This window comes from Micromonospora sp. CPCC 205558 (genome assembly GCF_036902955.1).
Lineage (GTDB): Bacteria > Actinomycetota > Actinomycetes > Mycobacteriales > Micromonosporaceae > Micromonospora.
The window spans coordinates 1-54,610 of the sequence record NZ_JBAKHR010000007.1 but is presented as its reverse complement, the minus strand read 5'-3'; the positions used below and the strand labels follow the sequence as shown (position 1 = coordinate 54,610).

Genomic DNA, 54,610 nt, shown 5'->3' with positions numbered 1-54,610 from the left:
CCCGCAGTCACCCGCCGGGCTCAGCACCAGCCCGAGCTGGCTGCTCAACCAGACCGCCAGCCACGCCGCCCGCCTGCTCAGCGAGGGCTTCGCCGCGCACGACCTGCGCGGCTACCACTACCGGCTGCTCGCCACCCTGGCCGAGGACGGGCCGGCGAGCCAGGCCGACCTCGGCCGGCGCTGCGGCATCGACCGCAGCGACGTGGTGGCCGCCATCAACGACCTGGCCGGCCGAGGGCTCGTGGTGCGTGCCCCCGACCCGGCCGATCGCCGCCGCAACGTCATCAGCATCACCGACGCCGGCACCGACGAGGCACGCCGGATGGGCGCGACCGTCGAGCGCGTGCAAGCCGAGCTGCTCGCCCCGCTGTCCGGCAGCGAGCGCGAGCAGCTGACGCGACTGCTCACCCGACTACTGCACCACCACAGCCGGCACTGACCCCCGCCTCAGCGGGCCTCGCGCAGCTCCGCCAGCCGGGCCTCGATCTCGGCCAGCTCGGCGCGCAGCTTCTCGGCCTGCTGCTCCGCCTCGGCCCGCTCGGTGCCGAGGATCTGCTCCACCGCCTCCTGCACCCCCGGCACGTCGACCAGGGCCACCATCTTCAACGCCTCGGCCGGCTTCACCACGTACGGCTTCGCGAGGGCCTTACTGCCCTGCTGCGCGGCGACGGTCCACTCACCGTCGGCGTACGCCAGGGTCACGGTGAGACCCGCGGGGCCCTTGGGCTTGACGGCCTTGACCGCCCGCCGCGCCGGCGGCTTCTCCGTCTGCTCCACCTTCGGCTCCTCCTGTCGCTGCGCGGGCACCCGCGGTGTGTCCAACACGAACTCCGGCGCGGCCACCGCGGGCGGCACCTCCGGCTCGGGCTCCGGCTTCGACTCCACCACCCGACGACCGGCGCCCTTGGGCGCCACGGCCAGGTCGGCGGGGGAGAACGGCAACTCGTCGCGACCGAAACGCACCACCACGAACTCGTCGGACACCTCCGGGTCGGTCAGCTCGACCACCTGACCGATCTGACCGGCGATCTGCCCCGCCGCCGCGGTGAACACCACCCGCGGTTTACGCCCGGCCGCCAACGCCTCCCGGATGCTCTGCACCTCGCTAGTGGACAAACCCTGGCCGGCATCCATCACAACCCTCTTCCGTACACCTGTTTGATTGCTGTCTTGATACCAGCCGGCTGCGACACCCGCCGCACGGGGCTCACGCCCGCTCAGCCGCCCAACGCCCGCAGCGCCCGGTCCGCGTGGTCGTTCATGCTCACCTCACTGTGGATCACCTCGATGACCCGCCGGTCGGCGCCGATCACGAACGTCATCCGCTTCATGCTCAGCGGCCCCAACGGCACCCGCCGCTTGACCCCGAACTGCTGCGTCACCGCACCGTCGACGTCCGACAGCAGCGGATAGTCGAAGCCGTGCAGCTTTGAGAACTCGGCCTGCTTCGCCACCGGATCCCGGCTGATGCCCACCCGTGACGCGCCCAGCGCCGTGAACTCCGCCGCGAGGTCGCGGAAGTGGCAGCTCTCCGCGGTGCACCCCCGGGTCATCGCCGCCGGGTAGAAGAACAGCACCACCGGCCCGGTCGCCAGAAACTCCGACAGTCGCCGTGGCGTGCCCGTCTCATCCGGCAGCTCGAAATCCTGCACCACGTCGCCGACACCCACACCCGCCACCGCGCACCTCCATCGTCTGAACGACCGCGCGGAGAGCGTAAGCGATCACCCCCAGAGCGCGGCCACCTCGCCGACCACCGCGTCGGCCTGGGCCCGCCCGGCCCGCGCCGCCCCCGCCCGCCGCGCCGGATCCAACACGTTGCGGCCGATCGCCGTACGCGCCGCCGCGTCCGGCGTCACCACCACCACCCGCGACCCGGCCGCCCGCAACCCGTCCACCTGCGCCGACAGCCGCGGCATCGGCCCGAACGCCGCCGACGTCGGGGCGAGCACCAACACCGCACGCGCGTCGGCCGCCAGGTCCGCGTTCACCGTCGAGCGCATCCCACCGTCGACGAAGCGGCGCGCGCCGATCGTCACCGGCGGCCACACCCCGGGCACCGCGCAACTCGCGCCCACGGCGTCCACCAGCGACACCCCGCTGTCGCGGTCGAACACCACGAACTCACCCGACGACGCATCCACCGCCGTGACCAGCAGCCGCCGCTGCGGCCACTCCCGCTGCGGCAGCCGCGCCTCGATCACCGCGCGCCGCGAGGCCTCCGACGGGGTACGCGCCGCCACCGCCATCGCCCCGATCCGCGCCCGCGAACGCACCGCGTCGCGGGTCCGACCACCGGCCCAGACCAGCCGCGCCAGCGCCGCGAAGCCCAACCGGGCCGCCAGCTCACCCGACGGCGGCGCCAACTGCTCGGCGTAGAACCGCTGCACGGGCAACCCGGAGCACACCTGCGCGCCGACCACCGACCCCGCCGACGTGCCCACCACCAGGTCCGCCTCGGTGACCGGCACACCCCGCTCGACCAACCCCGCCAGCAGCCCCAACTCCCAGGCCACTCCGGTCACCCCGCCACCGCCGAACACCAACGCCCGCTGCATGTGACCCTCCTCTCGACGACCGACCCGCGCCGGTCACGGTAGCGTCGGCGCAGCCCGTACGCAGACACTGGGAGGCACCGTGGCACCCGTCACCGTCATCACCGGCGGCGGCCGGGGCATCGGCGCGGCCACCGCCCGCCGGCTCGCCACCGCCGGCCACCACGTCGCCCTGTGCTACCGCCGCGACTCCGCCGCCGCCACCGCTGTCCTGGCCGACCTGCGGGCCGTCGGCGCACAGGCCATCGCGGTACGCGCCGACACCACCGACCCCGAGCAGGTGCGCGCCCTGTTCGACGCGGCCGCTGAGCTCGGCCCGCTCACCGGCCTGGTCAACAACGCCGGCGTCACCAGCCTCATCGGGCCCTTCACCGAGCTGCGGGTCGAGGACCTGCGCCGGGTCGTCGACGTCAACCTCGTCGGCTACGTCCTGTGCGCCCAACAGGCCGCCCGGCGACTCACCGACGGCGGGGCGATCGTCAACGTCTCGTCCGCGGCCGCGACCCTCGGCAGCCCGGGGGAGTACGTGCACTACGCCGCCGTGAAGGCCGCCACCGACACCCTCACCGTCGGCCTGGCCAAGGAACTCGCCCCGAAGGGCATCCGGGTCAACGCCGTCGCCCCCGGCATCGTGCGCACCGACATCCACGCCGACTCCGGAATGCCCGACCGCGCCGACTCGGCCGTCGGTCGCATCCCGCTGGGCCGCGCCGGCGAACCCGACGAGATCGCCGCCGCCATCGCCTGGCTGCTCGGCCCGGACGCCTCGTACGCCACCGGGACCGTGCTGCGGGTCTCCGGCGGTCTCTGACGGGTGCTGCGGGGTGCCGCCCGACGGCACCCCGCGCGCACCTCAGTGGGTGAACAGCTTCGCCGCCGTGACGACGGTCTGCGCCACCCCGTAGCCGAGCAGCGCCGCCACCACCAACCAGGAAATCCACAACCGGGCCTGCTGCCCGGGTCGGCTGTCCTCACTCATCGCGTACCACTCCTCTGCGCCGTCGTGTCCTCGTCCCGCTCTGCGGCCTGTTCCGGGTGCTGTTGCGCCGGTGGTTCGTGGTAGCGCTGCGGCACCGGCCGCACCAGCAGGTTCGCCGCGAAGCCCACGGCCAGCACCCCCACCATCGTGAACAGCGCCGGGCGGTACGCCGCGGCCGTCAGCGAGCCCGGCTCGCCCTGCGCGTCGAGGAACCCGTTGACGATCAGCGGACCCGCGATCCCCGCCGCCGACCAGGCGGTCAGCAGCCGACCGTGGATCGCACCGACCTGGAACGTGCCGAACAGGTCCCGCAGGTACGCCGGCACGGTCGCGAACCCACCGCCGTAGAACGACAGGATCACGCAGGCCAACAACACGAACAGGGCCGTCGAGGTCTGCCCGACGAGCGCCAGCAACGCGTACAGCACCATGCCGACACCCAGGTACACCAGGTAGATCGGTTTGCGGCCGATGACGTCCGAAGTCGACGACCACGCGAACCGGCCGGCCATGTTGAACAGCGACAACAGACCCACGAACCCACCGGCCGCCGCGACCGTCACCGTCGAGGTGCCGTTGTCGCGGAAGAAGTCCTGGATCATCGGACTGGCCTGCTCCAGGATGCCGATGCCAGCTGTCACGTTGCAGAACAGCACCACCCACAGCAGCCAGAACGAGCGGGTCTTCACCGCGTTCGCCGCCGACACGTTCGCCGTGGTGACCAACGGCTTCGCCGCCACGCTCGCCGGGTCGAAACCGGCCGGACGCCAGCCCTGCGCCGGCACCCGCACGTTCGCCACCCCGAACATCATGATCACGAAGTAGCCCAGGCCGAGCGTCACGAACAGCCACACCAGGGCGCTGCCCGACGCCGTCGACCCCGCGTTGGCCGGGTCGTAGCCGGCGTCGTAGAACGACAACAGTTGCCGGGACAGGGGAGAGGCGACCATCGCCCCACCACCGAACCCCATGATCGCCAGCCCGGTGGCCAGCCCCGGCCGGTCCGGGAACCACTTGATCAGGGTGGAGACGGGGGAGATGTAGCCGATGCCCAGCCCGATGCCGCCGAGCAGCCCGTAGCCCAGATACAGCAGCCACAGCTGCTTGGTGGCGATGCCCAGCGAGCCCACCAGGAAACCCGCCGCCCAGAAACAGGCGGAGACGAACATGGCCTTGCGCGGCCCGTTCGCCTCCACCCAGGTCCCGGCGACCGCGGCGGACAACCCGAGCATCACGATCGCGATGCTGAAGATCACCCCGATCGCCGTCTGACTGGTGTCGAAGTGTGCGATCAGCGAGTTCTTGTAGACGCTGGTCGCGTAGACCTGACCGATGCAGAGGTGGATGGCCAACGCCGCCGGGGGGATGAGCCACCGGCTGTAGCCGGGCGGCGCGACGGTGTGCCGACGATCGAGTGCGGAAAGCATGCGCTGCTTCCTCTCCGATGAGGACGAGAAACGTCGCCCCCAACGTGCCCACACCACTGACCAGCGGCAAACCTCACCGTCGCCGGACGGTCGCTCCGCTGAGCTGAGCGGTCAGTCAGCCCACACCGCCGCCGGCTCAGCGACGCTCTCGCTAACGCAGGTCCGGGGTGTGCCAGCCGCCGGCCAGCGTGTCGGCGTCCGCCGGACCCCAGCTGCCCTTCTCGTACGTCTGCACGGCCGCCGGCAGATCCAGGATCGGCTCGACGATGCGCCACTCCTGCTCGATCGCCTCGGCCCGCGCGAAGCGCAGGTGCTGCCCGTCCATCGCGTCGTCGAGCAACCGCTCGTACGCCTCCTGGCGGCGACCGAGAGCCGCGCCGAAGTCGACGGACAGGTCCACCGGACGGCTCGCCACCTCGGCGCCCGGGCTCTTCGCCTGGATCGACATGGTGATGCCGTCACCGCGCCCCAGCCGGAAACGCAACAGGTTCGCGGCCGTCGCCGTGCCCCGCTCCGCCGGGATCAGGGACCGCTGCGGCTGTTTGAACTCGACCACGACCTCCGTCGCCGTCCCCGGCAGGGACTTGCCCGTACGCAGGTAGAACGGCACACCCGCCCAACGGGGGGACTCGACGGTCAACCGGGTCGCCACGAACGTCTCCGTGTTCGAATCCGCCGCCACGCCCGGCTCGTCGCGGTAGCCGGCGTACTGCCCCCGTACGGTGGACTCCGGCGACAGCGGCGCGATCTGCCGCAGCACCGCGGCCTCCGCTTCCCGGAACGCCGCGGTGTCCTCGCTGGCCGGCGCCTCCATCGCGATGAGCGCGACGACCTGCAGGATGTGGTTCTGCAGCACGTCCCGGGTCGCGCCCACCGTGTCGTAGAAGCCGGCCCGGCCCTGCGTGCCGAAACCCTCGGCGAGGGTGACCTGGATGTTGTCGATGTGCTCGTTGTTCCACAGCGGCTCGAAGAGCCGGTTGGCGAACCGGAAGGCGTAGAGGCCCTCGACGGCTTCCTTGCCGAGGTAGTGGTCGATGCGGAACACCCGCTCCGGCGCGAAGGCCGCGCCCAGCGTGCGCTCCAGCTCGCGGGAGGACTCCAGGTCACGCCCGAACGGCTTCTCCACGATCACCCGACCCCGGTCGGCCAGACCCACGGCCGCCAGGCCCTCGACGACGGCACCGAACACCGCCGGAGGGATCGCCAGGTAGAAGACCGGCCGCTCGGCGTCGCGGAGCCGCTCAGCCAGCCGCTGGTACGTCGCCGGGTCCGCGTAGTTGCCCGAGATCATCGAAAGGTTGTCCGCCAGCCGATCGAAGGTCTCGTCGTCGACCTCGTCGTTGGCCTCGCTGACGGACTTGCGAGCCATGGTGACCAGCTGCTGATCATCCCAGGGGGAGCGGGCCACACCGATCACCGGGACGTCGAGGCGGTCGCGCGAGGTCAACTCGTACAGCGCCGGGAACAGCTTCTTCGAGACGAGATCTCCCGTGACGCCGAACAGCACTACCGCGTCTGAGCGCATGCGCATGGCACTTCCATTCGATCATGTGCTTCTGATCTTCCGAACGGACAACCGCGCGGCCAACGCGAGAATTCCCTGCGAGGGGCGCACGTGAGGTCGGCGACAGCGACGGCGCTTACCCTAAGAAGGTCCGCAGCTCAGGTGTGATGCGGGCAACGTCCCACCATGATCGACGAAGTTCGATCATGGTAACGCCTGCGAGGACATGTCGGCAGGGGAGGAGAGACTACCGACATGAGTCCACCCTTCGGGACCGTGGTCATCACAGGCGCCGCCGGCCGCATCGGCAGCGCACTCCGCCACGCCCTCCGCGACGAGACCCGCCACCTCGTCCTCATCGATCGCGACCCACTGACCGCGCAGTCGCCGGTGGAGCGGGTCATCCGCCTGGACCTCACCGACCTCGACGCCCTGATCTCGGCGTTCGAGGGCGCGGACGTGGTGATCCACCTCGCCGGGCTGCCGGACGAGGCCCCACTTGCCGACCTGCTGGACGCCAACGTGCTCGGCACGTTCCACGTCCTCGAGGCCGCCCGCCGGCAACAGGTCGACAGGGTCGTCCTTGCCAGCAGCAACCGGGTCACCGGCTTCCACCCCGTCGGAAAGATCGTCAACCCCGAAGATCCGGTCCGACCGGACGGGTTCTACGGGGTGAGCAAGGTGGCAATCGAGGCTCTCGCCCGCCTGTACGCGGACAAGTTCGCCCTGTCCGTGGTGTGTCTGCGCATCGGCAGCTTCGAGGACAGGCCAGACGACGTCCGATATCTCGCCACCTGGCTCAGCCCACGCGACTGCCTCGGGTTCATCCGAGCGGCCATCACCGCACCCGACGTCTCCTTCGCCACCGTCTACGCCGTGTCGGCCAACACCCGCCGGTTCTGGAGCCTCGACGCTGGCATCCAGCTCGGCTACACGCCCGTCGACAACGCGGAAGACCACGCCACCCACGTCGTCGGCGCCGACGACCCCATCGACTCCCGCGCGCCCCAGGGAGGCAGGTACGCCGGCGCCGAGACCACCCTCAGCCACATTCGCGGCGGGCAACTGAACCACTGACGAGGAGTACAAAATGGACCGCACCCTCCAGCAGGGGAGAACCTGACACATGCACCTGGCAGTCGACCAGTCACCGGGCACAGCACCAGAGGTGGTGTGCCTGCCGATGTTCGGCATGACCCGCGCCGCCACAGCTGCCGCGTTCGGCCCAGCCCTCGCAGGCGCGGGCCTGCGAGAGACATACCTGGACCTACCCGGCCACGGCGACACCCCGGCGAACTGCCCACCGACGTCCCAGGCGGTGCTGGACACGGTGTGCGGGTGGCTCGACCACCACGTCGACGCGCCGGTCCTGCTCGCCGGCGGTTCCTACGGCGCATACCTGGCCAGCGGCATCGCCCGCCGACGACCCGAACTCGTCCGCGGCCTGCTCCTCGTCTGCCCAGGCGTCACCATCGCCCGCGACAGCCGGGACCTGCCCGCCGACCCGCCGTCGGAAGCGCCCGAGGGCTGGCTCGACGCCGCTCCCATCGCCCTGCACGCCCACCTCGACGCCGCCCTGGGCCATCGCACGCCAACGGTCGTCGCGACGGTGCTCGCGGCACTGAACTCCGGTGGTCCCGGTGACGCGACGTTCCAGGAGAAGTTGCAGACCGGGCTCGACTACGCGTTGCCCGACGAGAACGCCGACGTCGTCTTCGACGGCCCGGTCACGGTGATCACCGGCCGACAGGACAGGATCGTCGGGTACGCCGATCAGTTCCGCGCCATGCGCCGCTATCCGCGCGGCACCTTCACCGTGATCGACGCGGCGGGGCACTACCTGCCGTACGAACAACCCTCGTTGCTGCGGTCACTCACTCAGGACTGGTTGCGCCGTACGCGTGCGTAGACGATGAGCGAGCGCGATTCGATAATGCACATTATGTAAAGTAGACCGATCTGAGGGTCCCCTCGACAGGGGTCAGTCGCGCGTCAGGCCGGGCGGACACGCGTCCTCATCCGGCCGGACAAGGCGCGCGTTGACCAGCGGGTTACGCCGCAGTGCCGTGAGCACGGCGACGCTGGCGCCGATGTCGGTCCAGGTGTCGTCCCACAGTGCGGAGACGAGCCAGGAGCGATCTGCGGGAAAGAACAGGTCGGGCAGCGCCCCGTCGCCGCCGCGCAGGTGACCGGTACGCCAGGTGAGGGCCTGCTCGGGTCCCGCCTCGACCAGCAGGTAGGACCACCCCCAGTAGAGGGACACCATCGCCGCGCCCGGGAAGACGATGTCGTGGGCGCCGGTGTCGAGGTAGCCCAGCCACCAGGGCTGATCCGGGGTGCACGCCATCAGCTCGTCGATCACGGCATGTTCGTGGGCATCGACCCCGACGCCGTCGGGCTGGTGGAAGGTGCCGTACGCGTCGAACACCGGCGGGATCGCGGCGGTGACCGACAGGTCCTGTGTGGTGTGCCCGGCGATCCAGGCGACGTCGTCTGCCGTCCCGATCCGCCAACTCCGCCCGTCCCTGCCGACACGCGCGGGGCGCGGCCCCGTCGACGCCTCACCCGTGTCCTGGCGTCCGGGAACCGCGGCGGGTGACGCGTACGGCGCAGAGCCGGCGCTCGACCACCGATGCCCCGCCGGGCACACCCAGTCGGTGGGCTCGGCGGAATCCTCGTACCAGCTCGGGCTGCCTCGTCGCCCGCACTTCGGGCAGGTGGCGGCCGGCGTCATGCCCGGCACGATACGTGCCTCGTGCCCCTCTCCCCCCGCTTCCCGGGAACGCGAAAATGCTGCATAATATCCCTTATGCATGACAAAAAGGACGAATCGCTCGGGGTGCTGATCGAGGAGTTCCTGACCGCCCGCGCCACCCGCAAGCCCTCCCCCCACACCCTGGCTGCCTACCGGCGGGACCTGTACGCGGTGGCCGCTCTGGTCGCCGAGGGCGACGCCACTCCCCTCCCCCCGGTCGACGCGCTGTCGATCACCGACCTCTCCCCCAGGGTGATGCGGGCGGCCTTCGCCCGGTTCGCCGCGCCCCGGGCGCCCGCGTCGGTGCACCGGGCCTGGTCCACCTGGAACAGTTTCTTCACGTTCCTGGTCGCGGACGGGATCGTGGCCGGCAACCCGATGCCGGCGGTCGGTCGACCTCGGGCGCTACTCCCCCAGCCGAAACCGTTGCGCGGCGCGGACACCCCCGAGGTGCTGCTCGCGTCCGCGGCACGGGACGACGGCCGGCAGCGCGATCCGTGGCCGGAGCGGGACGTCGCGGTGTTGGCGGTGGCGCTCTGCGCCGGGCTGCGCCTGTCGGAGTTGCTGGCGTTGCGGGTCGGCTCGCTGGGGGGTCGGCCTGGCGAGCGGCGGATCGAGGTGCTCGGGAAGGGCGGACGGTCCCGGGTGGTGCCGATCGAGGCGGATCTGGACCGGGTGCTGGTCGACTATCTGGACAGTCGGGCGCGGCGCTTCGGTTCGCGGTCGGTGCGCCCTGACTCGGCGTTGCTGGTCGATCGGCGCGGTGAGCCGCTGCGTCGAGGTGGGCTGCAGTATCTGGTGGAGTCGTGTTTTCGGCGGGCGGGCGTCGGTGACCGGGTGCCGCGGGGCGCGCGGTTGCACGCGTTGCGGCACACGTTCGCGACCCGGTTGGCCGAGGACGGTGCGAGCGCGGCGGAGATCATGCGGTTGTTGGGGCACGCGTCGTTGGCGTCGTCGCAGACGTACATCGAGGTGACGGCCGTTCAGCAGCGCGACGCGGTGCGGGCCAATCGCACCAATCGGGCGTTGGCCGCCCTGGGGCCGGTGGACCGGGTGCGGTGAGGGCGGTCAGTGGGCCCGTTGGTCGGTGTCGTCGGCGGTGGTGGGCAGTGGGCCGAGTACGGCGTTGATGATGTGGATGCGCGCGTTGGTGGCCTGGTAGTCGGCGCAGACGGCGTCGGCCCGGTCGTCGAGGCGGGCGGTGGGGCCGGTGCGGGTGACGGTGACGGTGGTGCCGTCGAGGGTGGTGGCGGTGCCGGCGGTCGTCAGGGCCTCGATGGAGTGGGTTCCGGTGATCAGGTGTGCCTTGAGCAGGGTGCGTAGCTGGTCGGTGTGGCGGGCCATCAGGTCGTCCCAGTTGTCCTCGGAGAACTTGGCGGCGAAGGCGTCGTCGGAGGGCGCGAGGATGGTGACGTCGGTGCCGGTGGGTAGCTCGGTGAGGGCGCCGCTGGTGCGTAGGGCCGCTTCGAACGTGGTGAGGGTGGGAATCCACCGCAGTGCCTGGTCGACGGGTTGGCCGGCGAGGAAGGTGGGGTTGCCGGGTTCGGTGCCGGTGGGCAGGGCGGCGCAGAGTGGTCCGGTGACCTGGGGTGCGCTGGTGTTGTTGGGGGGTGTGGTGTCCGTGGTGGCGGTGCAGGCGGTGGTGGCCAGCAGCAGGGCCGCTACGAGCAGGCGCGGGGCGTGGGACCGGGGGTGGGTTGGTTGCGGCACGACGGTCTCCACGGGTCGGGGGGCGGGGGTGGTGCGCCGGCGGTACGGGGCTGGTGCCCGTACCGCCGGCGCGCCGGCTCGACTAGCTGTCGGTCACAGTGCCGCGCACTGGTTGGCGCGCGGGCCGTTGACGGTGTTGGCGACGCCGAGGTTGGTCGGGGCGGTGCTGTTCGCGGTGCAGTTGAGCGGGCCGCGGATGGTGTTGCCGGCCAGCAGGGGTGCGTCGGTGCCGGTGGTGTTGCCGGTCAGGCTGACCGGGCCGGCGATGGTGACGTCGATGATGGAGATCGCGTCGGTGGTGTTGGTGATCTGGAGCGGGCCGTTGATGGTGCTGTCGGCGAGGAGGACGCCGGCGGCGCGGCTGGCGTTGACCGGCCCGCTGATGGTCGTTCCGGTCGCGACGAGTGCCGCGCCCGCCTGGACGGTGACCGGGCCGTTGATGGTGGCGTCGGCGGCGCAGGTGAAGCCGGAGACGACCAGCGGTCCGTTGCGTCGGCCGGTGAGGGTCGGGTAGACGCGTTCGCCGTCGGTCAGCTTCTCCACGCCCTTGGTGTCGAGCAGGAGCGGGATGAGGCCGCGTTCGGGCTGGTTGAGGGGTACGTAGTAGCCGTCGCTGGTCTTGATGACCTTCCAGCCGTGTGCGGCGATGCGTTGCGCGACGGTGGTGCCGACTCCGCCTGGTCCGTCGGTGCGTGCGCCGTTGTACTGCTCGTCGGTGAGCTTGTAGGCGCAGGGGGCGTTGTCGAGGATGAGGTCGGCGGGGGGTGCGTCCAGCGGCGGGGTGCTGTCGCCGGGGTGTGGGGCGGGGTAGGCGGGGATCGGTCGGGAGCCGCGGAAGACCAGGCGGCCGGTGTTGGCGGCCTGGATTTCGATGGACTCGGCGCGGGAGGTGAGGATGTCGCCGCGGTCGGCGCGGTGGTAGTCGAGGAACTGGTGGAAGGTCCACAGGGCCGAGTAGGTCTTGCGGCGCCGGTTGTTGGCGGTGTTGCCCTCGTCGGGTCGGGTCTGTCCGCCGGAGCTGCGGAGTTCGAGCAGGGAGTTGGCGACGTTCTTGAGGCCGAGGGTGTTGCGCAGGATGGTTTCCTCGCTGAGGCCGACGTTGCCGCCGCCTTCGCAGCCGTACGGGCAGGCCCACCAGCCGGCTTCGGCGCCCTTGGTGTACATGTGGTTTTCGATCATGTCCTGGGACTGGTCGAAGACGGGTTGGGCGACGTTCTGGTGGCGGGGCGGCAGCATGGGCAGGTCGCCTGCGCGGGAGTTGCCGTACTCGTGGCCGTCGTAGCCGGCGACGGGTCGGTAGTCGCGGACCATCTTGATGTACGCGGCGGTTTCCGGCTGGCGGATCAGTGAGTAGTCGCGGTTGAGGTCCTGGCCGGTGGAGTTGCCGCGGGTGTTGGCGGCGCGGCCGTCCCCGTTGATGGTGGGGACGATCAGGACGGTGGTGTGGCTGAGCAGGTCGGTGATGCGGGGGTCGGTGCTGAAGGCGAGTTGCCGGGCCATGATGAGGCAGGCTTCGCGGTCGCCCGGTTCGTTGCCGTGCACGTTGCAGTTGATGGCCACGGGTGCGGTGGCGGCGACGGCCTCGGGGGTGGCGGCCGGGGTGGGGTAACCGATGACCATCATGTTGATGGGTCGGTTCTGGACGGTGCGGCCGAGTTCGACGACGCGGACGCGGTCGCTGAGGGTGTCGATGGCGGCGGTGTAGGCGTACTCGTCGGTGTCGCTGGTGTACTGCGCGGCGTGGGCGGTCTCCCACTGGGTGCGCAGTTGCTCGCCGGGGGTGCTGGGGTTGCCCCAGGGTGCGGTGGTGGTGGCGACGACCGGGTCGGAGTAGGGCTGTTCGGTGGTGCCGGCGCGGGCGCGGACCCGCCATTGGAAGGTGTCGCCGGGGTTGAATCCGGAGTCGGCGAAGGTGGGTGCCTGTTGGTTGATCTGGCGGTTGGGGCGCCAGATGCCGACGATGGTGGGTGCGCCGGTGGGGGTGCCGTTGGCGTCGACGGCGGTGCGTTCGATCTGGTAGTCGGTCGCCCCGTCGACGGGTTGCCAGGCGAGGGTGGCGTACCCGTCGGCTTGGCGGACGGTGAGGTTGGCGACCTGGTTGGGTGCTGCCGCGCTCTGGGCGTTGGCGGGGGTGGGTGCGGTGGTGAGGGTGAGGGCGAGGAGTGCGGATATGGCGATCGCGGTGGGTCGCTGGTGTCGCATGTGGCCTCCGACTAGTTGATCGTGGCGCGTGTCGCCCCAGCATGATCGTCGGAGTTGTTCGATGCAATGATCTTGAGGGAATCTTGCGGCTGGGCGGGCCTCTCCCCCGAAGCCGTCAGGCGTGTTGCTGGTGGTCAGGGTTCGATGAGGCCCGCGCGGATGGCGTATCGGGTGAGGTCGAGCCGGTCTCGTAGGCCCAGTTTCTGCAGCAGGTTGCTGCGGTGTCGCTCGACGGTCTTGATGCTGATGAACAGCAGTTCGGCGATCTCCTTTGAGGAGTGTCCTTCGGCGACGAGTTTGAGGATCTCCTCCTCGCGGCCGGTGATGGCTCGTTCGGGCACCGGTTCGCCGTTGCGGACGCGGTCGAGGTAGTTGCGGATCAGGGCGGTGACGGCGCCGGGGTAGAGGAACGGTTCGTCGCGCATGGCGGCGCGGCATGCCTCGACGAGGTCGCGGTCGGCGACGGATTTGAGGACGTATCCGTTGGCGCCGGCGCGGAGGCCTTCGAAGAAGAACTGTTCGTTGTCGTACATGGTCAGGATCAGCACCCGCAGGCCTGGTTGCTGTCTGACGAGCTCGCGGGTGGCTTGCAGGCCGGTGAGTCGGGGCATCGCGATGTCGAGGATGGCCAGGTCGGGTTGGTGCAGGCGGGCTTGTTCGAGGGCTTCGGCGCCGTCGCTGGCCTCGGCGACGACGGTCAGGTCGGGTTCGCCGTCCAGGATGAGGCGGACGCCGCGGCGTACCAGCGCGTGGTCGTCGGCGAGCAGGATGCGGATGGGCGTGCTCATGCCAGGCCTGCCGGGTCGGGCACGTCGAGGGTGACCTCGGTGCCGCCGTCGGGGCCGGGGCCGATGGTGAGGTGGGCGCCGATGAGCAGTGCCCGTTCGCGCATGCCGCGGATGCCGGCGCCTTCCGGCTGGCTGTCGATGCCGCGCCCGTTGTCGCGGATCCGTAGCCGTACGCCGTCGAGGTATGGGATGAGTGTGATGTCGACGCGGCTGGCGGCGGCGTGCCGGGCGACGTTGGTGAGGCCTTCCTGGGCCACGCGGTAGAGCACCAATTCGACTTCCTCGGTGAGTGCGGGCAGATCGTGTGCGAAGTCCCGGCGGACCTGGAGACCGCTGTGGTGGGAGATCTCGGCGAACAGTGAGCGCAGGGCGGCGATCAGACCGAGTTCTTCCAGGACGCCGGGTCGCAGGCGGCGGGCGATGCGGCGGATCTCGTCGAGGCTGTCGCGGGTGGTCTCCTGCACCTGGTGCAGTTCGGCGCGTAGGTCGGGTGGGGCGTTGTCGGCGACGCGGCTGATCTGCAGGAGGACGGCGGTCATCGTCTGGCCGATCTCGTCGTGTAGCTCCTGGGCGATGCGCCGCCTCTCGTCTTCCTGGGCGGACAGCGCGCGCGCGTTGCTGGCGGCGCGGTCGGCTTCGAGTCGGTCGAGCATGGCGTTGAACGTGCTGATCAGGGCGGCGATGCCGGCGTGCCCGGTGACCGCGGGGCGGGGGCCGGGGCGGAGCAGGTCGATGGTGGTCATCGCCCGGGTGAGGCGTTGCAGCGGTGCCAGGCCGACGCGCAGCAGGAGCGCGTTCGCGACGAGCATGACGGCCAGTCCGCCGCTGAGGATGAGCGCCTCGGTGAGGACGAACGGTGTCGACACGGTCACGGGGCCCAGCAGGACCAGGACGGTCGCCGCGGTGAGGACCGCGGCGTTGATCAGGAAGATCCGCCAGAACAGCGACACCGTGCCGGACCTCCCGTTGTTGACTCCGCCCTCCATCGTCCCGGGCGCGGCTGCCATCGGGGTGTCAACGCTCCGGTGCCCAAGGATCTCGTGGGCCTCGCGTGGGTGTCTATGGGGGGTGGCTCCCATGTTGTCGCGTGCTGGCCGCCGTGGAATGAGTGTTGGCCCCGATGTCGGCAGCGCCCCCTGTTGGCGACGGTGGAGGGGCAGACGACACGTGGGCCTTCGGGGTCTGCGGAGAGGGGGGCGGTGGATGACCACGGCAGGCTGGTTGGCGGTGGCGGTGTTCGCGGTCGTGTACGCGCTGATCGCGACGGATCGGGTGGACCGGGTGGCCGCGTCGGTGGGCGGCGCAGTGTTGATGCTCGCGGTCGGGTTGACCGGTACGCAGGAGGCGTTCTTCTCCACGGACACGGGCATCGACTGGCGGGTCATTTTCCTGCTCATCGGGATGATGATCATCGTGTCGGTCCTGGGTCGCACCGGCGTGTTCGAGTATCTGGCGATCTGGGCGGCGAAACGGGCCCGGGGGCGACCGTACCGGCTCATGGTCATCCTGGTGTTGATCACGGCGACCGCGTCGGCGTTGTTGGACAACGTCACGACGGTCCTGCTCGTCGCTCCGGTGACCATCTCCGTGTGTCGGCAGCTCGGCGTGCCCGTGGTGCCGTTCCTGCTGGCGGAGGTGTTCGCGGCGAATCTCGGCGGCACGGCGACGTTGATCGGCGATCCGCCCAACATCATCATCGCCGCCCGGGCCGGGCTGTCGTTCAACGCGTTCCTGGTGCACCTGGCGCCGCTGGTCATCGTGCTGATGGGTGTGCTGCTGCTGTTCTGCCGGGTGCTCTTCCGCTCGGCGCTGACGTACCACCCGGAACGGGTCGGGCCGGTGCTGGCGATGCGGGAACGCGACGCGATCCGTGAACCGCGCCTGCTGCTGATCAGCGGCATCGTTCTCGCCTTCGTCCTGGCCGGGTTCGGCCTGCACACCGTCCTGCACCTGGAACCGGCGGTGATCGCCCTGACCGGCGGCGTCGTCCTGCTGGGTCTGTCACGGCTGGAGTCGGGCAGCGTGATGCGCGACGTGGAGTGGCCCACCCTGGCGTTCTTCGCCGGCCTGTTCATCATGGTCGGCGCCCTGGTCGACACCGGCGTCATCCAGGTGCTGGGCACCTTCGCCACCGACGCGGTCGGCGACAACCTGCTGGGCGCGTCGCTGACCTTGATCGGCGGCGGGGCGCTCATGTCGGCGCTGGTCGACAACATCCCGTCGGTGACCGCGATCAGCCCGATCATCGAGCAGCTCGTCGCGGCGAACGGCGGCATGGAACAGGCCGGCATGCTGTGGTGGTCGCTCGCGCTCGGCGCGGGGCTCGGCAGCAACGCCACGGTGGTCGCCGCCGCCTCGAACGTGGTGATGGTGGGTCTGGCGCAGCGGGCCGGGGAGCCGATCTCGTTCTGGCGGTTCACCCGCGACGGCCTGCTGCTGACCATCGTCACCGTCGTGCTGGCCGGCCTGTACGTGTGGTTGCGGTACTTCGTCCTGGGCGGTGCGCCGTGACGCTGCCGTCGCTGTACCTGCTACTGGCGGCCGGGACGCTGGTGGCGCTGGTCAGCGTGGGCGCCGCGAAGATCGCCGCGAAGGCCGGGATGCCGGTGCTGCTGGCGTACCTGGGCGTCGGGTTGCTGCTCGGCGAGGGTGGGCTCGGGCTGCCGTTCGACGACGCCGCGTTGGCGCAGGCGCTCGGGTTGGCCGCCCTCGCGGTGATCCTCGTCGAGGGCGGCCTGACCACGCGTCTCAGCGATGTGCGGCGGGTGTTGCGCCCGGCCTGCGCGCTCGCCACCCTCGGCGTGTTCATCAGCGTCGCCGTCACCGCCGCGGCCGCGCACTATCTGCTCGGCCTGCAATGGCAGTTGGCGCTGCTGCTCGGCGCGATCGTCTCGTCGACCGACGCGGCCGCCGTCTTCTCGGTGCTGCGCGCCGTGCCGCTGCCTCGGCGGCTGAGCAACCTGCTGGAGGCGGAGTCGGGCCTCAACGACGCGCCCACGTTCATCCTGGTGTTGGCGTTCAGCGCGACAAGTCTGACCACGCTGTCCCCGGGCGGGATGCTCGCCCAGATGAGCTACCAACTGGTCGTCGGCGCGCTCGCCGGCGTCGGAGTGGGCATGGCGGCGGTGTGGCTGCTGCGCCGGCTGACCCTGCCCACCTCGGGGCTGTATCCGATCGCCACGTTCGCCTGCGGGGTGCTCGCGTTCGCCGGCTCCGGCCTGCTCCAGGCCAGCGGGTTCATCGCCGCCTACCTGGCGGGTCTGGTCCTGGGCAACGCCGGCCTGCCACACCGCCGCGCCACCGAGTCACTGGCCGAAGGTCTCGGCTGGATCGCGCAGATCGGCCTGTTCGTCATGCTGGGTCTGCTGGTCTCGCCGGCCGACCTGCCTGCGGCGATCGTGCCGGCGTTGGTGGTCGGTGCCGCCCTGCTGCTCATCGCCCGGCCCGTCTCGGTGCTGCTGACCCTGTTGCCGTTCCGCATCCCGCTGCGTGAGCAGGTGTTCCTGTCCTGGGCGGGGTTGCGCGGCGCGGTGCCCATCGTTCTGGCCACGGTGCCGGTGGTGGCGGGCACTCCGGGCAGCATGGTCGTGTTCAACATCGTCTTCGTGCTCGTCGTGGTGTTCACCGCGATCCAGGCGCCGTCGCTGCCGTGGCTCGCCCGACGCCTCGGCCTGGCCCCGCACCGCGTCGGCCCGGACCTGCAGGTGGAGATCGCCCCGCTGGACAACATCGACGCCGATCTCATCGACGTCACCATCACCGAGGGTTCGAAGCTGCACGGCACCTACCTGGACGAGTTGCGGCTGCCGTACCCGGCGGTGGCCCCGCTGGTGATCCGGGACGGCGTCGCGTTCGTCCCCGCGACGGACACCCGGTTGCGGACCGGCGACGACCTGCTCGTCCTCACCACCCCGGCGGTACGTGAGGCCACCGAACGCCGACTGCGGGCGGTCAGCCGCGCCGGGCGGCTGGCCCACTGGCACGGCGAGTACGGCGACCCAGAAGGGGTTGCGGAACCACCAAGGAGGAGTCCGGCATGGAAATCGAACGCATCACCCTGCCCAGCGTCGGCGTCTCGTACTCGTTCGTCACCGGCGACGGCACCCGACTCGGCGTGATCTGCCACCCCAACGGCGCCCGTGACATCGCCCTGTACGACCGCGACGATCCCGCTGACACCCGCGCGGCGGTGGCGCTGTCGCCGCTGGAGGCCCACCATCTCGCCAGCCTGCTCGACGCGACCCCGGTCGTTGACCTCATGGCGGACAGCGACGTGGACCTGGCCGCGGTAACGGTCGCCCAGGTCCCCATTCGCGCGGGCGGCGACTACGACGGCCGGCCCCTGAAAAGCCTGCGCAGCGACGCCGCCGTCGTCGCGATCGTGCGCGACGGCCAGCTCACCCTCAACCCCGACCGCCGGTGGACCCTGCGATACGGCGACACCCTGATCGCCGTCGGCACCCGCGACGCGATCGACCACCTGGCGCATGTCGTCGCCGGCTACGTCACCGGCGGCGCGACACCCCGAAAGGCGTGACGGGCCGAGCGGCCACGGTGAGCGTCAGCTCCCTGTGCTGTCGCGGGTGGGTCAGCCGAGGTCGACCAGGAGGGGCCGGTGGTCGGAGATGGTGGACAGCGGGGTGCTGACCGCGCGTACCGGTGGGAACTGGTCGAGGGCGTACCGGTCGGCGAGGATGTGGTCGAGTTGGACGCGGGGCTGCCCGGAAGGGTAGGTGGGGCGTCGGCCCAGGGGCCGCCAGCCGGAGATGAGCCGGGCCGCCCCGGCGGGCAGGTTGAGGTCGCCGAGCAGGACGCGGGGGGCCGGTAGCGCGCGCAGGGCGCGCACGGTCTGGCGCAGTTGGCGGGCGTTCCAGCCGGGCACGAAGGACAGGTGGGTCGCCGCGACCGTGAGGGGGCCGTGGGGGGTGTCCAGGAGAGCGGCGAGGATCACGCGGGGCTCGTCGTGCAGCAGGATGAGGCCGCCACGGGGGCCGGGCACGTAGACCGGTGAGCGCACGGGCGCCGGCTTGAGCCGGGTGACCTGCCAGCTGCGCACGGGGTATCGACTGATCAGCCCGATGCCGTAGCAGGGTTCGCCGTGGCCGTCGTCGTCGTGGCGCAACGGGCGGAACTGTTCGCCGGGGGTGCCGACGACGGCGGCGGCGAAGCGGTGCTGCGGTGCGTCGAGGGCGCGGGCGGCGATGGCGGTGAGATCGAGGTTGCCGCTGCGGCGTTGGTCACGGTCGACCTCCTGCAGGGCGAGCACGTCGGCGTCGAGGGCGCCGACGGCGGCGGCGAGTCGGTCGGAATCGACGAGCCCGTCGGTGAGGGACCGTCCGTGCAGCACGTTGAAGGTGGCCAGGCGCACTCCTGCACCTTACGTGCCCATGGCATGGTTGCCGGGTGCTGAAGGTGTTGCTGTGCTCGGCGCTGGTGTTCGTGGCGGTCGGGGCCCTCGGGGTGTGGCTGCGGCGCACGCGGGGTCGTTGAAGGTGAGTCTGACCACGTCAGGGCAGGTCAGCCCTTCCCAGGTGGGCAGAATTGCCGCCCGTGGACGTCGTATCGCTGAGTACCTTGCTGGCCGCCGCCGCGATGGCCGGGTGGGTCGATGCCGTGGTCGGTGGTGGCGGGTTGTTGCTGCTGCCGGCGTTGCTGGTGGCCGCCCCGGGGCTGCCGGTGGCCGCCGCGCTGGGCACGAACAAGTTGGCCGCGATCTTCGGTACGGCCACGGCGGCGACGACGTACGCCCGGCGGACCAGGCTCGACTGGCGGGTGGCGGGGCCGGCGGCGGGGTTGGCGTTGGTCAGCTCGGGCGTGGGCGCCGCGCTCGCCGGGGCGGTGCCGGCGTCGGCGTACCGGCCGGTGGTGTTGGTCGTGTTGGTGGCGGTGGCGGTGTTCGTGCTGCTGCGCCCCCGGCTGGGGGTGCTGCCGGCGCCGCAGCGGCGTACCCCGGCGCGGGTGGCGGCGGTGATCGCGGTGGCCGGGGTGGGGATCGCCCTGTACGACGGGTTGATCGGCCCGGGCACCGGCACGTTCCTGGTGTTGGCGTTCACCGCCCTCGTGGGCGCGGACTTCGTGCACGGCTCGGCGATGGCGAAGGTCGTCAACGCGGCGACGAACCTGGGCGCGCTTGTCGTGTTCGCGGTGACCGGGCACGTCTGGTGGCTGCTGGGCGCGGGCATGGCGGTGTGCAACATCGCCGGCGCGGTGCTCGGGGCGCGCATGGCGTTGCGCCGCGGGTCGGGTTTCGTGCGGGTGGTGCTGCTCGTGGTGGTCGTCGCGTTGGTCGCGAAGCTGGGCTACGACCAGTGGCTGGCCCGGTGAGCCGACGCTGATGCCGGTACGCGCGGAGCACGACCGGGCCGTCCTGGCGCGACTGCTGGGGCGTGACCCGGTGCTGCACGCCTACCAGTTGGGCGACCTGGACGACTTCTTCTGGCCGTACACCTCGTGGTTCCGCCGGGGTGAGCAGGTCGTGTTGCTGTATCACGGGGTGGACCCGCCGACGCTGCTGGCGTTCGCGGCGCCGGCGGACACCGCGGCGCTGGCGGCGTTGTTGGCCGAGGTGGCGCCGGTGCTGCCGGCCCGGCTGTACGCGCACCTGTCCCCCGGGCTGACCGACGCCCTGGCCGGGTCCTTCCGGCTCGATCCCGGTGGCCGGCACCACCGGATGGCGTTGACCGACCCGGAGCGTCTCGCGCGGGTGCGCCCGGCGGGCGTGGTGCTCGGCGCGCAGGACCTGCCCCCGCTGCGCCGGTTGTACGCGCGGGCGTACCCGCAGAACTGGTTCGACCCGCGGATGCTGGACACCGGGCAGTACGTGGGGGTGCGCGACGGCGGTGAGCTGCGGGCGGTGGCCGGTGTGCACGTGTGGTCGCCGGCCTACCGGGTGGCGGCGTTGGGCAACGTGGCGACCGATCCGCGCTGGCGGGGGCGGGGTGTGGGCGCGGCGGTGGTGGCGGCGCTGTGCGCCCGGCTGCGTGCGAGCGTCGAGCACGTGGCGTTGAACGTGAAGGCGGACAACGTGGCCGCGGTGCGGCTGTACGAGCGGGTGGGTTTCCGCCGGGTCGCCGACTACGACGAGTGGACGTTGACCGCCCGCTAGCGGCGGCGGCTGGGTGAGTCGAACCGCCCGGCGCGGATCTCGCGCAGGGCCCGGCGGCGGGTGTCGCCGCGCAGGGTGTCGACGTAGAGCCGGCCGCCCAGGTGGTCGGTCTCGTGTTGCAGGGCGCGGGCCAGGAACCCGCTGCCGGCGATGGTGAGCGGTTCGCCGTGCTGGTCGACGCCGTGGGCGGTGGCGTGCAGGGCCCGCACGGTCGGGAAGTACAGCCCGGGGATGGACAGGCAGCCCTCCTCGTCGTCCTGGAGTTCCTCGGACAGCTCCAGGGTGGGGTTGATGAGGTGCCCGCGGTGCCCGTCGGCGTCGTAGACGAACACCTGGGCGCTGACGCCGATCTGCGGGGCGGCGACGCCGGCGCGGCCGGGCTCGCCGAGCAGGGTGTCCATCAGGTCGGTGACCAGGGCGCGTAGTTCGGCGTCGAAGGTGGTGACCGGCTCGCACGAGGTACGCAGGACGGGGTCGCCGATGATCCGGATGGGGCGCATTGTCATGCCGGAAGATTATCCGCAGGCGTGACGGTCGTGTCGGAGCCGGGTACGGGGCGCGGTGACACCAGCCGGACGGCATCAGGTGTGAGTCGGCGCGGGTCAGCGGCCCGCGAGGGTGGCCCGGATCGGGCGGCTCTTGGCGGCCGCCTCGGCGACCTCCGCCTGCGGGTCGCTGCCCCAGGTGATCCCGCCACCGGCCCACACGTGCAGCCGCTCACCATCGGCGGCGGCGGTGCGGATGGTGAGGCCCAGGTCGATGCGGCCGGGGGCGACCCAGCCGAGCGCGCCCATGCCGGCGCCGCGTCCGACGGGTTCGAGGGCGGCGATCTGGTCCAGGGCGGCGCGTTTCGGCGCTCCGGTGACCGAGCCGCCGGGGCAGACCGCGCGCAGCAGGTCGGCCAGGCCCAGCCCGTCGGCGACGGCCGCCGAGATCGTCGACTCGGCCTGCCACAGGTCACACCAGCGGCGTACCGCGAAGAGCTCGTCGACGCGCACGGTGCCGGTGCGGGCGACGCGGGCCAGGTCGTTGCGTTCCAGGTCGACGATCATCACGTGCTCGGCGCGTTCCTTCGCGCTGGCCCGCAGCTCCCGCTCGCCGGCTGTGGTGGCCGGGCGGGTGCCCTTGATGGGTCGGGTGACGAGGCGGCCGTCGGTGAGCTCGATCAGCGTCTCCGGGGAGGCACAGCCGATCGCCCAGCCCGCGCCGGTGAGGGTGCCGCCGTAGCGGGCGCCCGGCAGCGCGCCGAGTCGCCCCAGGGCCGGCAGCGGATCACCGGTGTAGGGGGCGGCGGCGTGCCCGACGACGTTGACCTGGTAGACGTCGCCGCGGCCGATGGCCTGGCGGACCGCGTCGACGGCTGCGGCGTGCTGCCCCGGGGTCCAGCTCTCCTGCCAGTCGCCGAGCCGCCAGGGACCGGCGCCCCGCAGCGGTGGTGGTGGTGTTTCGGCGTGGCCGTACACCACCACGGCGACCTCCGGCAGCGCCGGTGCCGGGTTCGGTGGGCCGGGTGACGCGCCGGCGAGCAGCGCGCCCGCAGCCGCCGAGACGTACAGGGCCGCGCCGCAGGGGCCGCCCTGGTCGTGGCGGGGCGCGGGGCGCGCGAGGTCGTCCAGCGCCAAGCCGTGGGCGGCGAGGAACTCCTCGACGAGCGTGGCGGGATCGCCGCCGTCGGCGCGGCGCCACTGCAGGCGGGCGCGTTCGACGAGTGCGTCCCGGCATCCGGGTGGTGCCGCGGGCGCATCGACCAGCACCTGTGGGAGCGTTTCCACGCCGTATGGTCCGACCTTCCTCATCCGTTCAGTGGATTTCCCAGGCGCCAGGCGGGCACCTGCTCGATGCTGGACACTTTCGCTTGGTACTGTGCGTCACTGGTCATGTGAACCATGACACAGTGCCCCCACAGTCCGGAGAACCCGATGTGCCAGCACCAACCGACCTGCCCTTCCGCTGAAGCCACCGACCGGGAAGCCGCGCGGGTCCTCGCCTGCTTCCGTGAGCAGGGCTGGAGCCTGCTCTGCAACGGCGTCATCGTCTTCGAGGACACCGGCGAGCTGCTTCCCGACGGCAGCAGCATCGCACCGCACCGCGGCCCCGCCCGCCACGCCCTCGTGGCCTGACCGACCACTCAGCGTCACCGAATAGCCGCCGTCGACCCAGGCTAGTCCCCCGGTAAGGGACGTCCCCGCCCAGGTCGCAGCGGCTGCCGGGGCAGGCCGTACCGCCCGCCCCGGCGCGCCGTCATCAGTCGTACAACGCCTCCGGCGTCGTCAGTCCTCGAACGCCTCCGGCGACGGGCACGAGCAGACCAGGTTCCGGTCGCCGTACGCGCCGTCGATACGCCGCACCGGCGGCCAGTACTTCCCGGCCCGGTCCACCCCGGCCGGGTACGCGCCCACCGACCGTGGGTACGCGTGCGACCACTCGTCACCGCTGACCATCGCCGCGGTGTGCGGCGCGTTGGCCAGGGGGTTGTCCCCTAGCGGCCACGCCCCGGAACCCACCTGCTCGATCTCCGCGCGGATCGCGATCATCGCGTCGCAGAACCGGTCCAGCTCGGCCAGGTCCTCGCTCTCGGTCGGCTCCACCATCAGCGTCCCCGCCACCGGGAACGACATCGTGGGCGCGTGGAAGCCGTAGTCGATCAGCCGCTTCGCCACGTCGTCGACGCTCACCCCGGTCGCCTTCGTCAACGGCCGCAGATCGAGGATGCACTCGTGGGCCACCAGGCCCTTGTTACCGGCGTAGAGCACCGGGAAGTGCCCGCGCAGCCGCGCCGCCACGTAGTTCGCCGCGAGGACCGCCACACCGGTGGCCCGGGTCAGCCCCTCGGCGCCCATCATCCGCAGGTACGCCCACGGGATCGGCAGGATGCCCGCCGACCCGTACTTCGCCGCCGAGATCGCCGGCGTGGCATCCACGTGCGCGCCCAGCGGGTCACCCGGCAGGAACGGCGCCAGGTGCGCGCGCACCGCCACCGGGCCCACACCGGGGCCACCGCCGCCGTGCGGGATGCAGAACGTCTTGTGCAGGTTCAGGTGCGACACGTCCGCGCCGAACTTACCGGGCTTGGCGAACCCGACCAGGGCGTTGAGGTTCGCCCCGTCGACGTACACCTGCCCGCCGGCGTCGTGGACCTTCGCGCACAGCGACGCGATGCCCGTCTCGTACACACCGTGCGTCGACGGGTACGTCACCATGATCGCGGCGAGCGCGTCCCGGTGCTTGTCGATCTTCGCGTCCAGGTCGACCAGGTCGACGTTGCCGTTGTCGTCGCAGGCCACCACGACGACCCGCATGCCGGCCATCACCGCCGACGCCGCGTTCGTGCCGTGCGCCGACGAGGGGATCAGGCACACGTCGCGGTGCGTCTCGCCCCGCGACGCGTGGTACGAACGGATCGCCAGCAACCCGGCCAGCTCACCCTGCGACCCGGCGTTGGGCTGCACGCTGACCGCGTCGTAGCCGGTCACCTCGGCCAGCCACGACTCCAGCTGACCGATCATCTCCCGGTACCCGACGGTCTGCGCGTCCGGGGCGAACGGGTGGATGTTCGCGAACTCCGCCCAGCTGATCGGCTCCATCTCGGTGGTGGCGTTCAGCTTCATCGTGCACGAACCGAGCGGGATCATGCCCCGGTCCAGGGCGTAGTCGAAGTCCGACAGCCGCCGCAGGTAGCGCAGCATCGCCGTCTCCGAGTGGTGGCTACGGAACACCGGGTGGGTGAGGAAGTCGGTCGTCCGGGTCAGCCCGGCCGGCAGGGTCGCGTCCGCGGCGCCGTCGAACGCGGGCACACCGAACGCCGCCCACACCGCCTGCAGGTGCGCGTCGGTCGTCGTCTCGTCGCAGGACACCCCCACCCGGTCGGCGTCGACCAGCCGCAGGTTCACGCCCCGCTGCGCGGCGGCCTCGACGACCCGCGCCGCGTCGCCCGGCACCCGCGCGGTGACGGTGTCGAAGAACGCGACGTCGGTGACCTGCACGCCACCGGCGCGCAACCCGGCCGCGAGCCGCGCCGCCATCCGATGGGTACGCGTCGCGATGTCCCGCAGCCCGTCCGGGCCGTGGTAGACGGCGTACATGCCGGCCATCACCGCGAGCAGCACCTGCGCGGTGCAGATGTTGCTGGTCGCCTTCTCCCGCCGGATGTGCTGCTCACGGGTCTGCAACGCCAACCGGTACGCCGGGTTGCCGTCGGCGTCGCGCGACACCCCGACCAGACGCCCGGGCAGCATCCGTTCCAGGCCTGAGCGGACCGCCAGGTAACCGGCGTGCGGCCCACCGAAGCCCATGGGTACGCCGAAGCGCTGGGTGGTGCCGGCGGCGATGTCCGCGCCGATCTCCCCCGGCGCCCGCAGCAGCGTCAACGCCAGCAGGTCCGCCGCCACGGTGACCAGGGCGCCGACGGCGTGCGCCGCCTCGACGAGACCCGCGTGCTCGCGCACCGCACCGGACGCCCCCGGGTACTGCAGGTGCAGGCCGAAGAACTCCGCCGGCAACTCGTCGCGCTCGACGTCGAGGACCCGCACGTCGATGCCGAGTGGCTCGGCGCGACTGGTGATCACCGCGATGGTCTGCGGCAACGCGTCGGCGTCGACGACGTACACCGCGCTCTTGCTCTTGGACGCCCGCCGGGCCAGGGTCATCGCCTCCGCCGCGGCGGTGCCCTCGTCGAGCATGGAGGCGTTCGCGGTGGCCAACCCGGTCAGGTCGGTGACCATGGTCTGGAAGTTCAGCAGCGCCTCCAGCCGGCCCTGACTGATCTCCGGCTGGTACGGCGTGTACGCCGTGTACCAGGCCGGGTCCTCCAGCACGTTACGGCGGATCACCGCCGGGGTGTGCGTGCCGTGGTAGCCCAGGCCGATCATGGAGACGGCGACGGTGTTACGCGCCGCGAGGGCCCGCAGCTCGGCGATCGTCTCGGCCTCGGTGGCCGGGTCGGGCAGGTCGAGGGTGCCGTGCCAGCGGATCACCTCGGGGATCGCGGCGTCCATCAGCTCGTCGATCGAGTCGTGCCCGACGACCTCCAACATCCGACGCTCATCGTCGGGGCCGGGACCGATGTGACGGGTGGCGAACTGCTCTACGGTCATAGGGGGCACTCCCGGGGCGAGGTCGACGTGTCGGCCTCCCCCTCTGTCGCGCCCACGGGGGCACTCCACAGTGCCTGCCCACGAGGTCCTTTTGCCTGAGAGGTTCCGGGGAGGATTTGCCCCTTCGGCGCCGCCCTGCGTGCTGTCGGGCGGTCTCTCCCACGTGGGTGTTACCGGCGTGGTCAACGCTACCAGCGTTGGTGTTTCCGGCAGATGTCCTACCCCGGGTCGGGCAGCGCAGCCGAGGGCCCGCGGTCACACCGTGAGCGGTGCCCCCGCGCCGAGCCGCGCGGCCAACTGCGGCAACACCACACCCAATGGCGCGTCGACGCACACGGTGGCGTGCCCGTCACCACGCGTCGGCCCCTGGTTCACGATCGCGACCGGGATGCCCCTTTTCGCCGCCCGAATCACGAAACGGCGCCCCGACATCACTGTCAACGACGACCCGAGCACCAGCAACGAACGGGCCTGCTCCACGGCCGCGAAACACCGCGCCACCCGCTGCGGCGGCACCGTCTCACCGAAGAACACCACGTCCGGCTTCACCATCCCGGTGCCGCAGATCCCGCAATCCACCGGCCGGAACGCCGCCACCTGATCATCAGGGAGATCAACATCACCGTCCGGGTTGACCCCGGCGACGCGGGCCACGAAGTCCGGGTTGGCCTCGCGCAGCCGCCGGTCCAACTCCTCCCGGGAGGTCAGGTTGCCGCAGTCCAGGCAGGTCACCTCGTCGAGACGACCGTGCAACTCGATCACCGACGGGCTGCCGGCCGCACCGTGCAGACCGTCGACGTTCTGGGTGATCACCGTGTCGACCAGACCGGCGTTTTGCAGCTCGGCCACCGCCCGATGCCCAGCGTTGGGGGCCGCGCCCGCGATCAACCGCCACCCCAGGTGGCTCCGCGCCCAGTAGCGCCGCCGGGCCAGCGGGTCCCGGGTGAACGCCTGGAAGGTCATCGGCGTGTGCCGCCGCGCCACCCCGCTGGGCCCCCGGTAGTCCGGAATCCCCGACTCGGTGGACAGGCCGGCGCCGCTGAGCACCACCACCCCACCACCGGCCACCAGCGAGGTCAACGCGTCGAGGCTCTCCATCACCTCTCCATGCTGCCTCAACCGGTCCGCCAACGCCGAACCCCGCGCCGGGTGGGCGGGGCCCACCCGGCGCGGGTGACGTCGGCGTCTACGCCGCGACCACATCCGCGACCACACAGGCGACGTTGTCCGGCGCCCCCTCGGCCCGCGCCAAAGCGATCAGCGCCCGCACCGTGCCCTCGGGATCACCTGCCGCAGCCAGCGCCGAGCGCAGGTCCGCCCGGTCGACGACCGCGGACAGCCCGTCGGAGCACAGCAGGTACCGATCACCGGGCTGCGCGGTGCGCAACGCGAGATCCGCCTCGACCTGCCGGCCGCCACCGAGGGCGCGCACCAGCATCGCCCGCTGCGGATGCGACGCCGCCTGGTCCCGGTCGAGCCTGCCCTGATCCACCTGGGCCTGCACCCAGGTGTGATCCTGGGTGAGCAGCGACAGCTCACCGCCACGCAGCAGATACGCCCGGGTGTCACCGACGTGCACCAACGCCAACCGGGAACCGCTGAGCAGCAACGCGGTCAACGTGGTAACCGGCTGATCGGTGTCGGTCGCCAACCCGTGCACGGCGCGGTCGGCGTCGGCGACCGCCCCGGCCACCACCGTCAGCAGGTCGGCGGCCGGCAAATCGGTGAGTTCCAACGGCTTCAGGGCCTCGACGGCGGCCGCGCTGGCAGCCGCACCGCCCGGCCCCCGCATACCGTCGGCCACGGCCAACAACCGTCCGCCGGCGTACGCGGCGTCCTCGTTGCTGTCACGCACCAGCCCGGTGTCACAACCGGCGGCGCAGCGCACGGCAACGGCGGAATTCGGGTGAGACATGGTGGCGTTCCCTTCAGAGAGGTGATCCACGAGGAGAGTGGCGAGCCGGGCCCGAGCCGCGGTGTCGGCGCTGACCCGCCGCCAGTACGCGGTGATCGCCTCCGCCGCCGCCGCGGGCTCCAGGCCGCACACCACCCGGATCGTCGCCAGCGGCATGCCGAGCCGACGCAACTGGGCGACCAGCCGAGCCACCGGCAGCTGACCCGGGTCATAGAGCCGGTAGCCGGACTCCGGATCCACAGCCGCCGGCACCAGTAACCCCACCTGGTCGTACAGGCGCAACGCCTTCGGCGTCAGCCTCGCCGCCCGGGCGAACGCCCCGATGGTCATCAGCCCCACGTGAACATCCTCCTCGTGCCGGTCACGGCGACCGGCACCCACCAGCCTCAGGGTTACCCGAAGGTCAAGGTCAAGCCGGTGCCGCCGGTAGGTTGGGCGCATGCGCGTCGTCATCGCCGGAGGCCACGGCAAGATCGCCCTACTGCTGCAACGCCACCTCACCGGGCGCGGCGACACCACCGTCGGCCTCATCCGCAACCCCGGACAGGCCGCGACGCTGCGCGCCGCCGGCGCCACCCCCGTCGTCTGCGACCTCGAACACACCGACGTCGCGCAGCTGGCCGAGCACCTGCACGGCGCCGACGCGGTGGTCTTCGCCGCAGGCGCCGGCCCCGGCAGCGGCGCCGCCCGCAAGGACACCGTCGACCGGGCCGCCGCCGCGCTGCTCGCCGACGCCGCCACCCGCGCCGGCGTCCACCGCTACCTGCTCGTCTCCTCCATGGGCGTGGACAACCCACCCGCCCCCGGCGGCGACGACGTGTGGGCGGCGTACCTGCGCGCCAAACGCGCCGCCGAGGACGACCTGCGCGGCCGCGACCTGGCCTGGACGGTGCTACGACCCGGGCAGCTCACCGACGACCCACCCACCGGGCGGGTCACCCTCACCCCACACGCCGGCCGTGGCGCGATCAGCCGCACCGACGTCGCCCACGTCCTCGCCGCGCTCCTCGACGAACCACGCACCACCGGCGCGACCCTGGAACTCGTCGACGGGCCCACCCCGATCGCCGACGCCATCCGCGCCGCCGCCACCTGACCACCCGCCCCGGGGTCGCAGTGCCGCCACCAACCGGGGCAACGCCACCGCCAACGTCTGCTCGGGCAGGAACGACGTAGCCGACGCCCCGAGGGGGGCCACGCTCAGCGCTGCTGGTGCCGCGGCAACGCCGACTGTCCCACCACACCACCCACGAACGGCGCCCCCGGCGTCTCCGCCGCGATCCGATCCATCGTGCGCGCCAACTGCTCGCTGCCGTCATCAAGATGGCGGGCCGCCGCCTGCATGTGCGACACCATCATCTCGCCGAAGATGCGCAACGCCTCCCGGGTCGCCACCGTGTCGTCGAAGCTCGACCCGGCAGCGCTGCGGTACTCCGCCACCGCCCGCTCCGCCTCCTGCTTCGCCTCCGCCTCCGCCGCGTGCAGATAGCTCTCGTACTGCACCCGGGCGTACTCGGCGACCCGACGCGCGTAGTCATGCGCCTGCGCGATGATCTGCTCGGCCTCCCGCTGCGCCGCCGACAGCAGATTCACCTCCCGCGCCGCCGGAACCTTCGCCGCCGCCCCCGTACTCGGAATCACCCCGTGCCGGTGCAACTCCACCCGGTCGGTCAGCCGCTCATTCTCCGCCCGCAACGTCGCGATCTGCGTCGCCAACAGGTCCAACTCGTCGGCGACCTGCACCCGGAACCGGTCCACGTCGGCGTTGTCGTAACCACGCCGGGCGAACGACGCGGCACCGAACTCCCACCGCCGAACCCGGTCGGCGGTCATCCGCACCTGCACACCGCCGGAAACCTGCACCCCGTCATACCGGCTGATCGGCGTCGCGCTCACCTGTGCAAACCTCCGTTCGCGACTGCGGGGCTCGCAAGCTCACTCCTCGCGCTCACCTGTGCCCACCTCCCGAAGTGTCACCCGCACCCGACTGCTGCGCCGCCGTCCGCCACGCCGGGCCGTACCACTGCGCACCCAGGCCCTCGTGGTGCACCTGACCCGCGTGGTAACCCGCCTGCGCCAACGTTCGCACCGCGTGCGACACCATCTCGTCCGACCCACACACGAACACGTGCCGGGAACGCCAGTCACCGTCGGCCAACGCCCGATCCACCGCCTGCACGAACTCACCCGGCCGGTGCACGTCGGCACCCACCACGTACGTCACCGTCAACCACGGATACGACGACGCCAACTTGTCGATCGCGTCGCTGTCGTAGAACTCGCTACGGGAGCGGGCCCCCACATAGAGATCGACTCGCCGGCGGGAACCCTCCGCGGCCACCTGCTCCACCAACGCCTTCACCGGCGCCCAGCCCGTACCCGCGACCAACAGCAACAGGTCACTGGAGCCCGCCGACCACAACCCCAGCCGGTCGCCCACCGGGGCCGCCAGGTGGATCCGATCCCCCACCGCCGACCCGTACACCAGCCGCGACGACACCGCGCCGCCCGGCGCGGCCCGCACATGCAACTCCAGCGTGCCGTCCGCCCGCGGCGCGTTCGCCGGCGAGTAGTACCGCCACGACCGCACCGACGGGTGCGACACCCCGATCGACTGACCCGGGGTGAACGGCAACAGGTACTGCGGACGCACCGTCAACACCGCCACGTCGAACGCCCGGCGCTCATGCGCCACGATCTCCGCCACCCACCACGGTGGGTTGACCGCCTCAGCGGCCTGTGCGGCCTCCATCATCACCTGGGCGACCAACCCGTACGCGGCCGTCCAGTCCGCGGCCAACTCGTCGGTCCACTGCTCGGCGAGGAAATGCTGCAACGTCGCCACCAGCGCCTCACCGACCGCCGGGTAGTGCTCCGCGCGGACCGCGAACTTGCGGTGATCCGCGCCGAGATCCTGCAAAAAACCCACCAGCTGATCCACCTGGTCCACATTGGACACGATGTGGCCCAACGCGGTGACGAGGCGATCCCGCTGACCGGCCATGTTCGTGGGGAACATCTGCCGGGTCTCAGGATGAGCGAGGAACAACGTCGAGTAGAAGTAGAGCGGCACCTGGTCGCCGTGACCGGCGACCACCGACCAGCTCTGCTTGAGGCGGGCCGCGTCCACGCTCAGACGCCCGACCTGTTTCCGGCAGCCACCACCTGGTCCTGCACCTGCCCCAGCACTGTCTGCACGTCAGCGAGGATGTCCGCCGGCACCCCCAACTCGGTCAGCGTCACCGTCAGGTGCTCGCCCACCTTCGCGTAGTGCCCCACTCCGATGTTCAACGGCTGGTGCGCCTCGGCCAACCCACGACCCGTGTACTCGTTCGGGCCACCCAGCACCACCGTCAACATCAACGCCAGATGCCGCCGCTGACCTGCCATGTCCACGTCAGCGAAGAAGCCCGCCAACTCCGGGTCCGCGAGCACCTTGTCGTAGAACAGCTCAACCGCCGCCTTGACCGAACTGGCACCGCCAATGCGGTCGTAGTGCGAAACGGGCGCCGTCTCTTCCGTAACCGTCACGGTCGTTCCTTCCGGAGATGAAGGGTCCAGAACCGTGAGGGACCATAGCGTGTCAACTGCCTCCGGTCAGCGCCCCCTTATCGGATTCCCGACAAGGCGCCAACACGTTGCGTCATCACTACCAATCGGTATCTCCACAATGAGCCACGGCAACGACACCCACCGTATCCACAATGGACCCAGACGGCCGATAGACCGCTGTCACCGTCACCGACGGTCGCGAAAAAACCAACCGGAAAAAACCGGAAGATCGAACGATCAGCCGGCCCGCCGCCGCGCCCGCCGCGCCGCCAGCTCATCCCCCACCGGATCCGACCCCGACGCCACCGCCGGCTCCACCGGGCCGCTCGTCGCCGGCTCCGCCGGCAGATGCGACAACGACCCCTGGATCTCCTTGAAAGCCCCACCGATCGCGATGCCGAAGACCCCCTGGCCACCCTGCAACAGGTCGACCACCTCCTCCGGAGACCGGCACTCGTACACCGTCGTCCCATCAGAGATCAGCGTGATGCCCGCCAGATCCTCCACACCACGCGACCGCAACGCCTCGATCGCCTTACGGATGTTCTGCAGGGACACCCCCGCATCCAACAGCCGCTTCACGACCTTCAACACCACCAGATCCCGGAACGAATACAACCGCTGCGTCCCCGAACCCGAGGCATCCCGAACGCTCGGCACCACCAGCGTCGTCCGCGCCCAGTAATCCAACTGCCGGTAACTGATGCCCACCGCGTGGCAGGCCGTCACACCCCGGTAGCCAACCGAACCGTCACCCTCAGCCGCCACACCTGGCGACGAGGCACCCGGCTCGTCGAACTCTGCACCCGGATCGGAATCCTGCGGCTCGTGCATCCGGACAACCTCCCCGTCAGTGTGGCGACGCATCGTTTCCTCCGACGCGCACCCCTCGACATGGAAACCCTATCGTCACCGTCAGGAGTTACCACGGAGGAACCGACGCGACACGCCGCGCCGCCACCGAGAAAGATCACCAACCGAGCCCGGGCACACCTCAGCCCGCGAAATCCTCCGGACGCACCTGCTCCAGGAACTCGCGGAACTTCTCCACCTCGTCCTCCTGCTCATCAGGGATGATGATCCCCGCCTCGCTGAGGACCTGCTCGGCACAACGAATCGGCGCACCGACACGCAACGCCAACGCGATCGAATCGCTCGGCCGCGCCGACACCCGCACCCCATCACCGATCAACAGATCCGCGTAGAAGACGTTGTCCTTCAACTCGGTGATCTCCACCGCCTGCAACGGCGCCTTCAACGCCGCCAACACATCCCGCAGAAGATCATGAGTCAACGGCCGGGCCGGCTTGACCCCCTGCTGCTCATAAGCGATAGCCGTCGCCTCGACCGCGCCGATCCAGATCGGCAGATAGCGGTCCCCCTCGACCTCCCTGAGCAGGACGATCGGTTGGTTGCTGGGCAGCTCCACCCGAACTCCGACCACGCTCAGCTCGCGCACCGCCGCCTCCGTGTCGTTGTCACCTACGCCGCACCGCGCCCTTCCCTGCACGGTACACGGACCGCAACACGGCCGTCCCATGCGCTACAGCACCACGCCCGCGCCGAAAAGGGGTTACCCCGGCAAGCCTACGGCACGCTTCCCCGAAGAGATCTTTCCGCTCAGCCGCCAGCCGCCGGGCACCCGTCACCGACCCAACGTCGACCGCAGACCCACCCGCACCAACGCCGCGTGCAACTGCTCCGACAACGCCACCAACTCACGCGCCGTCTCCGCCGCCCGCGCCCGCGCCGCCGGATCACTCTGCCGCGCCAACGGCGCCACCAACTGCGCGAACAAACCGACCTCCCGGTCCGCCGCCGTCCGATAACCCCGCAGGTGCCGCGGCTCCAACCCGTACGACGCCAACCCCGCCACCGCCGACGCGATGATCAGAGCATCCGCGTCATACCAACCCGGCGGATCCGACACCAACACACCGAGCCGCTCCAACTCCCCCAACGTCGACTCGTCGATCCCACTACGCGCCACCAGATCCGCCCGGCCGAGCCGCACCTGCGACGACTCGGCCGGCTCCGCCAACTCACGACCCGGCACCGCACCATCGGGGCCAACCGCCACCAACGCCGGCCGCGAACGACCCGGCTGCTCACCAGACGAATCCCACTGGGCCAACTGCTCCCGGATCACCCGCAACGGCAGGTACTTGTCCCGCTGCGCGGTCAACACGAACCGCAACCGCGCCACATCGTCCCAGCTGTACTTCCGGTAACCCGCAGCCGTCCGCTGCGGCTCGACCAAACCCTCGGCCTCAAGAAACCGCAGCTTCGAAATCGTGGTGTCCGGAAAATCCACCCGCAACTGCCCAAGCACCTCACCGATGCTCATCAGCGGCTCAGACCGAGCCGCCCCGGGTGACGTGGAGGCCGCAGGCTCGTTCACCCCCGGCCGGCCTCCTCCTCCGGGCGCGGACCGGCGATGAACACCACCCGGAACTTACCGATCTGGACCTCGTCACCGTTGCTCAACGTGGCCGCCTCAACCCGCTCACGATTGACGTACGTGCCATTCAGGCTGCCCACGTCCCGCACCGTGAACGTCCCACCGTCGCGGTGGAACTCCGCATGACGACGCGACACCGTCACGTCATCCAGGAAAATGTCACTGTCCGGGTGCCGGCCACTGGTCGTCACATCGTGGTCCAACAGGAACCGGGCACCCGCATTCGGGCCTCGACGAACCACCAGCAGCGCCATACCCGGCGGCAACGAACCGGACATCCGGCTCGGCACCACATCGGTATCCGGCCCCTCCAGCACTTCGTCGAGCGAACCGAGATTGAGCGTCGAAGTGACGTCGAGTGGGGGGAACTCGTCGTCTGGCCGCGTCATGGGACCACCTCACGGATCTGTTCGGTCGGCGTCGGGTAATGGCGGGTCTGGCCGCCGGGCACGTGCACACCCGGCGGCTGGCTCCCCGTGCCCGGGAAGGCAATTCCACAACGCTCAACTATTGGGTTCTCGGTCGACTGGGCGAGCCTAGCCAGCGCCGAAATGCAGGGCAACCGGACGCGCGCAGACATCCCACGCACCGGATCAAGCACACTCAGCCTTCGGTGATCTTCTGATACGCGGCCGCCGTGAGCAACCCATCCGTCGCAGTCGGATCATTCGGCGTGATCTCCACCAGCCAACCCTCACCGTACGGATCAGTGTTGATCAGCTCAGGCGTGTCACCCAACGCGTCGTTACGCGCCGCCACCGTACCGGCCACCGGCGCGTAGATCTCCGACACACTCTTGGTCGACTCGATCTCACCCAACGAGTCACCGGCCGCGACCACGGCACCCGCCTCGGGCAACTGCACGTACACGATGTCACCGAGCGCATCCTGCGCGAAGTGGGTGATGCCGACCCGGACCGAAGCCGTGCCGTCACCCGCCACCCACTCATGCTCGGCGGTGTATCGCAGATCCTCGGGAATCACCAGACGCGTCCTTCATCCATCGGTGCCCCGGACCACCCGGGTCCGGCGCGGCCGCGCCGGTCAGGAGACCGGACGGGCGTGTTCCAACTTGATCGGCACGTGCAGCGCCGAAACCTCGGCAACCTCACGCTCCCCAAACGTCACGTTACCGCCGTCACCGCGAACCGACGCCACCACCCCACCAGGAATGTTCAACGCCGTACGCATCGTCGCCGGATCACCGATCACCGTAATCGTGTACGGCCCCGTCAACCGACGCCCCTCCACCATCAACGACCCGTTGTCCCCATCGAGGAAGTACGTCGACGCGATGATCCGCACCGTCGCCCGATCCCCACCGGAAATCTGCATCGCCTCGGCACCCGCACCACGCAGCTCCTGCACCGCGTCCAACACCCGGTTCGCCGAGATCGGCTTCACCCCGGAGTCGAACTGCACAGTCAACCCCGGACCCACCGCCGGCAACGTCCCCGCCAGGATGCCCAACTCGTCCGCCCGCCGCGTCGCCTCATCCAACGCCGCCTGACGACCCTGCTCACCCGAGCGCAACTGCCGCTGGCTGTCCTCCAGCGCACGAATGTCCTGCTGCAGGCGATTCTCCCGGGCATCCAGATCCGACAGGATCCGAACCAGGTCCTCCTGCCGCGTGGCCCCCAACGTCGGGTCCGCCGACGTCGTCTTCAACTGCACCACCAACGTGAACCCCAGCAACGCCAACAACGCCGCGATCATCACCCCGGCCGTACTCCACCGGGACCGACCAGGCGCCGCAGACCCCACCACCGGCTCCGCCAACCCGTCGGAGCTCGCCACCGGCTCACCCGACCGCGACACCGCGTTCAGGTCCACCGTCGCACCGTCGTCGACCGGCTCCACACCCGGCTCCGCCACGGGCTCATCATCCGACGGCGGCGGCTGCGCGGGCCGCTGCGGCGCCAACGGGCTCAGCTCGTCCGGATCCGGCGCATCCGGCCGAGGATCCGGCTCACCCGCCGGCCCACCCGGCCGCACCGGACCCGCCGGCTGCGGCCACCCGGTCCCCGTGTCGGTCTGCTCGTCACTCATCGCAACCCAACCTACGCCCGGAACAGGTGCCGACGGATCGCCGCCACGTTGCCGAAGATACGCACACCCAGCACAACGACCACACCGGTGGACAACTGCCCGCCCACCCCCAACTGGTCACCCAGATACACGATCAGACCAGCGACCAGCACGTTCGAAATGAACGACACCACGAACTGCTTGTCATCGAAGATGCGGTCCAACCGGGCCCGCACCCCACCGAACACCGCATCCAACGCGGCCACCACCGCGATCGGCAGGTACGGCTGCAACGCCGCCGGCACCGTGGGATCAAGCCACACGCCCAGCACCACACCGGCGAGCAACGCCAGCACCGCGATCATCGGCCACCTCCGGAGGGGCTCACAGTCGTCGCCGGACCGGACGACCCGGGACTGCCGGACCGGACACCCGACGCGGAAGGGCTCGGACTGACCGACGGCTTGGCGTAGCGTAGCTGCGGCTCCGGAGCCGCCGGCAGGGTGAGGTCATCCGACTCCCGCACACCGAACGACAGCCCGGTCCCCTGCGCGACCTTCCGCATCAGCGCCGCGTTCCGACTGTCCTCGAACTTGCGCCGCATCGAATCCGGCCCAATCGCCGACACCTCGTACGGCCCCGTCACCGGCCGGAAATCCACAAGCATCGCCTCACCCGCCGACCGGATCGTCGACGTCGAGGTCAAGCGTTGCCCGTTGATGGCGATCGCCTCCGCGCCAGCACTCCACAACGCGTTCGCCACCCCCTGCAGGTCGCTGTAGAGCACCCGCGGCGGCCCAGCGCCGGCACCGGTCACCGCGTCCGCCTTGTCCGGCGCGTCCGCCAACCGCACCACCACGCCATCACCACGCACCCGACCCAGCCCGGTGCTCGCCTCCAGGTTGCGCAACCGGGCGGCGGCCGACCCGCTCAACGCCGCGTCCCGCTGCCGACTGACCTCCTCGCGCAGCTGGTCCGCCCGGGTGGACAACCGGTCGGTCTGGCTCTCCCGCTCCTTGATCTGCGCCACCAGACCCGAGCGCGCCTGGCTACGGCCCGGCTCGTCAGCCATCGTCTGCCGGTACGCGACCGCGAACAGGAAACCGAGCATCACCACCACGACCAGACTCACCGACCTCGTCGGCCAGGCCCGCCAGCCGCGCGCCGCACCGGAGTCCGCCGAGCCCCGACGGGCGGCGGCCGCGTCCGCGTACCCGGGATCCAACGGGTTGCGGAACAGCTCGGTGAGGAAATCCGGCGCGTACACCCGATCCTGGCCGGGCTTGCCCAGCCGCGGCGCGCTCACGCCGCCGCTCCCGGGCCGCGCGCCGCGCGCACCAGCCGGGCCGCCTGCACGACGTACATTCCGCCGGCCACCCAGTAGAGCACCAGGCCCCACCAGGCCAACGCCCAACCGATGGCGCTCGCCGCCGTCGCCACGCTGGTCGACGCGGTGGCCAACAGCAGCACGGGGAACGCCGCGAGCAACAGGAACGTGGCGGTCTTGCCCACGTAGTGCACCGGCGGCGGCCCGTACCCGTAGCGACGCAGCACCGCCAACGAGACGAGCAGGAGCAGCTCACGGGCCAGCAGTGCCGCGGTGAACTGCCACGGCACCACCTCCCGGGCGGTGAAGGCGACCAGGGTGGCGAGGATGTAGAGCCGGTCGGCGAGCGGGTCGAGCAGCTCGCCCAGGCGGCTCACCTGACGCAGGCGGCGGGCGATCCAACCGTCGACCCAGTCGGTGGTGCCACCGATGGCCAGCACGACGACCGCCGCCACGTCGGCCCGCTCCACCAGGAACAGGTAGAGGAAGATCGGCACGCCCAGCAGCCGTCCGAAGCTGATCAGGTTGGGCAGGGTGAGCACCTGGTTGCCGGGTGCCTCGTCACCGGTGTCCGGCGGTTGCTCTGCCCGAGCCGGCCGACGCGACACCGATCCTCCTCCACGGCACGCGGGCCCCCGGCCGACGCGGGGCGCGGCTGAGGGTCGTACGCGCTGTCGGGCCGACCAGCGCCGGCTCTCCCCTGCGGCCCCGGGTGGGGCCGTTCCCCTGATGCGGCCCGCGATCATCGAGATCACGGGCCGGGCAAGTGCGCTGCCACTATATCGGGCTTCCTCGCGCTGGCCGGCCGCCGCCGCCGGGCTCTCGGTGCGGCTGTGCCGCACTGTGGCGTGGATCACCACGCGTAAAGCGTCCTAGGATACCGATGTGAGGAAGGGACGCCGCTCAGGCGGTCTGCACCGCGGAGTCGGTGTGCTGCTGCTCGGGCACCGAGTTCGCCGCCCGCGCGAACCCGACCAGCGCCAGCAACAGCTCGTGCTGCATCCGCACCGGCATCCGGTCCAGCACCGCCTGCACCGCACGCTGTCGCCGCTCGGCCAACTCCCCCAACAGGGTCAGCGCGGCGGCGGTCAGCACCAACCGCACCTCACGCCGGTCCCGCGGATCGGCAACCCGACGCAACAGCCCGGTCGCCTCCAACCGGTCGCACAGGCGGCTCGCCGACGAGGGCACCACGTCCAGCAGCTCGGCCAACCCGTTGACGTTGGTCTCCGATCGAGCGCTGATCAGCGTGAGCACCCGCAACTGGGTGGGCGGCACCTGGTGTCGCGACGCGGCCGAGTCCAGTACCGCGATCAACGATCCGGCGGCCGTTTCGATCGCCGCGGCGAGATCCGCAGGTCGCTCCACCTGATGTCCCCTGCCGTTGTCGCGCTGGTGCCCGCCCGGCAACGCGGCCGCGGTTCTCACCCCGTGCCCTGTTCGCGTGGACCGTGCCAGTCCAGACAGACCACGACGGCGTCGTCGCGCAGGTCGGAATCCGCGTGATAGGCGTGCAGTTCGCGCATCACCGTACCAACCGCCTCGGCCGGCGGCTGCAACCGCGTGGCGCGCAGGGAACGAGCCATCACCCGCTGCCCGTACGGCTCCTGCCCCGGCGGCTCGGCGGCCCACACCCCATCGCTGACCACGAAGAGGCGGTCGCCGGGGGCCAGTTGCACCTCCTGAAGCTCGTAGCGGGTCTCGGCGAACATGCCCAGCGGCAGCTGCTGATCCAGCTTCATCGGCTCGACCGTGGACCCGCGCATCCGCAACAGATGGGGGGAACCCGCGTCGACCGCCCGCACCAGGCCGGAACGGGTGTCGACCTCGAGCAGCAGGGTGGCCACGTACCGGGCGCCCCGGTGTTGGTAGAAGACCGTGTCCGAGGCCAGCTCAGCCTGTTCCACCAGGCCACCACCGGAGCGACGGGCGTTGCGCATCGCGTTGACCGTGACGGCGGTCAACAGCGACGCGGCCAGTCCGGTGCCCTCGCCGTTGAGCACCGTCACGGTGAGACGGTCGCCGTCCAGCGACCAGTCGAAGTGGTCGCCGCCCACCGTGTACGCCGGTTCGAGCTGACCGGCCAGATCGAACGCGTGGTGCGCCACACCGCGACCGGGCAGCAGATCCCACTGCATCTCGGCGGCCATCGTCAGTCGCTCCCGCCGGCGGGCCCGCCGGTAACGGTCGGTCTCGCGGTCCGCCGCGCGCATCGCCACCGCCAGGGCGTCAGCGACGTCTGTGGCATGACCGGTGACCGCCGGATTCGGTACGGCCGGCAGCTCGATCAGCAGCACACCCAACCGCTCCCCCCACACCGTCAACGGCAGGTAGAGCCGGCAGGGGCCGTCGCCGTCGCGTACCGGTTGCTGGCTGCTGAAGCAGCGCTGCGCCACGGTGTGACAGGCCAGGAACCCACCCGCCGGCAGGTCCGGGTCCAGCACCGGCCAGAGGCCGCTGATCCGGTAGTCGGCGACGAAGACGTCGGTGCGCAGCGCGCCCATCGCCGACCGGATCGCCCGGTCCGCCGCCTCCGCCAACTGGTCGGGTGGGGCCTCGCGCAACGCGCGCGACACCACGTCCGGCGCGTCAACCATCGTCGCCCTCCCCAGAAGCTTGCTACAGGGCAAGCATCATACGGGCGCCCTCGAACGGATGATCGGCGCGGTCACTCACCCGCGCGGGTCGCGAGCACACCGTGGAACGCGTCGGGCACCCGCGCCGACGGACCTTCCGGCCGCCACTCGGCGACCGGGACGATCCCGTCGGCCGTCGGCGCCCACCGACCCAGCAGGGGCGCGAACGCCGCCGGCGCGCGCATGTGGAACTGCGGCCCCATCATGGCCAGCGCCTGCGGATGACCTGCCAGCTCCTCGGTGTCGAAGTCCACCGCGAGCAGGCTGCCCGGCGCCGCGGCGGCATACAGCTCGTCGAGGGTGCGGGTCAGCGTGGCGTCGTCGAGGAACGCCGCCAGGCCGAGGAAGATCACCCCGACCGGCCGGCGCCCCCAGCCCGGCACGAAGCGGTGCAGCTGCGCCGGGTCGATCGTGCCGATGTCGGTCGCGTCGCCGAAGCCGTAGCCGGCCCGGTCGCTGCCGGCGAGGATGCTCTGCCCCAACCGGATGGTCACCGGATCGACATCGGTGTAGAGCACTGTCGCGTCGGTGGCGACCTCGTGCACATTGCCCATCGTCGGCACCCCGGCGCCGAACACCAGGAAACCGTCCACGCCCTCGGCGGCCATGGCCCGCACCGCCCGGCCCAAAAACGCCCGCAGCTCCCGGAAGATCGACGCGCACGGCCCGTACGCCTGCTCGAAAGCGTTCGCGGCGGCCACGTCCACCGGGAAGTGATGCTGCCCGCCGAGCCAGAAGTCGATCATGCGAGCGGTGCTGGGCTGGTCTGGTTCACCCATCGGCGACGCTCCCTCCCCGGCCGGTCCTCGCCAGCGTACCGACCGGGCCGCGCTCAGCGGTATCGCGGCGCGGAGGCGTCCGGGCCCGTGATACTGGCCGCGAGTGGAGGTGGGCGGTGAACTCGGCGAACAACGCGGCGGTGGTGGTCGGCGTCGACGGCTCGGAGTCGGCGCTGCGCGCCGTGCGCATCGCCGCCACCGAGGCGGCGCGCCGGAACCGGGCACTGCGGGTCGTGCACGGCTTCATCTGGCCGCTGTTGCACGTACCGGTCTCCCCCGCCCCGGACGCGCCGCCCGGCGGTGGGTTGCGCCACCGGGCCGAGGAGTTGGTCGAGGCCGCGGTGAACGAGGCCGAGGCGACCGTGCCCGGGTTGTCGATCTCCGGCGAGATCATCGACGGGGAGGCCGCCGCGGTGCTGGTGGGCGAGTCCCCCACCGCCGCGCTCATCGTGCTCGGCGACCGCGGGCTGGGCGGGTTCTCCGCGCTGGTGGTCGGCTCGGTCGCGGTGCAGGTCGCCGCGTACGCCGACTGCCCGGTGCTCGTCGCACGCGGCGCGCAACGCCCCGACGAGCCGGTGCTCGTCGCGGTGGACGGTTCGGAGGCCTCCCGGCGGGCGGCGGACTTCGCCGCCGAGACGGCCGTGTCGCTCGGCGTGCCACTGGTGGCGGTGCACGCCTACCGACACCCCGGCAGCAGCGGGCCCGGCGACATGCAACCCCTGGTGTACGACGAGGCGAAGCTGCGCGGCGAGCAGGAGCGGATGCTCGCCGGGTGGCTGACCGGGCTCACCGAGGAGCATCGGGGTCTGCGGTTGACGTGCCGGGTGGTCCATGGTCGACCCGGCACGGTGCTCGCCGAGGCGTCGGGCTCCGCCCAACTGGCGGTCGTCGGTGGGCGCGGGCGCGGCGAGGTGACCGGGTTGCTGCTGGGGTCGGTGAGCCAGTCGATGCTGCACCACGCGCAGTGCCCGGTCGTCGTGGTCCGCGCCCCCCACTGACCCGCTGGGGTTGGTCCGCCGCCAGACGGGTAGACGGCCGCGGTACGCCCAGCGGACGGTGGGCAGCACCAGGTGCCCAGACCGACGAAGGAGGCACAGATGCCAGGACCACGGCCGGGCAGTAACGCGTACGACAAGCAGCGGGCGCGGTTGCGCAACGCGATCGACGACTCCGGACGCCGAGTGCCCGACGGCAAGGCCAACCAGGTCGCCAACCGGATTCTCCAGGAGGATCGGGGTCAACGAGGTGTGGTACGCGGTGACCGCACGTACGGCCCGAAGAGCGAGCGCGAACCGGGCGACCCGAAGTGAGGAGGGTCGACGTGGCCGACGGCGCGATCGCGGGCGCCGTCGGCAGCACCGCGCTGAACGTGGTCAGCTACCTCGACGTGGCGCTGCGGGCCCGACCGCAGAGCGACGTCCCACAGGAGACCGTCGACCGGCTGGCCGGGATCGCGCACGTGAACCTGGGCAACGGGGCCCGGGCGGCCAACCGCCGCTCGGGCCTCGGGCCGCTGATCGGGTACGGGCTGGGCATCGCCGCGGGGGTGGGGTTCGCCCTCTACGCCGGCGGTCGACGCCAACCGTTGCCGGTCGCCACCGGCCTGCTCGGCGCGGGCGTCATGACCATGACCGACGGGTCGATCACCGCGCTCGGGATCAGCGACCCGCGTACCTGGCGGCGCTCCGACTGGATCTCCGACATCATCCCGCACCTCGCGTACGGGCTGGCGGCCGCCGTCACCTGGAACAGGTTGCGGCGGCCGCCAGGTCGCAGCCGCTAATCGGTCAGCGGGTGTCGCTGTCGTCCTCGGCCACGGGCTCACCGGCCGGGCCGTACGGCGACACCTGCCCCTTGGGCACCGGTCGACCCTCGTCGCCGCGCGACGAGCCACGGTTGAGCGGGTGCCCGGTCGGCTTCGGGCCCTTGCTGTCCTGGCTGGTGGCTCCCTTGGCGTTGCGCCGGAACTCTTCCTGCTGCGGATTGACCACGGGTGTCTCCCTTCCGGGTACGGCAGGCGGCATCGACCGCCTCCAAAGCCGGCATACCCGTCCGCCCCGGTGGCATTCCGGCCACGGTCGACGGCGCGACGGCTACCGGGCCGTCAAGTGGGTAACCCGTCGGGGTGGGTAATGACCGAAGTGTGGTGCGGGTGCTGCTCGACCGGCGGGGCCGCACGTACGCCGAGGAGGCCGGCATCCGGCTCTCCGACCGGCCTGGGCCGCTCTACCAGCTGCTGGTGCTGACCACGCTGCTGAGCACCCGGATCCGGGCGTGTGTGGCCGTGGACGCCGCCCGGGAGTTGTTCGCCGCCGGCTACCGCACCCCACAGGCCATGGAGGCGGCCAGCTGGCAGGAGCGCGTCGACGCGCTGGGCCGGGGCCACTACCGCCGCTACGACGAGCGGACCGCCACCATGCTCGGCACCGGTGCCCGGCTGTGCCTGGACCGCTGGCACGGTGACCTGCGACGCCTGCACCGGGAGGCCCGGGGTGACAGTGCCGGGCTGCGGCGACGACTCACCGAGTTCCCCGGCATCGGCCCCACCGGAGCGGACATCTACCTGCGCGAGGCGCAGTCGGTCTGGTCGGATGTGCGCCCGTACGTTGACCGTCGGGCCCTGGCCGGGGCGAAGCGGCTGGGTCTGCCGGGGTCTCCGGACCGGCTCGCCGGTCTCGTCGACGAACCGGACTTCGGCCGGCTCGCCTCAGCGCTGGTGCGGGTGGCGTTGGGTGAGGAGTCCGCCGGTGAGGTCACCCGCGTCGCCGCCCGGTGAGGCGCTCACTTCACCGTCTTGTCCCCCGGACGGGTCAGGTGCCACACCAGCAACGCGGCGAGCAGCGCCAGGATCACCACCCCGCCGGATATGCCACGGCCCTCCTCGGGACTGCGCCCCGCGCTGCCGAAGTAGATCACCGCGAGGCCGGCCAGCACCGTGACGAACGTCCGCAATCCTCGGTCCTTCACGTCTGGCACGGTAAGCGGACCGCGTCCCCCGCCTTGTCGATTTGGACCTTCTGTCATTCTTGTGGGTGATTGTCAGCGCTCGGTGACGAACCCACAGAGCCGCACCCGGCGCACCGCCCGGTCGGCGACCTCCACCACCTGCAGGGTCAGCCCGGGCAGCCGCACCGTCTCACCCGGGGAGTCCGGCAGGTGCCGCAGCCGGGCCAGCACCAGACCAGCCACGGTGGTGTAGTCCCGGGACAGCGGAAAACTCAGCCGGACACCCAGGTCGGGCAGGTCGTGCAGAGGGAAGTCACCGGGCACCAGCAGGGACCCGTCCGGCTCCCGGACGACCCCGCGCACGTCACGGTCGGTCTCGTCGTACAACTCGCCGACCACCTCGGCCAGCAGATCCTCCATCGTGATCATGCCGTCGATGCCGCCGTGCTCGTCGACGACCAGGGCCAGTTGCTGATGATCCTGCCGCAGCTGACGCATGGCGTCGGCGACCGGCAGGGTCACCGGCAGAAGCAGCGGCGCCCGGACCCGCTCGCCCACCGGGGCGCTGCCGGCCCGCACCAGGTCGCGGATGTGCACCACCCCGAGCACCTCGTCCAGGCCGCCGGGGCCGGTGACCGGAGCGCGGGACCGCCCGGCGGCGGCCAACTGGCGGACCCCGTCGTCGGCGGCCAGGCTGGCCGGCAGCGTGGTCACCTCCCGGCGGGCCACCAGGATCTCCCGCAGTGTCCGGCCGGCGATGTCGAACGCGCCGGTCAGGATCTCGCGCTGCTGGGCCGACAGGCCACGCTGGCTGGCCAGCATCTCCCGCAGCTCCTCCTCGGTCATCTCCTCCCGGTTGGCCCGGGGGTCACCACCGGCGAGCCGCACGACCGCGTCGGTGGCCCGGCTGAGCAACCACACCGCCGGCCGGGATACCCGGGCGAGCAGATCCAGCGGGCCGGCGCTCAGCAACGCCCACCGCTCGGCCCGCTGCATGGCCAGTCGCTTCGGGGCCAACTCCCCGAGCACCAGCGTGACGAACGTCAGCAGCACGGTCACCAGAAGCACCGCGGCGGGACGCGCCGCCCCGCCGAGGAAACCCAACGGCCCGACCAGCGGACCGGCCAACGACACCGCAGCCGCCGCCGAGGCGAGAAACCCCGCCAGGGTGATACCGAGCTGAATCGTGGCCAGGTAACGGTTCGGGTCGCGGGACAACTGCACCAACCGGTCACCGGCGCGGCTGCGCCGGCCCAACCGCCGCAACTGCCCCTCGCGCAGGGTCACCAGGGCCATTTCGCTGCCGGAGAGCGCGGCGTTGACCAGCACCAGCACCGCCACCAACGCCAGCTGCCCGAGCTGACCGCCCATCGCGCACCCCCGTCCGCCGCCTGAGGTCACTCAACCGCAGCGGGACGCACCGCGGGCGCGGTTTGCGCCCCCGCGCCGCTCAGTCGACCTCCAGGTCGTCCAGTGAGATGGCATGGGTCATCAGCCAGCGGGCCAGCGCCGACATCCCGAACAACCACAGCGGCACGGACTCGGTGGGGCCATTGGTGGCGTAGATGGCAAAGCGCAGATCCGGCGCGCGGTACGCCTCGATCCGCCACCGGTGCTGCCGGTCCCGCCAGACCGCCGAAGGGTCCATGGCGTCACCGTAGGTGACCACCGCCGACCTCGGGGTCGGTTGGGTCAGCACCGCCGGCTCAGCCCGGCACCACAGTCGTTCCGACCACGATGCGGGCGACGGACACCAGAAGGGAGATCCCGACTCCGGCGAGGATCAGCCAGCCGACGCCCCGCCACCCCGAACCCCGGCCGAGTACCGGCACCGGCGGCGGCCTCCACAACTCCCGGTAGGTCCAGGCCAACACACCCACCCCGAACGGCAGCAGCCCGACCCAGAACCAGAACCACCGGGTACCGGCCAGCGGCGGCGCACCGCCGATCAGCCGGCCCAGCCACAGCACTGTCAGCACGCCAGCGAGCAGACTCGCGGCGTCCCTGATCCGGTGCAGGGTGACGTCGCCCGCGGGCGTGGTCTCCGAAATGGCGGCGAGCTGGGCGTCCCGCCCGCGCGGCCCGGCACTCGACGACGGGTCTGGCTCGCCGAGGTACGGATCGGAGGCGGGCGGTGCGCCGAAGGCGTAGCGGGTCTGGCCGTTCCGCACCGACCAGACGAGCAACCCGCCGTCCGGCGCATACCGCGACCGGGGCCGGCTCCCCCAGTACGCGCCGCCGTCGTCCCAGCCGTTCGCCCGATGGAAGGCCACCACCTGGCCGGTCGCCAGATCGCGGTCGAGGTGGGCTTCGGTCGACTCGCGGGGCTCCACCCACCAGGCCAGAGGCGCCCACAGCACCCAGAGCACCGGCAGCCCCCAGCGCAGCGCCACCGGGACGATCTCCCGCCACCGGCCACCGAACGGCCGCGACCGGGACGGGGACACCTCGACCATCAGCCCACCGTCGCACCCCGACGCGATCCTGTCAGCCCCGGATCGGTCGCGGCGGTCAGCGGTCAGGTTGATCCTGGTCCGTCGGCACGGTGGCTCGCCGGACGCACTCGCGAAGCAGAGCACGACGTCGGGAGTGCACGTCGTCGGGTTCCTGACTACTGGCCGCATAGACGTTGCTCACCGGCGACCAGGCCATGGACATCGCGATGACCAGGGCCATGATGTCGAACGGGTCACCACCGCGGATCCGGCCGGCGGCCTGGGCCTCGGCGATTGCCGTGAGCTTGCGATCGTCGTAGTGCTGGTGGCTCTCGACGAGGTGTCCGGCGGGCCGGCGTTCCAGCCGCGTCCACGTCGCGAGCCGGATGAGGTCGGGGCGGCGCAGGTATTCGTCGTAGAGGCGAACGGCCCAGTCCGCGAGATCGTCGGCGTCGATGGGCACGACGTTGGTGATGCGTTCCAGCGAGCTGAGGAAGATCGCGTCGAAGAGTCGTTCCTTGTCCCCGAAGTAGGCGTAGAGCTGCGCCTTGTTGGTGCGGGCCGCCGTCACGATGCGTTCGACGCGAGCCCCGGCGATGCCGTGTTGGGCAAACTCCTCGGTGGCGGCGTCCAGGATGCGCTGGTAGGTCGCGGCACCTCGCGAGGTCAGGGGCTGCTCCGGCATGTCTCCACACTAGCAAAACAGAACAGTTGGTTTGCATCGGCCCGCCGGCCGACCTAGGCTGCAACAGACCGAACAGTCTGTTTAGTGGAGGCGATGATGCGAAGGACCACTGGATGGCGAGCGACCGGCCCGACGGAGCTGCGGCGAACCACGATCGAGCGCCGTGACCTACGCCCAGACGACATCGCGGTGCGGGTCGACTACTGCGGGGTCTGCCACAGCGACCTGCAGGCCCTGCGCGACCACGACCAGCACACCAACGCGCCACTGGTACCGGGTCACGAATTCACCGGCGTGGTGACCGGCACCGGCCCCGAGGTGACCACCTTCTCGATCGGCGAGAGCGTCGCGGTGGGCAACATCGTCGATTCCTGCGGCACCTGCGCCATGTGCGCAGCCGGACAGGAGAACTTCTGCCACTCCTTCCCGACCCTGACCTACGGCGGCACAGACCGGCAGGACGGGTCGACGACCCTGGGTGGCTTCTCCCGCGAATACGTCGTGCGGAACACCTTCGCCTACCCGCTCCCCGCCGGCCTCGACCCGGCCGCAGCCGCCCCGCTGCTGTGCGCCGGCGTCACCGTGTGGGAGCCCCTGCGCTCTCATCGCGTCGGCCCAGGCACTCGCGTCGCGGTGGCCGGGCTCGGCGGCCTGGGCCACCTCGCGGTCAAGATGGCCGTGGCACTCGGCGCTACCACGACCGTGATCAGCCGCACCCTGGACAAGCGGGACGGCGCCCGTCGGCTCGGCGCACACGATTTCGTCGACTCCACCGACCCCCAGCAGATGGCTGCGGCCCGCGACGCCTTCGACCTCGTCATCGACACCATCTCCGCACCGCACGACCTCGCCCCCTATCTGAAGCTCGTAGCGATGGACGGCACCCTCAGCCTGCTCGGATACCTGGGGCCGGTGACCGTCGAAACCACCGACCTGCTCGTCGGCCGCAAGAAGCTCAGCTCCGCCGGGAGCGGAGGCCGCCGCTCGACAGCTGAGATGCTCCAGTTCTGCGCCGACAACGGCGTCACCGCCGACATCGAGGTACTCACGTCGGCGCAGGTGGGCACGGCACTCGACCGCCTCCGGCGAAACGACGTCCGCTACCGCTTCGTGCTGGACCTGTCCGACCTGGACTGAAAGTGGTTGGCGAGGTCGTGGCGCTCAGGTGACGACGACCCGTGCGTCGTCGGGCAGTCGGCGGGTCGCACCCCGCCGGTCCAGCAACTCCAGCAGGGGCACCGCCACCCGGCGGGTGGTGTCCAACGCCTGCCGGGCCGCGGAGAGGGTGAACGGCTGCGGCAGCCCGGCCAACACCCGCACCGCGTCGTCGAGCGCGTCGGGCAGCAGCACCACGTTGTCGGCCAACCGCAGCAGGGCACCAGCCCGCACCGCCGCGCCTATCTCCCGGGGGCCCAGACCCAGGTCGACGAGGCGGTCCGCTTCGGGGGCGCGGAACGGTCGGTCGCCGTACTCGGCGCGAACCCGCTGCACAGCCCGGGCCACCGGTTCGGGCAGCGCGTCGGCGCTCGCCGCCCCGACCCGGCCGGCGTGGATCCGCAGCGGCGGCCGGACCAGCGCCTCGACCAGCACCCGGTCGGGCAGGGCGAGGCGCTGCCGCAGCGCGTCCACCGGCATCCCGGGCTCCAACGGGTGCTCCCGCGCGTGGCGGGCGACCTCCTCGGTCAGCCGCTCGCCGAGCCGCCGCCAGTACGCGGGGTCGGCCAGCCAGTCACCGGCCACCGGCTCGGCGAACGCCGGCTCCCCCGGCTCGGCGTGCACCGGAACCCCCATCCGGATCAACGCGCCGGCCCGGATCAGCCGACGCCGACGCAACTCCCCCGCCAGGTCGGGTCGACCGTCCAGCTCGGCGAGGACCTGCGCGCGGGCGGCAGCCGCGCCGCGTCGCGCCAGCGGTGGGGGCGCCACGTCCAGCACCCGCACCCCGCCGCTGACGTGGTGGCGGCCCGGGTCCCGCAGCAACGCCCGGTCAGCCACCAGCAACGGCAGCGGACGGGCCAGCCGCAACCGCACGGTGTCCGGGCCGAGTGGGCGCACCCGCACCGGCACCGCCGCCGACCCGACGTGCAGGGTGAGGGTGGCCGGCAGGTCGGCGGCCGGGTCGCCGGCGAGCCGGACGTCGACCAGGTCGGTGTGGTGAAACCGGCCCGGGGTGAGCAGCGCGTCGCCCCGGCCCAGCCGGTCGCGGGGCGTACCGCGCAGGTTGACCGCCACCCGGGCGACCGCCGCCGCCTCCGGTCGGGCCTCGCCCAGAGAATGCAGGCCACGGACCCGGACAGGTTCGTCGGCACCGGCCAGTTCCAGTTCGTCGCCCACCCGCAGCCGGCCGGCGCCGAGGGTGCCGGTGACCACGGTGCCGCTGCCTCGCACGGTGAAGCTGCGGTCCACCCAGAACCGCACCGGGTCATCCACCACCGGCGCGGGCAGTCGGGCGGCGAGCCGGTCCAGGGCGGCCCGCAGCTCCGGCAGGCCGGCGCCGGTCAGGCCACTGACGGCCACGGCAGGCACCGCGCCGAGGCTGGTCGCGGCGATCTCGGCCCGGGCACGGGCCGTCGCCGGCCCCGGATCGGCCAGGTCCGCGCGGGTCACCGCCAGCAGGCCGTACGCGACACCGAGCGCGTCGAGCGCGGCCAGGTGCTCGGCGGACTGCGGCATCCAACCCTCGTCAGCGGCCACCACGATCAGCGCCGCCGGGACCGGGCCGACCCCGGCGAGCATGTTCGGCACGAACCGCTCGTGCCCGGGTACGTCGACGAACGCGACGGTGCCGCCGGACGGCAACGTCGTCCAGGCGAAACCCAGGTCGATGGTCATCCCCCGGCGGCGTTCCTCGGCCCACCGGTCGGGTTCCATGCCGGTCAACGCCCGGACCAGTGTCGACTTGCCGTGGTCGACGTGCCCGGCGGTCGCGACGACGAACACGTTCAGTCGTCCCCGGGGACGTGCAGCACCGCCGCGCGGACGGCCTCGTCGGCGTCGGCAGGCACACAGCGCAGGTCGAGCAGGAGCCGGCCGCGCACCACCCGGCCGAGGATCGGCGGGTCTCCGCCGCGCAGCGGCGCCGCGTACCGCTCGGGCAGGCTCAACGCCCACGAGTCCAACTCCACCCCGGGGGCGCCGCCGCCGCCAACCACCGCGACGGCCGGCACCACCTCCGCCTTGCGGCCGTCCACGCCGAGCCGGTCGCGCAGCCGCTCCACCCGTTCGCGCAGGGCACCCGGGTCGGCGTGCAGCGCCACCCGGGTCGGGGTGTCCGGTTGGTGCAGGGTGGCGGCCAGCGCGGCCAGGGTGAGCTTGTCCACCCGCAGCGCCCGGGCCAGCGGGTGGCGGCGCAGCCGGTCGATCAGCTCGACGTCACCCAGCAGCAGCCCCGCCTGCGGCCCACCGAGCAGCTTGTCGCCGCTGGCAGTGACCAGCGCGGCGCCCGCGCGCAGGGTGCTGGTCGCGTCCGGTTCGTCGGGCAGCAGCGGGTCCGCGCCGAGCAGACCGGAGCCGATGTCCGCGACCACCGGCACCCCGAGCGTGGCGAGTTGCCGAACACCGGTGGCGGAGGTGAAGCCGGTGACCCGGAAGTTCGACGGGTGCACCTTGAGCACGAAGCCGGTCTGCGGGCCGAGCACCGCCGCGTAGTCCCCGAGGGTGGTGCGGTTGGTGGTGCCCACCTCGCGCAGCCGCGCACCGGTGCTCTCCAGCAGGTCAGGCAGGCGGAAACCGTCGCCGATCTCGACCAGTTCGCCCCGGCTGACCACGATCTCCCGGCCGGCGGCCAACGCGGTGGCCGCCAGCACCAGCGCGGCGGCACCGTTGTTGACCACGTGCACGGCGCCCGCGTCGGGCACGGCGGCGGCCAACGCGTCGAGCGCGCCCCGGCCCCGGCGGGCCCGCCGGCCGGTGGCCAGGTCCAACTCGACGTCGGTGTGCCCGGCGGCGGCCACCACCGCGGCGACCGCTGCGGACGACAACGGCGCCCGGCCCAGGTTGGTGTGCAGCACGACACCGGTGGCGTTGAGCACCACCCGGGGGCCGGGGGTGGGCAGCGCGGCGACCGCGGCGTCGCGTACCTCGTCGGGGTGCAGCTCACCGCGGCGGGCACGGTCCTGGGCGCGGGAGACGACCGCCTTGACCTGGTCCCGGCCGAGGGTCACGGTGGCGGCGGCCAACACCGGATCGGCGAGCAGCGTGTCCGTACGGGGCACCCGGCGTCGCGGGTCCACCGGGCCGTCGCCCATCACGTCATCTCCAAGCGGTGTGGCGGAGACGGACGGGAATCGAACCCGCCTGGCCCGGGTCCCGGACCACTCCGGTTTTGAAGACCGGGAGGGGCACCAGCCGCCTGAACGCCTCCACCGGACATTCGATCACACCGTGGGCGGTGCCGCCCGATTAGGTGGAAGATCCATGCTGCTTCGTCGGGCTTCGACCCGTTCGCGCTGGGGCACCACCGTGTACCGGGGGTCGCGGGCCGAGGCGACGCCGCCGTAGAAGATGCCGAACCGGGTCAGCACCGACGCGGCCAGCAGCGCGGTACCGGAGAGCGCGCCGACCACCCGGCTGCGCCGGCCCAGCAACGCACCCGCCACCCCGCCGGCGGTCAGCAGCCGCCCGGCGCGCAGCAACCGACCCGGCCGGCCCAACCGGTAGGGCTCGCTGAGCAGGCCGAGGCGGGTCTCCACCCGATGTGCGCCGTACAACTCCAGGGCCGCGCCGGCCACCGCCATCCGGCGGGCGGGCCCGGCCTGCGCCGGCGGCGCGGCGAGCAGACCCACGCCGGCGCCGCTGGCCAGCGCGCTGCCCGCGAAGATCACCGGCAACTCGGGGTACGCCTCATGCCACGACGGCACCGCCGTGTCGGCCAGCAACACCCCGGTGTACGTGGCCAGCGCCGGCGCGGTGCCGGCGGCGACCAGCCCAGCGGCGTGCCCGATCGGCGGCAGCACCCGGCCGGCCAGCCCGAGCAGACCGTCCCGGGGCAGCGCACCGGCGGCCTCGGCGATCGCGGCGACGCCCGCCGCTGGCCCGTACGCGGTGAGGATCCAGGTGCCCATCGACATCGGTGAGGTCGGCTTGGCCACCCGGAGCATGTGGTGGAACCGCGCCGGGCGGCCCAGGTCCTTCACCAGGAAGACGGCGCTGGCGCTGACGGCGGCCAACGCGGTGACCCGACCGGCGCGGCGCAGCGCGGGCCGCCCGGTGAGCTGCCCGCCCGCGGCGAGCAGCGACGAGCCGCCGGCCAACCCTCCGGTGAACAGGTACGCGGCGATGTCCCACTTCCAGACCGGCCCCTTGAGAACGGGCCGACCGTAGTAGGACGTGAACTCGGCCTCCGGCACCCGCAGTTCCTCGCCGCCACCGCCGCGCCGCCCGCGCCGCCGGCCGGAGCGTTCGGTCGTTCGCCGCGCCGTCAGGTCGCCGCCCGCGGCCCTGTTGCCGCCGCCGGCCCTGTTGCCGCCCGCGGCGTCCCGGTCCTTCGGGTGGTCGCCGCCGACCGCAGGCTCTGCACCCCCCACTGCGCCGGGTCGCTCGTCGCTCACCCGTGGTGGGTCGCCGCCGTCGGCGGCGAGCCGCTCCCGGAAGCGACGAAACCGGTCGCCGACCGGGCCCGGTGGGGTCATGAGGAACCTCCGACGAACGCGGCGACGGTGGCCGCCGCCATGGCGAGCGCGGCGAGGCCGGCCCGTTTCCACATCTTCGGCAGGTCGCGGGTGGTCACGACCGGGTCAGGTGGCAGCCCGTACACCTCGGGCTCGTCGAGGAGCAGGAAGAACGCCCCGTCACCACCCACACCGTCGTTCGGGTCGTGCCCGTACAGCCGCGCCTCGGGAACACCCCGGTCGTGCAGCGTCTCGACCCGGGCGGCAGCGCGTTCGCGCAGCTCGTCGAGGGGCCCGTACTGGATCGACTCGGTCGGGCACGCCTGCGCACACGCCGGAGTCATCCCCGCACCCAACCGGTCGTAGCACAGCGTGCACTTCCACGCCCGACCATCGCCCTTACGCTGATCGATCACCCCGTACGGGCAGGCCGAAATGCAGTAACCACACCCGTTGCAGATGTCCTCCTGCACCACCACCGTCCCGAACTCCGTCCGGAACAAAGAACCCGTCGGACACACGTCCAGACACGCGGCATGCGTGCAGTGCTTGCAGACGTCCGACATCATCAGCCACCGAAAATCGGTGCGACCCTCCGCACCGGACCCCCGCCCCGGCGGCTGCGCCCCCGGCATCCCCAGGAACTGCGGTCCCGCGTCGACCGGCCCGTCCGGGCCAGCGTCCACCGGCGAGCCGAGGACGTCCGCCGGCGAGGCGCGATGCCCGGCCGGGCGGGGTTGCTCAATGAATGCCACGTGCCGCCAGGAGTTCGCGGTCAGGGCGCCGGTGTTGTCGTACGACATGCCGAGCAGGTCCAGGCCGTTCTCCGGCACACCGTTCCACTCCTTGCAGGCGACCTCGCAGGCTTTGCAACCGATGCAGACGCTGGTGTCGGTGAAGAACCCCATCCTCGGCGGCGCGTTCTCGTAGCCCGCGTCGGGCGCCGGGTCCAGCGGACCGTACAGGCTGTTCGGGTCAGGAAGCACCGTGCTCCTTCCCCTCATCGTCGACCGTCACGGCCGGGACGTGCTGGCCCGGGTTGATCCCGGCGCGCCGCTGGTAGTCGGCCACCAGGTCGAGCAACGCCGGCCCGGCCGGACGGCGGCCCGGCCGCACGTCGCAGGTGCCCACCTTGCTCTCCTGGATCAGGACGTTCGGGTCGAGGCTGATGCCGAACAGGTCGTTGGCCGAGTCGCCGGTGACCAGGCCCTCGAAACCGAAGTGGTACGGCAACCACACCTGGTGGATGATCCGACCGTCCACCCGCAGCGGGGTGAGCCGGTCGGTCACCAGCACCTTCGCCTCGATCACCGCACGGCCGCTGACCAGGTGTGCCCAGCCCAGGTGGTCCAGCCCACGCTCGACCGCCAACTCGGGCGACACCTCGACGAACATCTCCGGTTGCAGCTCCGCGAGGGGTGACACGGTCCGGCTCATCGCGCCGGCCGTGTGGTGCTCGGTGAGCCGGCTGACCGTGAACACGTACGGGAACACCTGATCGTGCTCCTGCGGCGGGCTCGGGTTCACCGAATTCACCGGATGCGCGTACATCTTGCGGGTCGGGTTGGCCTGCTGGCGGTAGAGCGGGTTACGCACCGGCGACTCCACCGGCTCGTAGTGCGTCGGCAGCGGGCCGTCCAGGACACCGCTGGGCGCGTACAGCCAGCCCTTGCCGTCGCCCTGCATGACGAACGGGTCGTCGCCGGCGATGCCTTCCGGGCCGGACGCGCCGGGTGGCGGCCGGTACGACGGCGGTTTGGTCTTCTCGAAGTCCGGCACGTCGTAGCCGGTCCACTCGGACTTCTCCGCGTCCCACCACACGTAGCGTTTGCGTTCACTCCACGGGTTGCCGTCCGGGTCGGCGGAGGCGCGGTTGTAGAGGATTCGCCGGTTCGCTGGCCACGCCCAACCCCACTCGGCGGCCACCCAGTCCTGCTCGTGTCGGGACTTTCGGCGGGCCGCCTGGTTCACGCCGTCCGCGTACACCCCGGTGTAGATCCAGCAGCCGACGGCAGTGGAACCGTCCGCGCGGGCCTGCGCGAAGCTGGACAGTGGCCGGCCGGTCGACACGTCGTACCCGTTGATTTCGCGCAGCACCGCCTCGGCGCTCGGCTCCGCG

60 protein-coding genes, 1 tRNA gene and 1 riboswitch (1 of these 62 cut by a window edge) are annotated in these 54,610 nt (G+C 71.6%); of the genes, 17 read left to right on the top strand and 44 right to left on the bottom strand.

Annotated elements, in window-relative coordinates:
- Nucleotides 1-439 carry the 3' portion of a MarR family winged helix-turn-helix transcriptional regulator gene (locus V6U86_RS09690; protein WP_334501010.1) on the top strand. Its footprint begins 14 nt before the window's first position, so the window shows 439 of its 453 coding nt (coding positions 15-453); its start codon lies off the left edge, out of view; its stop codon occupies nucleotides 437-439.
- 8 nt (nucleotides 440-447) lie between these two features.
- Here V6U86_RS09690 and V6U86_RS09685 read toward each other — a convergent pair whose 3' ends face one another.
- The 3 genes from V6U86_RS09685 to V6U86_RS09675 form a co-directional block, all read right to left on the bottom strand.
- A complete protein-coding gene (locus V6U86_RS09685; protein WP_334501008.1) occupies nucleotides 448-1,134 on the bottom strand; it encodes a hypothetical protein in 687 nt (228 codons plus the stop codon).
- An 83-nt stretch (nucleotides 1,135-1,217) separates the two neighbouring features.
- Nucleotides 1,218-1,679 carry a peroxiredoxin gene (locus tag V6U86_RS09680; protein WP_334501006.1) on the bottom strand — a complete coding sequence of 154 codons (462 nt, stop codon included), beginning with the start codon at nucleotides 1,677-1,679 and terminating at the stop codon, nucleotides 1,218-1,220.
- 45 nt (nucleotides 1,680-1,724) lie between these two features.
- The gene (locus V6U86_RS09675) at nucleotides 1,725-2,558 is read right to left on the bottom strand and encodes a patatin-like phospholipase family protein (RefSeq protein WP_334501004.1); all 834 of its coding nucleotides are present in this window, start codon (nucleotides 2,556-2,558) and stop codon (nucleotides 1,725-1,727) included.
- A gap of 79 nt (nucleotides 2,559-2,637) precedes the next feature.
- Here V6U86_RS09675 and V6U86_RS09670 point away from each other — a divergent pair, with 79 nt between their 5' ends.
- A complete protein-coding gene (locus tag V6U86_RS09670) occupies nucleotides 2,638-3,366 on the top strand; it encodes an SDR family NAD(P)-dependent oxidoreductase (RefSeq protein ID WP_334501001.1) in 729 nt (242 codons plus the stop codon).
- 42 nt (nucleotides 3,367-3,408) lie between these two features.
- On the opposite strand, the gene V6U86_RS09665 is transcribed toward V6U86_RS09670, so the two are convergent.
- From V6U86_RS09665 to zwf, 3 genes are all read right to left on the bottom strand, one after another.
- Nucleotides 3,409-3,534 (bottom strand): MFS transporter small subunit, encoded by a 126-nt coding sequence (locus tag V6U86_RS09665; RefSeq protein ID WP_256442137.1) that lies wholly within the window; start codon nucleotides 3,532-3,534, stop codon nucleotides 3,409-3,411.
- On the bottom strand, nucleotides 3,531-4,961 hold the full coding sequence (locus tag V6U86_RS09660; RefSeq protein ID WP_334500997.1) for an OFA family MFS transporter: 1,431 nt from the start codon (nucleotides 4,959-4,961) through the stop codon (nucleotides 3,531-3,533). Before V6U86_RS09660 ends, V6U86_RS09665 begins: the two co-directional genes overlap by 4 nt.
- A gap of 151 nt (nucleotides 4,962-5,112) precedes the next feature.
- The gene (gene zwf / locus V6U86_RS09655) at nucleotides 5,113-6,492 is read right to left on the bottom strand and encodes a glucose-6-phosphate dehydrogenase (protein WP_334500995.1); all 1,380 of its coding nucleotides are present in this window, start codon (nucleotides 6,490-6,492) and stop codon (nucleotides 5,113-5,115) included.
- A 228-nt stretch (nucleotides 6,493-6,720) separates the two neighbouring features.
- Here zwf and V6U86_RS09650 point away from each other — a divergent pair, with 228 nt between their 5' ends.
- Nucleotides 6,721-7,542: an NAD-dependent epimerase/dehydratase family protein gene (locus V6U86_RS09650; protein ID WP_334500992.1), complete on the top strand. Its 822-nt coding sequence runs from the start codon at nucleotides 6,721-6,723 to the stop codon at nucleotides 7,540-7,542.
- Between the two features lie 49 nt (nucleotides 7,543-7,591).
- Nucleotides 7,592-8,374 (top strand): alpha/beta fold hydrolase, encoded by a 783-nt coding sequence (locus V6U86_RS09645; protein WP_334500989.1) that lies wholly within the window; start codon nucleotides 7,592-7,594, stop codon nucleotides 8,372-8,374.
- Nucleotides 8,375-8,446: 72 nt separating this feature from the next.
- Here the strand turns inward: V6U86_RS09645 and V6U86_RS09640 are convergent, their stop codons facing one another.
- Complete coding sequence (locus V6U86_RS09640; RefSeq protein ID WP_334500987.1) at nucleotides 8,447-9,199, bottom strand: hypothetical protein; 753 nt, start codon at nucleotides 9,197-9,199, stop codon at nucleotides 8,447-8,449.
- A 75-nt stretch (nucleotides 9,200-9,274) separates the two neighbouring features.
- On the opposite strand from V6U86_RS09640, the gene V6U86_RS09635 reads away from it, so the two are divergent.
- Nucleotides 9,275-10,282, top strand: a complete 1,008-nt coding sequence (locus V6U86_RS09635; protein ID WP_334500985.1) for a tyrosine-type recombinase/integrase — start codon at nucleotides 9,275-9,277, stop codon at nucleotides 10,280-10,282.
- Between the two features lie 6 nt (nucleotides 10,283-10,288).
- Here the strand turns inward: V6U86_RS09635 and V6U86_RS09630 are convergent, their stop codons facing one another.
- From V6U86_RS09630 to V6U86_RS09615, 4 genes are all read right to left on the bottom strand, one after another.
- Complete coding sequence (locus V6U86_RS09630) at nucleotides 10,289-10,930, bottom strand: fasciclin domain-containing protein (protein ID WP_334500982.1); 642 nt, start codon at nucleotides 10,928-10,930, stop codon at nucleotides 10,289-10,291.
- Between the two features lie 93 nt (nucleotides 10,931-11,023).
- The gene (locus tag V6U86_RS09625; protein ID WP_334500980.1) at nucleotides 11,024-13,132 is read right to left on the bottom strand and encodes a M14 family zinc carboxypeptidase; all 2,109 of its coding nucleotides are present in this window, start codon (nucleotides 13,130-13,132) and stop codon (nucleotides 11,024-11,026) included.
- Between the two features lie 134 nt (nucleotides 13,133-13,266).
- Nucleotides 13,267-13,920: a response regulator transcription factor gene (locus tag V6U86_RS09620; RefSeq protein WP_334500978.1), complete on the bottom strand. Its 654-nt coding sequence runs from the start codon at nucleotides 13,918-13,920 to the stop codon at nucleotides 13,267-13,269.
- Nucleotides 13,917-14,927 (bottom strand): HAMP domain-containing sensor histidine kinase, encoded by a 1,011-nt coding sequence (locus tag V6U86_RS09615; protein WP_334500976.1) that lies wholly within the window; start codon nucleotides 14,925-14,927, stop codon nucleotides 13,917-13,919. Before V6U86_RS09615 ends, V6U86_RS09620 begins: the two co-directional genes overlap by 4 nt.
- 196 nt (nucleotides 14,928-15,123) lie before the next feature.
- Here V6U86_RS09615 and V6U86_RS09610 point away from each other — a divergent pair, with 196 nt between their 5' ends.
- From V6U86_RS09610 to V6U86_RS09600, 3 genes are read left to right on the top strand one after another with little or no spacing between them, the layout of a single operon-like run.
- Nucleotides 15,124-16,431 carry an ArsB/NhaD family transporter gene (locus V6U86_RS09610; RefSeq protein ID WP_334500974.1) on the top strand — a complete coding sequence of 436 codons (1,308 nt, stop codon included), beginning with the start codon at nucleotides 15,124-15,126 and terminating at the stop codon, nucleotides 16,429-16,431.
- A complete protein-coding gene (locus V6U86_RS09605) occupies nucleotides 16,428-18,038 on the top strand; it encodes a potassium/proton antiporter (protein WP_334500972.1) in 1,611 nt (536 codons plus the stop codon). The genes V6U86_RS09610 and V6U86_RS09605 overlap by 4 nt, the downstream gene beginning before the upstream one ends.
- Nucleotides 17,957-18,457 carry a cation:proton antiporter regulatory subunit gene (locus tag V6U86_RS09600; RefSeq protein WP_334500970.1) on the top strand — a complete coding sequence of 167 codons (501 nt, stop codon included), beginning with the start codon at nucleotides 17,957-17,959 and terminating at the stop codon, nucleotides 18,455-18,457. Before V6U86_RS09605 ends, V6U86_RS09600 begins: the two co-directional genes overlap by 82 nt.
- A gap of 51 nt (nucleotides 18,458-18,508) precedes the next feature.
- On the opposite strand, the gene V6U86_RS09595 is transcribed toward V6U86_RS09600, so the two are convergent.
- A complete protein-coding gene (locus V6U86_RS09595) occupies nucleotides 18,509-19,288 on the bottom strand; it encodes an endonuclease/exonuclease/phosphatase family protein (protein WP_334500968.1) in 780 nt (259 codons plus the stop codon).
- 182 nt (nucleotides 19,289-19,470) lie between these two features.
- Between V6U86_RS09595 and V6U86_RS09590 the strand changes: the two genes are divergently transcribed.
- Nucleotides 19,471-20,244 (top strand): sulfite exporter TauE/SafE family protein, encoded by a 774-nt coding sequence (locus tag V6U86_RS09590; protein ID WP_334500966.1) that lies wholly within the window; start codon nucleotides 19,471-19,473, stop codon nucleotides 20,242-20,244.
- A gap of 10 nt (nucleotides 20,245-20,254) precedes the next feature.
- Nucleotides 20,255-21,025 carry a GNAT family N-acetyltransferase gene (locus V6U86_RS09585; protein WP_334500963.1) on the top strand — a complete coding sequence of 257 codons (771 nt, stop codon included), beginning with the start codon at nucleotides 20,255-20,257 and terminating at the stop codon, nucleotides 21,023-21,025.
- Here V6U86_RS09585 and def read toward each other — a convergent pair.
- The gene (gene def, locus V6U86_RS09580) at nucleotides 21,022-21,531 is read right to left on the bottom strand and encodes a peptide deformylase (protein WP_334500960.1); all 510 of its coding nucleotides are present in this window, start codon (nucleotides 21,529-21,531) and stop codon (nucleotides 21,022-21,024) included. The two genes, V6U86_RS09585 and def, sit on opposite strands and share 4 nt — an antisense overlap.
- A 96-nt stretch (nucleotides 21,532-21,627) precedes the next feature.
- Nucleotides 21,628-22,821: a chorismate-binding protein gene (locus V6U86_RS09575; RefSeq protein ID WP_442934909.1), complete on the bottom strand. Its 1,194-nt coding sequence runs from the start codon at nucleotides 22,819-22,821 to the stop codon at nucleotides 21,628-21,630.
- A 123-nt stretch (nucleotides 22,822-22,944) separates the two neighbouring features.
- On the opposite strand from V6U86_RS09575, the gene V6U86_RS09570 reads away from it, so the two are divergent.
- A complete protein-coding gene (locus tag V6U86_RS09570; protein WP_007460326.1) occupies nucleotides 22,945-23,145 on the top strand; it encodes a DUF5999 family protein in 201 nt (66 codons plus the stop codon).
- Between the two features lie 150 nt (nucleotides 23,146-23,295).
- Here V6U86_RS09570 and gcvP read toward each other — a convergent pair whose 3' ends face one another.
- The 3 genes from gcvP to V6U86_RS09555 all read right to left on the bottom strand — a co-directional run bounded on the left by gcvP (nucleotide 23,296) and on the right by V6U86_RS09555 (nucleotide 28,372).
- Nucleotides 23,296-26,118, bottom strand: a complete 2,823-nt coding sequence (gcvP, locus tag V6U86_RS09565; protein WP_334500952.1) for an aminomethyl-transferring glycine dehydrogenase — start codon at nucleotides 26,116-26,118, stop codon at nucleotides 23,296-23,298.
- Nucleotides 26,119-26,191: 73 nt separating this feature from the next.
- Nucleotides 26,192-26,290, bottom strand: a riboswitch (glycine riboswitch).
- An 83-nt stretch (nucleotides 26,291-26,373) separates the two neighbouring features.
- Complete coding sequence (locus V6U86_RS09560; protein ID WP_334500949.1) at nucleotides 26,374-27,216, bottom strand: NAD-dependent protein deacetylase; 843 nt, start codon at nucleotides 27,214-27,216, stop codon at nucleotides 26,374-26,376.
- A gap of 88 nt (nucleotides 27,217-27,304) precedes the next feature.
- The gene (locus tag V6U86_RS09555) at nucleotides 27,305-28,372 is read right to left on the bottom strand and encodes a MerR family transcriptional regulator (protein WP_334500946.1); all 1,068 of its coding nucleotides are present in this window, start codon (nucleotides 28,370-28,372) and stop codon (nucleotides 27,305-27,307) included.
- Nucleotides 28,373-28,472: 100 nt separating this feature from the next.
- Between V6U86_RS09555 and V6U86_RS09550 the strand changes: the two genes are divergently transcribed.
- The gene (locus V6U86_RS09550) at nucleotides 28,473-29,129 is read left to right on the top strand and encodes an NAD(P)-binding oxidoreductase (RefSeq protein ID WP_334500944.1); all 657 of its coding nucleotides are present in this window, start codon (nucleotides 28,473-28,475) and stop codon (nucleotides 29,127-29,129) included.
- Nucleotides 29,130-29,233: 104 nt separating this feature from the next.
- Here V6U86_RS09550 and V6U86_RS09545 read toward each other — a convergent pair whose 3' ends face one another.
- From V6U86_RS09545 to V6U86_RS09475, 15 genes are all read right to left on the bottom strand, one after another.
- Nucleotides 29,234-29,929: a DivIVA domain-containing protein gene (locus V6U86_RS09545; protein WP_112587029.1), complete on the bottom strand. Its 696-nt coding sequence runs from the start codon at nucleotides 29,927-29,929 to the stop codon at nucleotides 29,234-29,236.
- 52 nt (nucleotides 29,930-29,981) lie between these two features.
- Entirely contained in the window at nucleotides 29,982-31,163 is a 1,182-nt protein-coding gene (locus V6U86_RS09540) for a globin domain-containing protein (RefSeq protein WP_334500938.1), read from the bottom strand.
- 2 nt (nucleotides 31,164-31,165) lie between these two features.
- A complete protein-coding gene (locus V6U86_RS09535; RefSeq protein WP_334500935.1) occupies nucleotides 31,166-31,564 on the bottom strand; it encodes a group I truncated hemoglobin in 399 nt (132 codons plus the stop codon).
- Between the two features lie 258 nt (nucleotides 31,565-31,822).
- Entirely contained in the window at nucleotides 31,823-32,419 is a 597-nt protein-coding gene (locus tag V6U86_RS09530; RefSeq protein ID WP_334500933.1) for a MerR family transcriptional regulator, read from the bottom strand.
- Nucleotides 32,420-32,579: 160 nt separating this feature from the next.
- Nucleotides 32,580-33,044, bottom strand: a complete 465-nt coding sequence (locus V6U86_RS09525; RefSeq protein WP_334500931.1) for a bifunctional nuclease family protein — start codon at nucleotides 33,042-33,044, stop codon at nucleotides 32,580-32,582.
- Between the two features lie 186 nt (nucleotides 33,045-33,230).
- Entirely contained in the window at nucleotides 33,231-33,932 is a 702-nt protein-coding gene (gene ftsR, locus V6U86_RS09520; RefSeq protein ID WP_334500929.1) for a transcriptional regulator FtsR, read from the bottom strand.
- Nucleotides 33,933-33,982: 50 nt separating this feature from the next.
- Entirely contained in the window at nucleotides 33,983-34,435 is a 453-nt protein-coding gene (odhI, locus tag V6U86_RS09515; RefSeq protein ID WP_007071101.1) for an oxoglutarate dehydrogenase inhibitor Odhl, read from the bottom strand.
- Nucleotides 34,436-34,649: 214 nt separating this feature from the next.
- Nucleotides 34,650-35,030, bottom strand: a complete 381-nt coding sequence (gene gcvH, locus V6U86_RS09510; protein WP_196926700.1) for a glycine cleavage system protein GcvH — start codon at nucleotides 35,028-35,030, stop codon at nucleotides 34,650-34,652.
- Nucleotides 35,031-35,090: 60 nt separating this feature from the next.
- Nucleotides 35,091-36,095, bottom strand: a complete 1,005-nt coding sequence (locus V6U86_RS09505) for a DUF881 domain-containing protein (protein ID WP_334500921.1) — start codon at nucleotides 36,093-36,095, stop codon at nucleotides 35,091-35,093.
- A gap of 11 nt (nucleotides 36,096-36,106) precedes the next feature.
- Entirely contained in the window at nucleotides 36,107-36,439 is a 333-nt protein-coding gene (locus tag V6U86_RS09500) for a small basic family protein (protein WP_030327710.1), read from the bottom strand.
- Nucleotides 36,436-37,380 (bottom strand): DUF881 domain-containing protein, encoded by a 945-nt coding sequence (locus V6U86_RS09495; RefSeq protein WP_334500917.1) that lies wholly within the window; start codon nucleotides 37,378-37,380, stop codon nucleotides 36,436-36,438. Before V6U86_RS09495 ends, V6U86_RS09500 begins: the two co-directional genes overlap by 4 nt.
- Nucleotides 37,377-38,009 (bottom strand): CDP-alcohol phosphatidyltransferase family protein, encoded by a 633-nt coding sequence (locus V6U86_RS09490; RefSeq protein WP_334500915.1) that lies wholly within the window; start codon nucleotides 38,007-38,009, stop codon nucleotides 37,377-37,379. The genes V6U86_RS09495 and V6U86_RS09490 overlap by 4 nt, the downstream gene beginning before the upstream one ends.
- Before the next feature lie 295 nt (nucleotides 38,010-38,304).
- Nucleotides 38,305-38,769 (bottom strand): MarR family winged helix-turn-helix transcriptional regulator, encoded by a 465-nt coding sequence (locus V6U86_RS09485; RefSeq protein ID WP_334500912.1) that lies wholly within the window; start codon nucleotides 38,767-38,769, stop codon nucleotides 38,305-38,307.
- A gap of 56 nt (nucleotides 38,770-38,825) precedes the next feature.
- On the bottom strand, nucleotides 38,826-39,998 hold the full coding sequence (locus tag V6U86_RS09480; protein WP_334500910.1) for a PP2C family protein-serine/threonine phosphatase: 1,173 nt from the start codon (nucleotides 39,996-39,998) through the stop codon (nucleotides 38,826-38,828).
- Between the two features lie 71 nt (nucleotides 39,999-40,069).
- Nucleotides 40,070-40,816: an SAM-dependent methyltransferase gene (locus tag V6U86_RS09475; protein ID WP_334500907.1), complete on the bottom strand. Its 747-nt coding sequence runs from the start codon at nucleotides 40,814-40,816 to the stop codon at nucleotides 40,070-40,072.
- Between the two features lie 116 nt (nucleotides 40,817-40,932).
- On the opposite strand from V6U86_RS09475, the gene V6U86_RS09470 reads away from it, so the two are divergent.
- From V6U86_RS09470 to V6U86_RS09460, 3 genes are all read left to right on the top strand, one after another.
- Nucleotides 40,933-41,814 carry a universal stress protein gene (locus tag V6U86_RS09470; RefSeq protein WP_334500905.1) on the top strand — a complete coding sequence of 294 codons (882 nt, stop codon included), beginning with the start codon at nucleotides 40,933-40,935 and terminating at the stop codon, nucleotides 41,812-41,814.
- A gap of 99 nt (nucleotides 41,815-41,913) precedes the next feature.
- Nucleotides 41,914-42,126: a phosphatidylethanolamine-binding protein gene (locus V6U86_RS09465; RefSeq protein ID WP_088989541.1), complete on the top strand. Its 213-nt coding sequence runs from the start codon at nucleotides 41,914-41,916 to the stop codon at nucleotides 42,124-42,126.
- On the top strand, nucleotides 42,123-42,599 hold the full coding sequence (locus tag V6U86_RS09460) for a hypothetical protein (RefSeq protein WP_334500898.1): 477 nt from the start codon (nucleotides 42,123-42,125) through the stop codon (nucleotides 42,597-42,599). The genes V6U86_RS09465 and V6U86_RS09460 overlap by 4 nt, the downstream gene beginning before the upstream one ends.
- 4 nt (nucleotides 42,600-42,603) lie before the next feature.
- Here the strand turns inward: V6U86_RS09460 and V6U86_RS09455 are convergent, their stop codons facing one another.
- Nucleotides 42,604-42,807 carry a hypothetical protein gene (locus V6U86_RS09455; protein ID WP_091397934.1) on the bottom strand — a complete coding sequence of 68 codons (204 nt, stop codon included), beginning with the start codon at nucleotides 42,805-42,807 and terminating at the stop codon, nucleotides 42,604-42,606.
- A gap of 134 nt (nucleotides 42,808-42,941) precedes the next feature.
- On the opposite strand from V6U86_RS09455, the gene V6U86_RS09450 reads away from it, so the two are divergent.
- Nucleotides 42,942-43,592 (top strand): hypothetical protein, encoded by a 651-nt coding sequence (locus V6U86_RS09450; RefSeq protein WP_334500893.1) that lies wholly within the window; start codon nucleotides 42,942-42,944, stop codon nucleotides 43,590-43,592.
- Nucleotides 43,593-43,597: 5 nt separating this feature from the next.
- Here V6U86_RS09450 and V6U86_RS09445 read toward each other — a convergent pair whose 3' ends face one another.
- The 5 genes from V6U86_RS09445 to V6U86_RS09425 form a co-directional block, all read right to left on the bottom strand.
- Nucleotides 43,598-43,783: a hypothetical protein gene (locus V6U86_RS09445; RefSeq protein WP_124774058.1), complete on the bottom strand. Its 186-nt coding sequence runs from the start codon at nucleotides 43,781-43,783 to the stop codon at nucleotides 43,598-43,600.
- 72 nt (nucleotides 43,784-43,855) lie between these two features.
- Nucleotides 43,856-45,133: a hemolysin family protein gene (locus V6U86_RS09440; RefSeq protein WP_334500891.1), complete on the bottom strand. Its 1,278-nt coding sequence runs from the start codon at nucleotides 45,131-45,133 to the stop codon at nucleotides 43,856-43,858.
- A 79-nt stretch (nucleotides 45,134-45,212) separates the two neighbouring features.
- Entirely contained in the window at nucleotides 45,213-45,410 is a 198-nt protein-coding gene (locus V6U86_RS09435) for a hypothetical protein (RefSeq protein ID WP_030327722.1), read from the bottom strand.
- 58 nt (nucleotides 45,411-45,468) lie between these two features.
- Complete coding sequence (locus V6U86_RS09430; protein ID WP_334500884.1) at nucleotides 45,469-46,218, bottom strand: hypothetical protein; 750 nt, start codon at nucleotides 46,216-46,218, stop codon at nucleotides 45,469-45,471.
- A 55-nt stretch (nucleotides 46,219-46,273) separates the two neighbouring features.
- Nucleotides 46,274-46,882: a TetR family transcriptional regulator gene (locus V6U86_RS09425; RefSeq protein WP_334500881.1), complete on the bottom strand. Its 609-nt coding sequence runs from the start codon at nucleotides 46,880-46,882 to the stop codon at nucleotides 46,274-46,276.
- A 96-nt stretch (nucleotides 46,883-46,978) separates the two neighbouring features.
- On the opposite strand from V6U86_RS09425, the gene V6U86_RS09420 reads away from it, so the two are divergent.
- Entirely contained in the window at nucleotides 46,979-48,019 is a 1,041-nt protein-coding gene (locus tag V6U86_RS09420) for an NAD(P)-dependent alcohol dehydrogenase (protein WP_334500879.1), read from the top strand.
- 24 nt (nucleotides 48,020-48,043) lie between these two features.
- Here the strand turns inward: V6U86_RS09420 and selB are convergent, their stop codons facing one another.
- From selB to V6U86_RS09390, 6 genes are all read right to left on the bottom strand, one after another.
- Complete coding sequence (gene selB / locus V6U86_RS09415; protein WP_334500876.1) at nucleotides 48,044-49,822, bottom strand: selenocysteine-specific translation elongation factor; 1,779 nt, start codon at nucleotides 49,820-49,822, stop codon at nucleotides 48,044-48,046.
- Nucleotides 49,823-49,824: 2 nt separating this feature from the next.
- The gene (gene selA / locus V6U86_RS09410; protein WP_334500874.1) at nucleotides 49,825-51,129 is read right to left on the bottom strand and encodes an L-seryl-tRNA(Sec) selenium transferase; all 1,305 of its coding nucleotides are present in this window, start codon (nucleotides 51,127-51,129) and stop codon (nucleotides 49,825-49,827) included.
- Between the two features lie 20 nt (nucleotides 51,130-51,149).
- Nucleotides 51,150-51,245: transfer RNA gene (locus tag V6U86_RS09405), tRNA-Sec, on the bottom strand.
- Between the two features lie 13 nt (nucleotides 51,246-51,258).
- On the bottom strand, nucleotides 51,259-52,512 hold the full coding sequence (gene nrfD, locus V6U86_RS09400; RefSeq protein WP_334500872.1) for an NrfD/PsrC family molybdoenzyme membrane anchor subunit: 1,254 nt from the start codon (nucleotides 52,510-52,512) through the stop codon (nucleotides 51,259-51,261).
- On the bottom strand, nucleotides 52,509-53,495 hold the full coding sequence (locus V6U86_RS09395; protein ID WP_334500870.1) for a 4Fe-4S dicluster domain-containing protein: 987 nt from the start codon (nucleotides 53,493-53,495) through the stop codon (nucleotides 52,509-52,511). Before V6U86_RS09395 ends, nrfD begins: the two co-directional genes overlap by 4 nt.
- Nucleotides 53,467-54,610 (bottom strand): molybdopterin dinucleotide binding domain-containing protein (locus V6U86_RS09390; protein ID WP_334500867.1); only part of this gene is annotated, 1,144 nt, incomplete at its 5' end. The genes V6U86_RS09395 and V6U86_RS09390, both read right to left, overlap by 29 nt.

Excerpts from the sequence above, each read along its gene's own strand:
- V6U86_RS09650 (WP_334500992.1), top strand. The coding sequence starts at position 6,721 with ATGAGTCCACCCTTCGGGACCGTGGTCATCACAGGCGCCGCCGGCCGC.
- V6U86_RS09570 (WP_007460326.1), top strand. The coding sequence starts at position 22,945 with ATGTGCCAGCACCAACCGACCTGCCCTTCCGCTGAAGCCACCGACCGG.
- V6U86_RS09395 (WP_334500870.1), bottom strand. The coding sequence starts at position 53,495 with ATGAGGGGAAGGAGCACGGTGCTTCCTGACCCGAACAGCCTGTACGGT.
- V6U86_RS09610 (WP_334500974.1), top strand. The coding sequence starts at position 15,124 with ATGACCACGGCAGGCTGGTTGGCGGTGGCGGTGTTCGCGGTCGTGTAC.
- V6U86_RS09625 (WP_334500980.1), bottom strand. The coding sequence starts at position 13,132 with ATGCGACACCAGCGACCCACCGCGATCGCCATATCCGCACTCCTCGCC.
- V6U86_RS09635 (WP_334500985.1), top strand. The coding sequence starts at position 9,275 with ATGCATGACAAAAAGGACGAATCGCTCGGGGTGCTGATCGAGGAGTTC.
- V6U86_RS09440 (WP_334500891.1), bottom strand. The coding sequence starts at position 45,133 with ATGGGCGGTCAGCTCGGGCAGCTGGCGTTGGTGGCGGTGCTGGTGCTG.
- def (WP_334500960.1), bottom strand. The coding sequence starts at position 21,531 with ATGACAATGCGCCCCATCCGGATCATCGGCGACCCCGTCCTGCGTACC.
- V6U86_RS09435 (WP_030327722.1), bottom strand. The coding sequence starts at position 45,410 with ATGGACCCTTCGGCGGTCTGGCGGGACCGGCAGCACCGGTGGCGGATC.
- V6U86_RS09505 (WP_334500921.1), bottom strand. The coding sequence starts at position 36,095 with ATGAGTGACGAGCAGACCGACACGGGGACCGGGTGGCCGCAGCCGGCG.
- V6U86_RS09475 (WP_334500907.1), bottom strand. The coding sequence starts at position 40,816 with ATGGGTGAACCAGACCAGCCCAGCACCGCTCGCATGATCGACTTCTGG.
- V6U86_RS09560 (WP_334500949.1), bottom strand. The coding sequence starts at position 27,216 with ATGGAGAGCCTCGACGCGTTGACCTCGCTGGTGGCCGGTGGTGGGGTG.
- V6U86_RS09480 (WP_334500910.1), bottom strand. The coding sequence starts at position 39,998 with ATGGTTGACGCGCCGGACGTGGTGTCGCGCGCGTTGCGCGAGGCCCCA.
- V6U86_RS09640 (WP_334500987.1), bottom strand. The coding sequence starts at position 9,199 with ATGACGCCGGCCGCCACCTGCCCGAAGTGCGGGCGACGAGGCAGCCCG.
- V6U86_RS09530 (WP_334500933.1), bottom strand. The coding sequence starts at position 32,419 with ATGCACGAGCCGCAGGATTCCGATCCGGGTGCAGAGTTCGACGAGCCG.
- nrfD (WP_334500872.1), bottom strand. The coding sequence starts at position 52,512 with ATGACCCCACCGGGCCCGGTCGGCGACCGGTTTCGTCGCTTCCGGGAG.
- V6U86_RS09660 (WP_334500997.1), bottom strand. The coding sequence starts at position 4,961 with ATGCTTTCCGCACTCGATCGTCGGCACACCGTCGCGCCGCCCGGCTAC.
- V6U86_RS09600 (WP_334500970.1), top strand. The coding sequence starts at position 17,957 with ATGGAAATCGAACGCATCACCCTGCCCAGCGTCGGCGTCTCGTACTCG.
- odhI (WP_007071101.1), bottom strand. The coding sequence starts at position 34,435 with ATGACGCGGCCAGACGACGAGTTCCCCCCACTCGACGTCACTTCGACG.
- V6U86_RS09430 (WP_334500884.1), bottom strand. The coding sequence starts at position 46,218 with ATGGTCGAGGTGTCCCCGTCCCGGTCGCGGCCGTTCGGTGGCCGGTGG.
- V6U86_RS09685 (WP_334501008.1), bottom strand. The coding sequence starts at position 1,134 with ATGGATGCCGGCCAGGGTTTGTCCACTAGCGAGGTGCAGAGCATCCGG.
- ftsR (WP_334500929.1), bottom strand. The coding sequence starts at position 33,932 with ATGAGCATCGGTGAGGTGCTTGGGCAGTTGCGGGTGGATTTTCCGGAC.
- V6U86_RS09645 (WP_334500989.1), top strand. The coding sequence starts at position 7,592 with ATGCACCTGGCAGTCGACCAGTCACCGGGCACAGCACCAGAGGTGGTG.
- V6U86_RS09585 (WP_334500963.1), top strand. The coding sequence starts at position 20,255 with ATGCCGGTACGCGCGGAGCACGACCGGGCCGTCCTGGCGCGACTGCTG.
- V6U86_RS09425 (WP_334500881.1), bottom strand. The coding sequence starts at position 46,882 with ATGCCGGAGCAGCCCCTGACCTCGCGAGGTGCCGCGACCTACCAGCGC.
- V6U86_RS09500 (WP_030327710.1), bottom strand. The coding sequence starts at position 36,439 with ATGATCGCGGTGCTGGCGTTGCTCGCCGGTGTGGTGCTGGGCGTGTGG.
- zwf (WP_334500995.1), bottom strand. The coding sequence starts at position 6,492 with ATGCGCATGCGCTCAGACGCGGTAGTGCTGTTCGGCGTCACGGGAGAT.
- V6U86_RS09665 (WP_256442137.1), bottom strand. The coding sequence starts at position 3,534 with ATGAGTGAGGACAGCCGACCCGGGCAGCAGGCCCGGTTGTGGATTTCC.
- V6U86_RS09675 (WP_334501004.1), bottom strand. The coding sequence starts at position 2,558 with ATGCAGCGGGCGTTGGTGTTCGGCGGTGGCGGGGTGACCGGAGTGGCC.
- V6U86_RS09620 (WP_334500978.1), bottom strand. The coding sequence starts at position 13,920 with ATGAGCACGCCCATCCGCATCCTGCTCGCCGACGACCACGCGCTGGTA.
- selA (WP_334500874.1), bottom strand. The coding sequence starts at position 51,129 with ATGGGCGACGGCCCGGTGGACCCGCGACGCCGGGTGCCCCGTACGGAC.
- V6U86_RS09575 (WP_442934909.1), bottom strand. The coding sequence starts at position 22,821 with ATGAGGAAGGTCGGACCATACGGCGTGGAAACGCTCCCACAGGTGCTG.
- V6U86_RS09465 (WP_088989541.1), top strand. The coding sequence starts at position 41,914 with ATGCCAGGACCACGGCCGGGCAGTAACGCGTACGACAAGCAGCGGGCG.
- V6U86_RS09550 (WP_334500944.1), top strand. The coding sequence starts at position 28,473 with ATGCGCGTCGTCATCGCCGGAGGCCACGGCAAGATCGCCCTACTGCTG.
- gcvP (WP_334500952.1), bottom strand. The coding sequence starts at position 26,118 with ATGACCGTAGAGCAGTTCGCCACCCGTCACATCGGTCCCGGCCCCGAC.
- V6U86_RS09615 (WP_334500976.1), bottom strand. The coding sequence starts at position 14,927 with ATGGCAGCCGCGCCCGGGACGATGGAGGGCGGAGTCAACAACGGGAGG.
- V6U86_RS09420 (WP_334500879.1), top strand. The coding sequence starts at position 46,979 with ATGCGAAGGACCACTGGATGGCGAGCGACCGGCCCGACGGAGCTGCGG.